This is a genomic window from Arthrobacter sp. AZCC_0090 (assembly GCF_014207375.1).
Taxonomy (GTDB): Bacteria; Actinomycetota; Actinomycetes; order Actinomycetales; family Micrococcaceae; genus Arthrobacter.
Genome location: NZ_JACHEE010000008.1, coordinates 1 through 54602, shown reverse-complemented (window position 1 = coordinate 54602; position 54602 = coordinate 1). Strand labels below are relative to the sequence as shown.

60 protein-coding genes (1 of these 60 running past the window's edge) are annotated in these 54602 nt (G+C 63.8%); 24 read left to right on the top strand and 36 right to left on the bottom strand.

Annotation, left to right across the window (positions count from 1 at the left end; genetic code table 11):
• The 4 genes in view from HNP00_RS13695 to HNP00_RS13680 are tightly spaced (at most 22 nt apart) and all read right to left on the bottom strand, a layout consistent with a single transcriptional unit that may run on beyond the window.
• Positions 1 to 185, bottom strand: partial view of a GntP family permease gene (locus HNP00_RS13695; RefSeq protein WP_184739999.1) — the 5' portion only. Its footprint begins 1207 nt before the window's first position; 185 of the gene's 1392 nt are visible here — the first part of the coding sequence; the start codon lies at positions 183 to 185; the stop codon falls past the left edge of the window.
• Between the two features lie 22 nt (positions 186 to 207).
• Positions 208 to 843: a bifunctional 4-hydroxy-2-oxoglutarate aldolase/2-dehydro-3-deoxy-phosphogluconate aldolase gene (locus tag HNP00_RS13690; RefSeq protein WP_184739997.1), complete on the bottom strand. Its 636-nt coding sequence runs from the start codon at positions 841 to 843 to the stop codon at positions 208 to 210.
• Complete coding sequence (locus HNP00_RS13685) at positions 840 to 2492, bottom strand: amidohydrolase family protein (RefSeq protein ID WP_184739995.1); 1653 nt, start codon at positions 2490 to 2492, stop codon at positions 840 to 842. The genes HNP00_RS13690 and HNP00_RS13685 overlap by 4 nt, the downstream gene beginning before the upstream one ends.
• A 10-nt stretch (positions 2493 to 2502) precedes the next feature.
• Entirely contained in the window at positions 2503 to 3813 is a 1311-nt protein-coding gene (locus HNP00_RS13680) for an alanine racemase (protein ID WP_311770579.1), read from the bottom strand.
• 238 nt (positions 3814 to 4051) lie between these two features.
• Between HNP00_RS13680 and HNP00_RS13675 the strand changes: the two genes are divergently transcribed.
• The 3 genes from HNP00_RS13675 to HNP00_RS13665 are packed head-to-tail and all read left to right on the top strand — an operon-like array spanning position 4052 to position 6242.
• Positions 4052 to 5083, top strand: coding sequence for a sugar kinase (locus tag HNP00_RS13675; protein ID WP_184739991.1), 1032 nt, complete (start codon positions 4052 to 4054; stop codon positions 5081 to 5083).
• Positions 5080 to 5841: an IclR family transcriptional regulator gene (locus HNP00_RS13670; protein WP_184739989.1), complete on the top strand. Its 762-nt coding sequence runs from the start codon at positions 5080 to 5082 to the stop codon at positions 5839 to 5841. Before HNP00_RS13675 ends, HNP00_RS13670 begins: the two co-directional genes overlap by 4 nt.
• Positions 5838 to 6242, top strand: coding sequence for a RidA family protein (locus HNP00_RS13665; RefSeq protein WP_184739987.1), 405 nt, complete (start codon positions 5838 to 5840; stop codon positions 6240 to 6242). Before HNP00_RS13670 ends, HNP00_RS13665 begins: the two co-directional genes overlap by 4 nt.
• A 221-nt stretch (positions 6243 to 6463) precedes the next feature.
• On the opposite strand, the gene HNP00_RS13660 is transcribed toward HNP00_RS13665, so the two are convergent.
• Positions 6464 to 6913 carry a rhodanese-like domain-containing protein gene (locus HNP00_RS13660; protein ID WP_260404973.1) on the bottom strand — a complete coding sequence of 150 codons (450 nt, stop codon included), beginning with the start codon at positions 6911 to 6913 and terminating at the stop codon, positions 6464 to 6466.
• 209 nt (positions 6914 to 7122) lie between these two features.
• On the opposite strand from HNP00_RS13660, the gene HNP00_RS13655 reads away from it, so the two are divergent.
• The 4 genes from HNP00_RS13655 to HNP00_RS13640 all read left to right on the top strand — a co-directional run bounded on the left by HNP00_RS13655 (position 7123) and on the right by HNP00_RS13640 (position 11085).
• Complete coding sequence (locus tag HNP00_RS13655) at positions 7123 to 7941, top strand: alpha/beta fold hydrolase (RefSeq protein ID WP_184739985.1); 819 nt, start codon at positions 7123 to 7125, stop codon at positions 7939 to 7941.
• A gap of 75 nt (positions 7942 to 8016) precedes the next feature.
• Positions 8017 to 8373: a metal-sensitive transcriptional regulator gene (locus HNP00_RS13650; RefSeq protein WP_184739983.1), complete on the top strand. Its 357-nt coding sequence runs from the start codon at positions 8017 to 8019 to the stop codon at positions 8371 to 8373.
• A gap of 49 nt (positions 8374 to 8422) precedes the next feature.
• Positions 8423 to 8662, top strand: a complete 240-nt coding sequence (locus HNP00_RS13645; protein WP_260404984.1) for a heavy-metal-associated domain-containing protein — start codon at positions 8423 to 8425, stop codon at positions 8660 to 8662.
• 8 nt (positions 8663 to 8670) lie between these two features.
• The gene (locus HNP00_RS13640) at positions 8671 to 11085 is read left to right on the top strand and encodes a cation-translocating P-type ATPase (RefSeq protein WP_184739979.1); all 2415 of its coding nucleotides are present in this window, start codon (positions 8671 to 8673) and stop codon (positions 11083 to 11085) included.
• 111 nt (positions 11086 to 11196) lie between these two features.
• On the opposite strand, the gene HNP00_RS13635 is transcribed toward HNP00_RS13640, so the two are convergent.
• Complete coding sequence (locus tag HNP00_RS13635; protein ID WP_184739977.1) at positions 11197 to 11469, bottom strand: DUF2277 domain-containing protein; 273 nt, start codon at positions 11467 to 11469, stop codon at positions 11197 to 11199.
• A gap of 233 nt (positions 11470 to 11702) precedes the next feature.
• Between HNP00_RS13635 and HNP00_RS13630 the strand changes: the two genes are divergently transcribed.
• Positions 11703 to 11966 (top strand): WXG100 family type VII secretion target, encoded by a 264-nt coding sequence (locus HNP00_RS13630; protein WP_184739975.1) that lies wholly within the window; start codon positions 11703 to 11705, stop codon positions 11964 to 11966.
• A gap of 120 nt (positions 11967 to 12086) precedes the next feature.
• Here HNP00_RS13630 and HNP00_RS13625 read toward each other — a convergent pair whose 3' ends face one another.
• Positions 12087 to 13079 carry an EamA family transporter gene (locus HNP00_RS13625; RefSeq protein ID WP_221451516.1) on the bottom strand — a complete coding sequence of 331 codons (993 nt, stop codon included), beginning with the start codon at positions 13077 to 13079 and terminating at the stop codon, positions 12087 to 12089.
• Between the two features lie 109 nt (positions 13080 to 13188).
• On the opposite strand from HNP00_RS13625, the gene HNP00_RS13620 reads away from it, so the two are divergent.
• Complete coding sequence (locus tag HNP00_RS13620; RefSeq protein WP_184739971.1) at positions 13189 to 13737, top strand: CGNR zinc finger domain-containing protein; 549 nt, start codon at positions 13189 to 13191, stop codon at positions 13735 to 13737.
• A 130-nt stretch (positions 13738 to 13867) separates the two neighbouring features.
• Here HNP00_RS13620 and HNP00_RS13615 read toward each other — a convergent pair whose 3' ends face one another.
• The 3 genes from HNP00_RS13615 to HNP00_RS13605 form a co-directional block, all read right to left on the bottom strand.
• A complete protein-coding gene (locus tag HNP00_RS13615) occupies positions 13868 to 14227 on the bottom strand; it encodes a hypothetical protein (RefSeq protein ID WP_184739969.1) in 360 nt (119 codons plus the stop codon).
• Positions 14228 to 14299: 72 nt separating this feature from the next.
• Positions 14300 to 14854, bottom strand: coding sequence for a DUF308 domain-containing protein (locus HNP00_RS13610; protein ID WP_184739967.1), 555 nt, complete (start codon positions 14852 to 14854; stop codon positions 14300 to 14302).
• A gap of 9 nt (positions 14855 to 14863) precedes the next feature.
• A complete protein-coding gene (locus HNP00_RS13605; protein ID WP_184739965.1) occupies positions 14864 to 16207 on the bottom strand; it encodes an MATE family efflux transporter in 1344 nt (447 codons plus the stop codon).
• Between the two features lie 249 nt (positions 16208 to 16456).
• On the opposite strand from HNP00_RS13605, the gene HNP00_RS13600 reads away from it, so the two are divergent.
• Both HNP00_RS13600 and HNP00_RS13595 read left to right on the top strand, forming a co-directional pair.
• The gene (locus HNP00_RS13600; protein WP_184739963.1) at positions 16457 to 16891 is read left to right on the top strand and encodes a DoxX family protein; all 435 of its coding nucleotides are present in this window, start codon (positions 16457 to 16459) and stop codon (positions 16889 to 16891) included.
• A gap of 161 nt (positions 16892 to 17052) precedes the next feature.
• The gene (locus tag HNP00_RS13595; RefSeq protein ID WP_184739961.1) at positions 17053 to 18048 is read left to right on the top strand and encodes an acyl-CoA thioesterase; all 996 of its coding nucleotides are present in this window, start codon (positions 17053 to 17055) and stop codon (positions 18046 to 18048) included.
• Here HNP00_RS13595 and HNP00_RS13590 read toward each other — a convergent pair.
• The 7 genes from HNP00_RS13590 to HNP00_RS13560 form a co-directional block, all read right to left on the bottom strand.
• On the bottom strand, positions 18033 to 18377 hold the full coding sequence (locus tag HNP00_RS13590) for a cupin domain-containing protein (protein ID WP_184739959.1): 345 nt from the start codon (positions 18375 to 18377) through the stop codon (positions 18033 to 18035). The two genes, HNP00_RS13595 and HNP00_RS13590, sit on opposite strands and share 16 nt — an antisense overlap.
• A gap of 34 nt (positions 18378 to 18411) precedes the next feature.
• Entirely contained in the window at positions 18412 to 19827 is a 1416-nt protein-coding gene (locus HNP00_RS13585) for an FAD-binding oxidoreductase (protein ID WP_184739957.1), read from the bottom strand.
• A gap of 75 nt (positions 19828 to 19902) precedes the next feature.
• Positions 19903 to 21507: an ABC transporter ATP-binding protein gene (locus HNP00_RS13580; protein WP_184739955.1), complete on the bottom strand. Its 1605-nt coding sequence runs from the start codon at positions 21505 to 21507 to the stop codon at positions 19903 to 19905.
• On the bottom strand, positions 21504 to 22361 hold the full coding sequence (locus HNP00_RS13575) for an ABC transporter permease (RefSeq protein ID WP_184739953.1): 858 nt from the start codon (positions 22359 to 22361) through the stop codon (positions 21504 to 21506). The genes HNP00_RS13580 and HNP00_RS13575 overlap by 4 nt, the downstream gene beginning before the upstream one ends.
• A complete protein-coding gene (locus HNP00_RS13570; protein ID WP_184739950.1) occupies positions 22358 to 23377 on the bottom strand; it encodes an ABC transporter permease in 1020 nt (339 codons plus the stop codon). The genes HNP00_RS13575 and HNP00_RS13570 overlap by 4 nt, the downstream gene beginning before the upstream one ends.
• A gap of 2 nt (positions 23378 to 23379) precedes the next feature.
• Complete coding sequence (locus tag HNP00_RS13565; RefSeq protein ID WP_184739948.1) at positions 23380 to 25029, bottom strand: ABC transporter substrate-binding protein; 1650 nt, start codon at positions 25027 to 25029, stop codon at positions 23380 to 23382.
• Positions 25030 to 25066: 37 nt separating this feature from the next.
• Positions 25067 to 26731 (bottom strand): amidohydrolase, encoded by a 1665-nt coding sequence (locus HNP00_RS13560; protein WP_184739946.1) that lies wholly within the window; start codon positions 26729 to 26731, stop codon positions 25067 to 25069.
• 168 nt (positions 26732 to 26899) lie between these two features.
• Here HNP00_RS13560 and HNP00_RS13555 point away from each other — a divergent pair, with 168 nt between their 5' ends.
• A complete protein-coding gene (locus HNP00_RS13555; protein WP_184739944.1) occupies positions 26900 to 27592 on the top strand; it encodes a TetR/AcrR family transcriptional regulator in 693 nt (230 codons plus the stop codon).
• Between the two features lie 91 nt (positions 27593 to 27683).
• A complete protein-coding gene (locus HNP00_RS13550; RefSeq protein WP_184739942.1) occupies positions 27684 to 29162 on the top strand; it encodes a gamma-aminobutyraldehyde dehydrogenase in 1479 nt (492 codons plus the stop codon).
• 52 nt (positions 29163 to 29214) lie between these two features.
• On the opposite strand, the gene dnaB is transcribed toward HNP00_RS13550, so the two are convergent.
• On the bottom strand, positions 29215 to 30594 hold the full coding sequence (gene dnaB / locus HNP00_RS13545) for a replicative DNA helicase (RefSeq protein WP_184739940.1): 1380 nt from the start codon (positions 30592 to 30594) through the stop codon (positions 29215 to 29217).
• A 338-nt stretch (positions 30595 to 30932) separates the two neighbouring features.
• On the opposite strand from dnaB, the gene HNP00_RS13540 reads away from it, so the two are divergent.
• The 3 genes from HNP00_RS13540 (at position 30933) to HNP00_RS13530 (ending at position 32276) form a co-directional block, all read left to right on the top strand.
• Positions 30933 to 31115: a hypothetical protein gene (locus tag HNP00_RS13540; protein WP_184739938.1), complete on the top strand. Its 183-nt coding sequence runs from the start codon at positions 30933 to 30935 to the stop codon at positions 31113 to 31115.
• A gap of 102 nt (positions 31116 to 31217) precedes the next feature.
• The gene (locus HNP00_RS13535; protein WP_184739936.1) at positions 31218 to 31697 is read left to right on the top strand and encodes a hypothetical protein; all 480 of its coding nucleotides are present in this window, start codon (positions 31218 to 31220) and stop codon (positions 31695 to 31697) included.
• A 3-nt stretch (positions 31698 to 31700) separates the two neighbouring features.
• A complete protein-coding gene (locus HNP00_RS13530; RefSeq protein WP_184739934.1) occupies positions 31701 to 32276 on the top strand; it encodes a hypothetical protein in 576 nt (191 codons plus the stop codon).
• A gap of 40 nt (positions 32277 to 32316) precedes the next feature.
• Here HNP00_RS13530 and HNP00_RS13525 read toward each other — a convergent pair whose 3' ends face one another.
• From HNP00_RS13525 to rpsF, 7 genes are all read right to left on the bottom strand, one after another.
• Complete coding sequence (locus HNP00_RS13525) at positions 32317 to 32676, bottom strand: zf-TFIIB domain-containing protein (protein WP_184739932.1); 360 nt, start codon at positions 32674 to 32676, stop codon at positions 32317 to 32319.
• A gap of 136 nt (positions 32677 to 32812) precedes the next feature.
• Complete coding sequence (locus tag HNP00_RS13520; RefSeq protein ID WP_184739930.1) at positions 32813 to 33439, bottom strand: FMN reductase; 627 nt, start codon at positions 33437 to 33439, stop codon at positions 32813 to 32815.
• 99 nt (positions 33440 to 33538) lie between these two features.
• Positions 33539 to 34390, bottom strand: coding sequence for a PhzF family phenazine biosynthesis protein (locus HNP00_RS13515; RefSeq protein WP_184739928.1), 852 nt, complete (start codon positions 34388 to 34390; stop codon positions 33539 to 33541).
• A 164-nt stretch (positions 34391 to 34554) separates the two neighbouring features.
• Complete coding sequence (gene rplI, locus HNP00_RS13510) at positions 34555 to 35007, bottom strand: 50S ribosomal protein L9 (RefSeq protein WP_184739926.1); 453 nt, start codon at positions 35005 to 35007, stop codon at positions 34555 to 34557.
• A 17-nt stretch (positions 35008 to 35024) separates the two neighbouring features.
• Entirely contained in the window at positions 35025 to 35264 is a 240-nt protein-coding gene (gene rpsR, locus HNP00_RS13505; RefSeq protein WP_003800144.1) for a 30S ribosomal protein S18, read from the bottom strand.
• Positions 35265 to 35389: 125 nt separating this feature from the next.
• The gene (locus HNP00_RS13500; RefSeq protein ID WP_184739924.1) at positions 35390 to 35962 is read right to left on the bottom strand and encodes a single-stranded DNA-binding protein; all 573 of its coding nucleotides are present in this window, start codon (positions 35960 to 35962) and stop codon (positions 35390 to 35392) included.
• A gap of 55 nt (positions 35963 to 36017) precedes the next feature.
• Positions 36018 to 36323: a 30S ribosomal protein S6 gene (gene rpsF, locus HNP00_RS13495; protein ID WP_028267876.1), complete on the bottom strand. Its 306-nt coding sequence runs from the start codon at positions 36321 to 36323 to the stop codon at positions 36018 to 36020.
• A gap of 272 nt (positions 36324 to 36595) precedes the next feature.
• Here rpsF and HNP00_RS13490 point away from each other — a divergent pair, with 272 nt between their 5' ends.
• Positions 36596 to 36934: a YnfA family protein gene (locus tag HNP00_RS13490; RefSeq protein ID WP_184739922.1), complete on the top strand. Its 339-nt coding sequence runs from the start codon at positions 36596 to 36598 to the stop codon at positions 36932 to 36934.
• A 97-nt stretch (positions 36935 to 37031) separates the two neighbouring features.
• Positions 37032 to 37646, top strand: a complete 615-nt coding sequence (locus HNP00_RS13485; RefSeq protein WP_260404972.1) for a DUF1345 domain-containing protein — start codon at positions 37032 to 37034, stop codon at positions 37644 to 37646.
• A gap of 46 nt (positions 37647 to 37692) precedes the next feature.
• On the opposite strand, the gene HNP00_RS13480 is transcribed toward HNP00_RS13485, so the two are convergent.
• The 8 genes from HNP00_RS13480 to HNP00_RS13445 form a co-directional block, all read right to left on the bottom strand.
• Positions 37693 to 38994, bottom strand: coding sequence for a M18 family aminopeptidase (locus HNP00_RS13480; RefSeq protein WP_184739921.1), 1302 nt, complete (start codon positions 38992 to 38994; stop codon positions 37693 to 37695).
• Positions 38995 to 39075: 81 nt separating this feature from the next.
• The gene (locus HNP00_RS13475; protein WP_184739919.1) at positions 39076 to 40161 is read right to left on the bottom strand and encodes a DUF1648 domain-containing protein; all 1086 of its coding nucleotides are present in this window, start codon (positions 40159 to 40161) and stop codon (positions 39076 to 39078) included.
• On the bottom strand, positions 40158 to 40553 hold the full coding sequence (locus HNP00_RS13470) for a GntR family transcriptional regulator (protein ID WP_221451494.1): 396 nt from the start codon (positions 40551 to 40553) through the stop codon (positions 40158 to 40160). The genes HNP00_RS13475 and HNP00_RS13470 overlap by 4 nt, the downstream gene beginning before the upstream one ends.
• A 79-nt stretch (positions 40554 to 40632) precedes the next feature.
• Positions 40633 to 41328, bottom strand: coding sequence for a response regulator transcription factor (locus HNP00_RS13465; RefSeq protein ID WP_184739917.1), 696 nt, complete (start codon positions 41326 to 41328; stop codon positions 40633 to 40635).
• Positions 41325 to 42611 (bottom strand): sensor histidine kinase, encoded by a 1287-nt coding sequence (locus tag HNP00_RS13460; protein WP_184739915.1) that lies wholly within the window; start codon positions 42609 to 42611, stop codon positions 41325 to 41327. Before HNP00_RS13460 ends, HNP00_RS13465 begins: the two co-directional genes overlap by 4 nt.
• Positions 42612 to 42677: 66 nt before the next feature.
• The gene (locus HNP00_RS13455; protein WP_184739913.1) at positions 42678 to 43568 is read right to left on the bottom strand and encodes an ABC transporter permease; all 891 of its coding nucleotides are present in this window, start codon (positions 43566 to 43568) and stop codon (positions 42678 to 42680) included.
• Positions 43565 to 44581 (bottom strand): ABC transporter ATP-binding protein, encoded by a 1017-nt coding sequence (locus HNP00_RS13450; protein ID WP_184739911.1) that lies wholly within the window; start codon positions 44579 to 44581, stop codon positions 43565 to 43567. Before HNP00_RS13450 ends, HNP00_RS13455 begins: the two co-directional genes overlap by 4 nt.
• A gap of 174 nt (positions 44582 to 44755) precedes the next feature.
• Positions 44756 to 46261 carry a bifunctional phosphatase PAP2/diacylglycerol kinase family protein gene (locus tag HNP00_RS13445; protein WP_184739909.1) on the bottom strand — a complete coding sequence of 502 codons (1506 nt, stop codon included), beginning with the start codon at positions 46259 to 46261 and terminating at the stop codon, positions 44756 to 44758.
• 37 nt (positions 46262 to 46298) lie between these two features.
• Here HNP00_RS13445 and HNP00_RS13440 point away from each other — a divergent pair, with 37 nt between their 5' ends.
• The 5 genes from HNP00_RS13440 to HNP00_RS13420 are packed head-to-tail and all read left to right on the top strand — an operon-like array spanning position 46299 to position 51052.
• Positions 46299 to 47006: a phosphatase PAP2 family protein gene (locus HNP00_RS13440; RefSeq protein ID WP_184739907.1), complete on the top strand. Its 708-nt coding sequence runs from the start codon at positions 46299 to 46301 to the stop codon at positions 47004 to 47006.
• A gap of 57 nt (positions 47007 to 47063) precedes the next feature.
• Positions 47064 to 48593, top strand: a complete 1530-nt coding sequence (locus tag HNP00_RS13435) for an efflux RND transporter periplasmic adaptor subunit (RefSeq protein ID WP_184739905.1) — start codon at positions 47064 to 47066, stop codon at positions 48591 to 48593.
• 6 nt (positions 48594 to 48599) lie between these two features.
• The gene (locus HNP00_RS13430) at positions 48600 to 49328 is read left to right on the top strand and encodes an ABC transporter ATP-binding protein (protein ID WP_184739903.1); all 729 of its coding nucleotides are present in this window, start codon (positions 48600 to 48602) and stop codon (positions 49326 to 49328) included.
• The gene (locus HNP00_RS13425; protein ID WP_184739901.1) at positions 49325 to 50572 is read left to right on the top strand and encodes an ABC transporter permease; all 1248 of its coding nucleotides are present in this window, start codon (positions 49325 to 49327) and stop codon (positions 50570 to 50572) included. The genes HNP00_RS13430 and HNP00_RS13425 overlap by 4 nt, the downstream gene beginning before the upstream one ends.
• A 60-nt stretch (positions 50573 to 50632) precedes the next feature.
• Positions 50633 to 51052 carry a hypothetical protein gene (locus HNP00_RS13420; RefSeq protein WP_184739899.1) on the top strand — a complete coding sequence of 140 codons (420 nt, stop codon included), beginning with the start codon at positions 50633 to 50635 and terminating at the stop codon, positions 51050 to 51052.
• A 70-nt stretch (positions 51053 to 51122) separates the two neighbouring features.
• Here the strand turns inward: HNP00_RS13420 and HNP00_RS13415 are convergent, their stop codons facing one another.
• The 3 genes from HNP00_RS13415 to HNP00_RS13405 are packed head-to-tail and all read right to left on the bottom strand — an operon-like array spanning position 51123 to position 53524.
• Positions 51123 to 52316: an MFS transporter gene (locus tag HNP00_RS13415; protein WP_184739897.1), complete on the bottom strand. Its 1194-nt coding sequence runs from the start codon at positions 52314 to 52316 to the stop codon at positions 51123 to 51125.
• Positions 52317 to 52371: 55 nt separating this feature from the next.
• Positions 52372 to 52941: a TetR family transcriptional regulator gene (locus tag HNP00_RS13410; RefSeq protein ID WP_184739895.1), complete on the bottom strand. Its 570-nt coding sequence runs from the start codon at positions 52939 to 52941 to the stop codon at positions 52372 to 52374.
• A 4-nt stretch (positions 52942 to 52945) separates the two neighbouring features.
• On the bottom strand, positions 52946 to 53524 hold the full coding sequence (locus tag HNP00_RS13405) for a sugar O-acetyltransferase (RefSeq protein ID WP_184739893.1): 579 nt from the start codon (positions 53522 to 53524) through the stop codon (positions 52946 to 52948).
• Positions 53525 to 53760: 236 nt separating this feature from the next.
• On the opposite strand from HNP00_RS13405, the gene HNP00_RS13400 reads away from it, so the two are divergent.
• On the top strand, positions 53761 to 54411 hold the full coding sequence (locus HNP00_RS13400; protein ID WP_184739891.1) for a dihydrofolate reductase family protein: 651 nt from the start codon (positions 53761 to 53763) through the stop codon (positions 54409 to 54411).
• Positions 54412 to 54602 lie beyond the last annotated feature (191 nt).

Sequence of the window (54602 nt, the reverse complement as noted above, 5' to 3'; positions counted from 1 at the left end):
GAGCCGACGAGAGCGTCGATGCTCACGCCGCCCGCCAGCGCCACGAGCACGCTGGTGCCCACCAAGGCGATGAACGGTTCCACCTTGACCTTGATAATGAGGAACAGCAGGAGGGCAATGCCCACACCTGCCAGGAGAAGCAGGCCGGCTGTATCGTGCCGCAGCCAGTTCAGGAATTCATTCATGGAATTTACTTTCTGGGGATTCCTACTTGAGGGTGGCGGTAAAGGCGGACGCCCTGGCGGAGATGTCTGCCCAGTTGCCCGAGGCCACGGCGGCCGGAGGGACAACGCTGGTTCCGCAGCAGACGGCGGCAGCACCGGCGTCGAGGTAGCCCTTGGCATTCGACGCGTCGATCCCGCCGGAGGGAAGGAGCCGGATGCCGGGGTACGGTCCCTGGAGATCCTTCAGGTAGGCCGGGCCGAGCTGCCGGGCGGGGAAGATCTTGACCGCGGCGGAACCGAGGTCGAGGGCCACCGCAACTTCCGTGGGTGTCATGGCGCCCAAGCTGAAGGGAATGCCCGCGGCGGCAGCCACCGCGGCCACCTCCGGGCGGAGGCCGGGGGTCACCAGGAATTGGGCTCCGGCGTCGATCGCTGCTTTGGCCTGCTCGGCCGTCATGACGGTGCCGATCCCGACGGCGGCGCCGTGCTGCGAGGCGGTCTCCGCCGCGCGCCGGACATGTTTCAGCACGTCAGGCGTCGTGAACGTCAGTTCGACACTGCGGATGCCGCCGTCGGCCAGTGCCAGGCAGAGCCCGGCGGCGTCGGGGATAAGCGGAGCCCGGACGACGGCGAGGGTGCGGTCGGCTTCAAGCTGCTGGACGAATTCTTCAGGAGTCATGCGATTTTGGTACTTCCTGCTCGGGTGCGTCCGTCGGGGCTGCGGCGCAGTGCGCGGCCGGCGCGGGCGCCGGTGGGCTGGCCGCCGTCGATCGCTGCGGTCCCATTGACGAACACGTAGTGGATGCCAGTAGCTGCCTGGCGGGGGTTTTCAAAGGTGGCCTCGTCACGGATGGTGTCCGGATCGAAGAGGACGACGTCGGCCGCGTAGCCTACGCGGACCAGGCCGCGGCGGTCGAGCTTGAGCCGCTCAGCCGGACGTCCGCTCAAGTGGTGGACCATGTCTTCCAGTGTCAGCAAGCCCAGGTCGCGGCTGTAGTGGCCGAGGTAGCGGGGAAAGGTTCCCCAAGCGCGCGGGTGCGGCTTCGCTCCGACCAAGAGGCCGTCGCTGCCGCCCGTGTGCGTGCGGTGCACCATGATGGCCTGCACGTTTTCCTCGTGGCCAACGTGCTGCAGGATTCCGGTACCCAGCCGGTCCTCCTGGAGGATCCCTGCGAAGACGTCGAACGGTTCAGCGTTGGTTTCCTCGGCGATCGCGGCGATCGTCTTGCCCACATGGCCGGCGAGCACCGGGTTCTGGACGCCGCTGATCTCCAGCGTGTGCCATTCCGCAACCACTCCGTGGCAGCCGTCGGAGCCATAGATCTCCACGCTTTCGCGGATCTTCGCCCTGGTTTCCGGGTCGGCCAGCCGGGCGAGCGTGGCCTCGGTGCCGCCAGAGGATGCCCAGCTGGGCAGGATGGCCGAAAGCGTGGTGGCACCGGGGAGGTACGGGTAAGTGTCCAGCGTGATGTCGGCGCCAGCGTCGAGGGCTGCATCGATCAGTTCCAGCAGCTCGCCTGCCCGGCCCTTGTTCTCGGCGAAGTTCATGGTGGCGTGGGACAAGTGCAGCGCACAGCCGGTATCCCGGCTCAGCCCGATCATCTCCGCGTAGGCGCCGAGCGCGCCCTTGCCGTAGGAGCGGTGGTGCGGGGCGTAGAAACCGCCCAGCTCTCCCACGGTTCGGCAAAGTCCTGCCAATTCCTCGGTGCGGGCGTACATGCCGGGCGTGTAGGTCAGCCCGGAGGACATGCCCACTGCGCCTTCCTCCATGGCGGCGCGCACCAGGTCCTGCATCCGCTCCTGCTGCTCGGGTGTCGGGTCGCCTTCGGCGAAGCCCATCACCAGGGCCCGCACGGTTCCTTGCGGCACGAGGTAGGCGGCGTTGGTGGCGATCCGGCCGCCGTCGTTGAGAGCGTCGAGGCGGTCCAGGTACTCGCCCACCGTTCGCCAATTCCAGTCGAAATCCTGCGGGTTGTCGTTCCAACCCGCGATCTTTTCGCGGACTCCTGCGAGCGTGGCATCGTCTACCGGCGCATAGGAGAGCCCGTCCTGGCCCAGGAGTTCGCTGGTGACGCCTTGGCTGAGCTTGGCGTACTGGTCCCTGTTGACCAGGAGTTGCAGGTCCGAATGGGCGTGCATGTCGATGAAGCCAGGGCTCAGGACAAGGCCCGTGGCATCGATGGTCCACCCGGCGCCTGTTCCGCTGGCGGTGAGGGATCCGGCGTCGGCGACGACGGCGATCATTTCGCCGTCCAGCAGGACGTCCGCGGGGCGACGGTCCGCTCCGGTTCCATCCACCAGGGTGGCGTTGCTGATGAGTGTCTTCATGGCACCTGTCCTAGAAGAAGGTATGGATGAGGTCGACGACGGTCTGGTCACCGTCCGTGTCCGCCAACACCGGGATGAGCGTCCACTTGTCGAAGGCGGTGCACGGATGCGAAAGTCCTAGGCGCACCACGTCGCCGGGCCGCACAGTGGTGGTGCCGGCGTCGAACGTCATGAAGCAGTGCTGATCGTTGACGGCGGTGATCTCGGCACCTGCGAGCGGCTGCATGGGACCGCCGAGGGCAGGTCCGATCAGCTGCGGCCGGGGCAGGCCTTCGTCAACCGGCAAGTCGCGCTTGCCGGCGTCCAGGATGGCCAGGCCCGGTTCGGGCTGGGACACCACGCGGGCCCAACCGTGCATTCCTGCCTTGAATGGCTGGCCGCCGTCGCGGGAAAACGGCGAGATGCCGCGGTAGAAGCCATCGTCGTGGATGATGTAGGCGCCGCTGCGTATCATGAGTTCCACGTGGGGACTTGCCTCGGAGCCAGCGGTGACGCACGGCGAGAGGACATCAACGACGTCGTCGAAGTAGGCGCTGCCGCCCGCGGTGAGGAAGACGGCGTCGGACCCGTAGAGATCTTCCTCGAGGAGCCGCTGATGCAGCTCACCCATCTGGCCCAAGTAGCCGCGGACCGCGGCGAGGCTGCCGGCGTCGGCCGTGTGGGCGAGCGATCCCTCGTAGCCGCTGACGCCCACCAGCCTGAGGTGCGGGGAGGCCGCTACAGCGTGGGCGACGTCGAGCGCCGCCTCTACGCCCCGCGCGCCAGTCCGGCCCCCGATTCCGCCAAGCTCAACTAGGACATCCAGGACGGCGTCGCTACCGGCAGCTTCCAAGGTGCGGTTGATGACATCCACGGTGACGGCGGAATCCACCCAGGAAAGGATCGGCATCTCCGCCGTGACGACCGAGGCAACCCATTCGATGGCATGCGGATCGGTCAGGCTATTGGCCAACTGGAGCCGCCGCACGCCGAATTCGCGGGCAACGCGGAGCTGTGCGAAGTTCGCCACAGTGATTCCCCAGGCGCCGCGGTTGAGCTGTTCGGCCCACAGTTGCGGCGCCATGGTGGTCTTCCCGTGCGGAGCAAGCAGCACGCCGCGCTCGGCACACCACGAGGCCAGCCGATCGGCGTTGCCACGCAGGGCCTCGGCATCGAGGGTCAGCAACGGCGTTTGAAGGTCCGCAAGGGTGGGCTTTTCGGCGAGGAAATCGGTGTGGGTGCTCCCCTTTGCGGTGGCGGGCACGGCCTTGTGCTGCCAGTCCAGGCAGCGATCTGCCAAGGCGGCCACGGCGGATGCCGAAATGGCTTCGGAAGTGTTCACGCGTTGATTCCCTTCGCGGTGCTGCGTTTTTGAAGCTGCGGGGCTATTGGGTGGAGCTCCTCTGCGTTGCGTATTTTGCAACGCAGGTTGCAAAGCTGTTGGTGATATGTCTAACATGGTGCAGGATTGGGAGTCAAGGCCGCGGCATGACCCGGCAACCCTGATCCGGCCACGAAAATCCCTTCTTCATGGGGGTATCGAGTGCCGCTCGGAGCGGCAGAGGGAGAGCGGGAGTTTCATGCTTTCAGCTGTATGTGTGGGCGAAACGATGGCCATGCTCACCCCGGTGAAGGCCGTCCCCCTGCACCAAGCCACCGAATTGCACTGCGGCATCGGCGGCGCCGAATCGAACGTTGCCATGGGCCTGGCTGCCATGGGCCTGGACTCGCACTGGGTGGGCCGGGTGGGCCGGGACGGATTCGGCACGCGGATCCTGGACGAGCTCAGTAGCCACGGCGTAGGCGTCGCCGGCGTCGAGGTTGACCCGGGACGGCCCACCGGCCTGTACGTCAAGGTCCCCGCCCAAGAATCAGATCCCGACGGCGGCAGTTCAGTTTTGTACTACCGGCAAGGTTCCGCCGCTTCGGCCATGGGGCCGGGCACCCTGGCGAATCCCGTCGTCGCGCGCTTGTTGGAAGAAGCCGGGCTCATCCACCTGAGCGGAATCACGGCGGCACTCTCGGCAGAATGCCTGGAACTGATGGAAGCCGTCCTCACCGCACCGAGGCAGGGCCGCATGATCAGTTTCGACGTCAATTGGCGCGCCGCGCTCTGGGCCGGGCAGGACCGCTCAGTACTGCGCCGCCTCGCCAATCTTGCCGACATCGTCCTGGTGGGGAAGGACGAGGCCGAGCACGCCTTCGGCACCACGGACGAAACTGAACTCCGGCGCCTCATGCCGGATCCCGCCGTCGTCGTTATCAAGAACGAAGCCATCAGCGCCATCGCCCTGGAACGGGACGGCTCCCGCACGGAAGTGCCCGCTTTGTCCGTGGACGTGCTGGAGCCGGTGGGCGCGGGCGATTCCTTTGCCGCCGGCTACCTGTGCGGCATGTTGTTCGGACTCGAGCAGAAGGCGAGCCTCCGCCGCGGTCACGTCGCTGCGGCCTGCACCCTCACCGTTCGCGGCGATCGCGGCCCCCTTCCCGACACCGCACTGCTTTCGGCCATCCTCGATTCCACCGACGCCGAATGGACTGCGATCCACGTTGCCGGGGGCCACTTCAGCAGCCAGAACCGCAGCGTTCACGATCGGAGCACAGCACCATGAGCCAGAGCCTGATGCGTGCCATCGACCTGCTTGCGGAACTCGCGGCCAAACCGGCCACCCTCGACGAGCTCGCCTCGAAAGCGTCAGTCCACAAGACCACGGTGATGCGCCTCCTGCATGCCATGGAGGAAAAACGCTTCGTCGTCCGCGATGAGGACCAGCGATTCATGCTTGGCTCCAAGCTGTTCGAGTTGTCCTCGCTCGCGTTGGAGCAGAGGGACATCCGCAAAGTGGCGCACCCGTACCTGGCCGAGCTGAACGGCAAGACCGGGCACACTGTGCACCTTGCCGCGTTCGAGGGAAACGATGTGGTGTACATCGACAAGTTCGAGTCGCACCATCCCGTGCGGATGTACTCCCGGATCGGCCTGACCGCGTCCCTGCATTCGGCCGCCGTCGCAAAAGTCCTGCTTGCCGACATGCCGAGCAGTCGGCAGGAACGGATCGCGGCGAGCCTGGACTACACAAGAATTACCGACACTACCCTGACCTCACCGGAAGCCCTGCTGGCCGAATTGGAGCAGGTCAGGATCCAGGGCTGGGCCCACGACAACGCCGAGCACGAAGCCTTCGTGCACTGCATCGCGACCCCCATCCGCGACGCGAGCGGCGCCGTCGTGGCCGCAGCCTCTTGTTCGGTACCGGTGGTGATGCTCAGCTATGAAGGATTGCTTGAGCTGCTGCCAGACCTCAAAGCCAGCACCGAGGCGATCTCCCGCGACCTCGGCTGGATCAGCCACGAAAGGAACTCAGCATGAGTGAAAAGACCGTAGTACTGACCGACAACGCCCCCGCACCCGCGCACACCTTCTCGCAGGGCGTCCGTAAGGGCGGCATGTTCCAGGTATCCGGGCAGGGCCCCATGGATCCCGCCACCAACCAGTACATCGGTGAGGGCGACGTCCGCGTCCAGACCCGCCGCACCCTGGAGAACGTCAAGGCAATCCTCGAAGCCGGCGGCTCCTCGGTGGAAGACGTCATCATGTTCCGCGTCTACCTCACCACGCGCGACGACTTCGCGGCCATGAACGATGTCTACGGCGAGTTCATCACCGAAAACGTCCCCAGCGGCCAACTGCCGAGCCGCACCACGGTGTTCGTGGACCTCCCCCACGAAGTCATGCTCGTCGAGATCGACGCGCTGGCGGTAACGGCCTAATCCCAGAGTTCAGGTTCGACGGCGGGTTCACTCACCGCTGCAGCCGGTCGGTCGTTCATGGCCGGACCGAAGCCAATCAGCTCCCGTCGGAGCAGGGCGAGTGCCCGCATCATGGTCACCGGACACGCAGACGGACTCGCGACACGCAATTGGACTGGCGACACCGGAATTCCCTGTGTGTCGCGCGTCTGATTGCGCGTCGCTAATCCGCTTCTGCGTCGCTACACCTCCGGCTGGTGCGCCGTCACCAGCCCGTCAGCATCCCGAACAACAACTCCATCAGCTGTCTCCACCGGAAGCCCATTCCGTGCCCAGTACTCAATGCCACCGATCATTTCGCGGACGGGGTACCCGAGCTCGGCGAAGGCCAGGGCCGCGAAGGTGCTGCCGTTGCAGCCCGGACCCCATGAATAGACCACCACTGAGCTCCCGGCCGGGATCAGGGCGGCAGCGCGGGTAGGGATCTCGGCGGTCGGCAAGTGCACGGCGCCTGGGATGTGGCCGTGATCCCACGAGGCCTGCCTACGCGTGTCCACGAGCACGAAACCGCCGGGAGCTGCATCGGCAACATCCATGACGTCGATCTCGAACTCCAGCTTCGCGCGAAAGTAGGCGCCCGCGGCACTTGTAGCGCCCACCGAAGCACCGGCGTCGTTCATTGGATTTTCCATCCTCACCCCTCAGCAAGCTTCGCCAATTTGGCGTTCGCACGTCGCGATACTAGCTTGGCCGATTGGCAAATCCGGGAGGCGCATCAGGGGAAGATGACGCCGCAGGCCACATTCTTGGCTACGATCGGCCGTACGTCGTAATTCCCGCGGATCTTCCTCCACGACGGCGACGCCTGTTCTGGGCCAGCCGCCAGTCCTAGGCTGGAAACATGCCCCGCGTGCAGGTGAACGGCGTCGATCTCTACTTCGAGGAACACGGCGACGGTGTGCCGATTTTGGGTTTGCATGGCACACCCGGCTCGGCCGTCGTATGGTCGGAGGCCGCCGTAGAACTCAGCCGGCACGGCCGGTGCATCATCTACGACCGCCGGGGATTCCACCGGAACGCTCCCACCGAACCGTTCGCCACCCTTGACTTGATCCAACACGTCGACGACGCCGCGGCCCTCCTCGCGGCGCTGCACGCAGGACCCTCCATAATCGTCGGCCGTGGCACGGGTGGCCAGATCGCACTGGAGTTCGCACGCCACTTCCCGGACAAGGTCAAGGCACTCGTACTGCTGGAACCGGCGTTGTTCACAATTGATCCCGACGCCGATTCGTGGGCCCGTGAGCTGCGGAAGAGGATCCTCGGGGCTACCAGCGCGAATCCCTCCATGGCGGCGGAAATCGTTCTGAGAGATGCCTTGGGGAACGACGGCTGGGAGTCCTTGCCCGGAGAACTCAAGGCCATGTTCGCGGGGACAAGCTCCGCGGTTATGGCCGAAATGCAGGGCCACGGCCTCGCTCTCAGTGGCGATCCCCTTGAGCTTAGCGAAGACGAGCTCGCTGGTATCCGACGGCGGACCCTCATCGTCTCCGCCGAGGACTCTCCGGCCACGCTCCGGCTGGTGACCGCCCGGCTGGCTGGAGCACTTCCCTTCACCGAATCCGTGCTGGTACCCGGCGGTCTTCTCATCAATCCAGCTCACCCTGCCGTCCTGGACTTCATTGACCGAATTGGCGCCATCCCCAACTCCTGGACCTAGGCCTCTCGAACGCCACCTACAAATACCCCTAGGGGGTACTTGTATTCATACCCCTATGGGGTATACCTTGGGTGCATGAGCAAGGCAGACCTGAGTATTAATCCCCTGAGCATCGAGCTGGAGCTGGATCACGCCGCCCCGCACGGCTACTCCGCCAATAAGGACGCCTATCTGCGCCGCCTGAAACGCATCGAGGGCCAGGTCCGCGGGATTGCGCGCATGGTTGAGGAGGACAAGTACTGCATCGACATCCTCACGCAGGTTGCCGCCGCCACGAAGGCCCTGCACGCCGTCAGCCTCGGACTCGTCGAGGAACACATCGGCCACTGTGTAGTGGGCGCCGCCTCCGAGCCCGATCCGGAAGCGCGCGCGGAACAGATCGACGCCAAAGTCAAGGAGGCCACCGATGCCATCGGGCGCCTGCTGCGGTAATCCCGCCAGCACTCACCACACCATCCAACTCACCACCAAGGAGTACGCCATGGGCCACACCGCCACCATCCAGACGAACGTCAGCGTTTCCGGCATGACCTGCGGGCACTGCGTTTCAGCCGTCAGCGAGGAAATCGAGTCGTTGGCCGGCGTAGAGAGTGTCGAGATCGATCTGAATTCCGGCGGAGTCTCCACCGTCACCATCACCTCCACCCAGGAGTTGTCACCGTCCGAAATCGGCGAGGCCGTCGCCGAAGCCGGCTATCTGGTAGTCGCCAACCAGGCCTAGGGGCCAATGTGAGCAATCAGGACATCCTCCACCAAGCGGGCACGCGCATTATCGAACTCGACATCGAGGGCATGACGTGCGCATCGTGCGTGGCGCGCGTGGAACGGAAACTGGGCAAGCTCGACGGCGTGGAAGCCTCCGTCAACCTCCCCCTCGAATCAGCCCAGGTAACAGTTCCGGCGAACGTCACTGACCAACAGATCGTGGACACAGTCAACGCCACGGGCTACAAAGCCTGGATCCGCGAATCCACTCTCACCCACTCCGAGCACGGCACCGGCGACCCGGCGCAAGAGCTCGCGCAGGGAGATATGCGGCAGCGTGCGTCTAAGGGAGGAACGACCGAGCACGCAGAGCATGTGTCCCGGAGTGAGCGGACAGGTGACCACGGCGCCGGTGGCGCCGCGGCAGGCGACCACATGCACCACGGACCAGCCGCCAGCCAGTTGCGCCCAAGACTGTTCGCTGCCGCCGTACTCACGGTCCCGGTATTCGCGATCTCGATGATCCCAGCCCTGCAGTTCCCCCAGTGGGGCTGGGTCGCCGCTGTACTGGCCTTTCCGGTGGTGACGTGGGCTGCCTGGCCCTTCCACCGCGCCGCGGCCATCAACGCCCGCCACTTCGCCTCCACCATGGACACGCTCGTCTCCATCGGAGTCCTTGCCGCGTACCTCTATTCGGCGTGGCAGCTTTTCGCCAACCCGATGATGACGGAACACCCCGGCATGGAATCCGTAGGGATGGGCGGCGGGCTGTACTTCGAAGTTGCCGCCGTGGTCACTACCTTCCTGCTCCTTGGCCGCTATCTTGAGGCCAACGCCAAAGCAAAGGCCGGCGATGCCCTCAAGGCCCTCCTGAATCTGGGTGCCAAGGACGCAACGGTGCTGCGAGACGGCGTCGAGCAAAAGATCCCGGCCGAGCACCTCGTCGTCGGGGACGTCTTCGTTGTCCGTCCGGGCGAGAAGATCGCCACCGACGGCGTGGTGACCGGCGGCGCATCCGCTGTCGACGCGTCGCTGGTCACCGGAGAGTCCGTGCCGGTGGAGGTCGCGCCGGGCAGCCAGGTTACAGGCGCCACCATCAACACTTCGGGGCGGCTGCTGGTCCGCGCCACACGAGTAGGTTCCGAGACAACCCTGGCGCAGATGGGGCGGTTGGTCAGCCAAGCGCAGACGGGCAAGGCCCCGATTGCACGGCTTGCCGATCGCATAAGCGCCGTCTTCGTTCCGGTGGTGCTGGTCATCGCCGTCGTAACCTTCGTGCTGTGGCTTTCCCTGAGCGGAGACCTCAATGCATCGTTCACGGCTGCGGTCGCGGTGCTCGTGATCGCCTGCCCCTGCGCGCTCGGGCTCGCGACCCCGGTGGGCCTCCTGACCGGAACCGGCCGCGGAGCACAACTCGGAATCCTCATCAAAGGCCCCCAGGTCCTTGAAGATACCCGCACTGTGGACACCATCCTGCTGGACAAAACGGGTACCGTCACTAGCGGCAAGCTGGCGGTCGGACACACAGTAGCGCTGAACGGCCACTCCCCTGCCGACGTCCTGTCTATGGCAGGTGCTGTCGAGGCAGCGTCGGAGCACCCTATTGCGCACGCCATCGCCGCGGCGGCCAAGTCCGCAGTGCCCGACGGCGGCATGCTCCCTACCGTGAAAGACTTCAGTTCCGCCCCGGGCGGTGGAGTTCGCGGGGCCATTCCGGCGAACGGAGCCGGAAGCAGTGCTGAGCGCATTGTTGTCGCTGGCAGGACCGGCTGGCTGAAACAAAACAGAATCTTCCCCGATGATGCGCAGCGCCAAGCGCTGGCCGCCGAGGAAGCCGATGGCGCCACCGCCATTTGGGTTGCTGTGGATGGGGAGCCTGCTGGAATCGTCACCCTCAGGGACACCATCAAACCCGGTTCGGCTGCAGCGATCGCGAGGCTCAAGGGGCTCGGAATCCGGCCCCTGCTGCTGACTGGAGACAACGCCGCCGTCGCCGCCCAAGTGGCTGCCGCCGTCGGGATCGCCCAGGAAGATGTATTCGCGGGCATCCTGCCCGAGGGCAAAGTGGACGCGGTCAGGAAACTACAGGCCCAGGGCTCCACAGTGGCCATGGCCGGGGACGGGGTCAACGACGCAGCGGCCCTCGCGCAAGCCGACCTCGGCATTGCCATGGGCTCGGGCACCGATGTTGCCATCGAGGCCTCGGATCTGACAGTGATGGGTAGCGACCTCGGCCAGCTCGTTCAAGCCATCGAGCTGTCCCGGAAGACCCTCACCACCATCAAGACGAACCTGTTCTGGGCGTTCTTCTACAACGCCATCGGCATCCCCGTGGCGGCCCTTGGTTTGCTGAACCCGATGATTGCCGGGGCAGCCATGGCTGCAAGCTCGGTCCTGGTGGTCGCGAACTCGCTACGGCTCCGGTCGTTCGCGAAGTAGCGGTCCTTCACAAAGGCGCGGTCGTTCACAAAGGCGCCGCACGCCCAACTGGCTCGCATTCGTTGTCGTTATCCGGCTTGGAAACGGCAGGAGCTGCGAGCCAGTTCGGGCCTAGGCCGTTCCGAAACGGACAGCAGCCCGCGCCCTGGCTTTGGCAGCCTCCTCGTCACGGCTCCGCGCCGGCGCGTGGGTCACGAGGGAATCCAGGAGATGCTGGGTAATGTGTGCGATCTCGTGAACGGCCTCGGCGAAGGCCTCCTCGTTCGCCTTGGACGGCTTGGTGCTGCCACTGATTTTGCGCACGTATTGCAGGGCTGCAGCTTCCACCTCCGCCGAGGTGGCTCGTGGCTCGAAGTTATGAAGGGTGTGGATGTTGCGGCACATATCAACATGCTAGGCCTCGGACCCCTCATTCGGGATCCCTCAAATGACATAGGGACCCCCGGAGAACCCTCACCACCATGGGGAGGCCTTCACGGGGAGGCCTTCATGGGGAGGCGTCCCCATCGACACCCTTTCAGGGGCCGGGATAGTTTGTAGTCAATGGATCTTCGGAATGAGCCGGAGGCCGCGGGGGATGCCGAACCGTTCGGATCCGTGATTGAAGGAGTTATGACATGGCTATTTGGGGCGCAGATATTGCTCAGCTCAAGAACCTTGGCAGCAAGCTGCAGGCTGGTTCCACGGAGATCGAGAACCAGCGCAATACGCTGAACAAGGTTCTTGCGGGCACCGACTGGAAGGGCCCGGACGCGGACAAGTTCCGCAGCGAGTGGCAGGGCCAGCACATGACGGCGCTGAACAAGGTGGCCCAGGCACTTCAGGAAGCAGGCAAGAAGGCTACCCAGAACGCTTCCGAGCAGGAGCAGGCTTCCCGCTAAGACGGTTGAACCCAGAGGGTCCGGACGCTATGGCGTCCGGACCCTCTGTCGTTAACTTCGTCTATGGCAAACCGTCAGCGCAGTCCACACTCAACCGCTGACCAGCCGGGCGGGATCAGTCTAGAAGACCCTCTCGGAAGGAACCGGCTCGACGTCGTTCGCGTGGTCAAGCTCCCGGGCCACCCCAAGTTTGCCGGGCTCAGCGGCATCACGCGTGTCCGCCCGCAGCTCGTCGATGCGTACCAAGACCACTCCGCACACGATGAGCGCACCACCCAAGAGCTGGATGGGCCCCGGCAATTCGGCCAGCAACAGCCACGCCCACACCACGGCGAACAGCACTTCAGTGAGCGAGACGAAGGACGCCACCTTAGACCCAAGACTGCGGGCGGCCATAATCCCCGTGACATAGGACAGCACGGTGGACAGGACGACCAGGCCGGCGATGGAAACCCACCATGGCGTGGTCCACGGCCCGAGTTGGGTGTCCGCGGTAGCGAAAGTCATGGATAGCAGTCCGGTCCCACCGGCAATCCAGATCAGGACCGAACCGGCCAGGAGACCGCCGGAGGCCAGGACGATGGGCGGAAGTGTGTCGTTCTGCTTGGCTGTGATGAAGAAGTAGATCACCAGGCAGACGGCCGCGGCCATGCCCCACAGGACGCCGATGAAGTCCACCTTCACGGAACCGGTGAGGTCGAGCACCAAGACAAGTCCACCGAGGGAAAGCAGTGTTCCGATGGCTGTAAGCGCCCGGGGACGCCGTCGGCTTGCCGCCCACAGCCACAACACGATCATGGTCGGTGCCAGGTATTCCAGCAGTAGCGCAACCCCCACCGACAGTCTGGACACCGCATTGAAGTAGAAAAACTGGCACGCTGCAACGCCGATCACACCGAACAAGAGAATAGTGATCCAGTTGTCCTTGAGTTGGTGCCAGCGGCCCCGGAGGGCGACGACGGCGGGGATCACCAAGATGAGCGCAGCGCCGCTCAGTCGAATGGCCACAGCAGCACCGGGGGTCCATCCGGTTTCGAGCAGGGACTTGGCAAATGAGCCGGACAAGCCGAAGACCGCTGAGGAAAAGAGCGCGAGCCCCAGGCCTGATGCCATGAAGCCTCCAGCACCAGCCCGGTTTGATGCAGCTGACACAGCAGCCTCCTGTCAGGAGTAAAATGGGTTACGCTGCTGACAATACTCCCGAGAGATGTAAGGAGTCAAAGTGCTTTTTGCACCTGACACTGAAGTGGCGCTGCGCAGTGTGGTCGATTTGATCAATACGGCGGCCAACGGCACCGAATCGCTTACGAGCGTCGCCGAGCTTCATGCCTTCCTGGACGCGGAAGAATTCACCGGAACCAGGGCCGGGACCGAGTCCGAGCTACTCAGCGTGAAGCGCCTTCGGAGCCAGCTGGCTTCCTTGTGGACCTCGGATGAGGATGCCGCCGCAAAGACCGTCAACCAGCTCCTCACCGACGCACGCGCGCTCCCCCAACTGGTCAAGCACGACCACTGGGATTGGCACCTGCACGCCACCACCCCGGAAGCGCCCCTCGCGGAACGCATAGGGACAGAAGCCGCCATGGCGCTCGTGGACGTGATCCGCAGCAAGGAAATGGACCGGCTACGGGTGTGCGCCGCGGACGATTGCGACGCGGTCGTGTTGGACTTGAGCCGCAACCGATCCAAGCTCTATTGCGACACCGGAAATTGCGCCAACCGAACGCACGTGGCCGCGTACCGGGCCCGGAAAGCGTCCGGTACGGAATGAACCAAGGGAGGCGTCACGTCAGGCAACTTTTCGGAGCGGACGACGGCGGCCTGCCGCGTGTTTCCGGGGTTGGCGTGGCAGCTTGGCAGCTAAAAGGTGCGTCGCGTGACGGGACGCAAACGGAGGAAACCTAGCGAGGACCGGCGTCGGGGTTTTCCGTCTCGGTACCGGCGGGGGGAGACGGAGGCAAACTGTGGCCGTGGCCCGGCTTCTTCGAACTCAGGTTGACGCCCGAGCCCTTGCCGAGGTGCTCGGCGTTTTCCTTGTGGCTCATGGAGAGCATGGCGGCGATGACGAGGCTCACGATGAACGCGATGCCGGCGCCGGTGAAGGCGAGGTCAAAGCGCGGAGTGCGTGCGCTGCCGCCGGAGGCGAAAATCAGCACGGCGAAGAAGATCAAGACGCCCCAGAATGCGGAGAACATCAGCGGTCCCTTAACCGAGGTCCGCATCTTGCGCGGCTCTCCTGGTTTCTGGTCAGCCAAGGTCATTCCTCCAATGTGGCGTGGGTGCTGGCGCCGTGCGCGCCGTGAGAGTTCTACGCAGAGTAGAACGTACGATTACTAGTTTACGGCCTCAGCGGAGGGGGTTCGCCCATCATGCCGCAGGCTCAGCCCGGAAAGCACCCACAAGACTCCCGAGATGATGGCGCCACCGCCTGCAACACCGAGGAGCGCGTGTGCGCCAAGGCTGATGAAGAACGGCAACGCCACTGCTGTTCCGATTCCCACCACCCCGGAGATCATCCAGTCGCGGGCAAGCACGTGCCGTCCGCGCTGACGGAATCCCTGGACCAGCTCAGACACCCCAAGCACCAGCAGTCCCACGAGCGCGGAAACCGCCACCCCGGTGTCCGACTGCGTGATCAGGGCACCAACGCCGCCCAAAGCAACAACGACGGCTACTGCGGCGGGAACACTTACGGCCAGGAATGCGGCGCCCGCCGTCGCCAGCAGGTAGAGCCCGGTCGCCCAGGCCAGAACATGTACGGACGGTGAGCCCCAGAAGACCGTCACGGCTCCGAACACCAGCGCAACACCGGCACGGAGAAGGACGGGCTTCCAGAGTCCTGCTGCTGTAGGCGTGGATGAAGTCGCTGAAGAGGCGGGGTGAGTCACCCGTCCAGTTTAGTGCGAACCGAGGACCATCCACGTGTCCGTGCGGGCCCGCAGCCCCAACGTGACTCCGCGGGCCAGCATGTAGCCCAGCGCGAACGCCGCCCACAGCCACACGAGCCCCGCCGCGCCGTCGGGCCTTGTCAGGTGGATTGCCGCCAAAAGGGGCAAATAGACCGCGAGGTTCACGACGCCGGCAATCGCCAGGTAGCGGGCATCGCCCGCGCCGATCAGCACGCCGTCCAGGACGAAGACGTACCCCGCGAGGGGCTGCCCGACGGCGAGCACCCACAGTGCCGCTGTGAGCGCGGACTGAACGCCGGCGTCGGGAGTAAAGAGGAAGCCCGCCCAAGGAGCGGCCACGGCGAGGAGCGCGCCGGTCACCACACCGAAGCCCACGCCCCAGCGGATCATGGTGCGGGTGAGCTCGCGCGCCCGGGCCGGATGGGAGGCTCCGAGCTCCTTACCGATGAGGGCCTGCGCGGCAATCGCCAAGGCATCCAGGGCGAAGGCAAGGAAGGAGAAAATGGTCATCGCGAGTTGGTGCGCGGCGAGGTTCACCGGCCCTTGGGAGGTGACCACCAGGATCGTGGCCAGGATTGCCAAGCGCAGGCTGAGGGTACGGAGCATGAGCCACGAACCCACGGTGGTCATCGTGCGGATGCCGCGCCAGTCCGGACGCAGCGAAACGCCGTGGCGCCGCGCATTTCGTCCCACCATCACCAAATAGACGGCAGCCATGGCCCATTGCGCAATGCTGGTGCCGATAGCCGACCCTGCCACGGACAAGTGCAGCCCGTAGACCAGGACCACGTTGAGGGCGATGTTGAGGGCGAAGCCTGCTGTCGCCACCACCAAGGGGGTGCGGGTGTCCTGCAGTCCTCGCAACACACCTGTGCCGGCGAAGATGAGGAGCATGGCCACGAGTCCCGGCATGGACCAGCGCAAGTAGTCAACCGCGTAAGCCCGGACCTCGCCACCGGCTCCAAGCAGACCGACCACCGGTTCAGCCGCGAGGAAGCCGGCTGCCGCCAGGACGGCGCCCAGCAACAGCGCCAGCCAGACGCCGTCGCGCCCTGCGGCGAGCGCCTTGGTGAGCTTTCCGTCCCCGATGGCCCGCGCCACGGCCGGAGTCGTCGAATATGCCAGAAAGACCGTAAGTCCGACGGCGGTGTGCAGCAACGTCGAAGCCAGCCCCACGCCGGCCAGCTGCGGGACGCCGAGATGCCCGACGATCGCGGAGTCGGCCAAGAGGAAGAGGGGTTCGGCAATGAGCGCGCCGAAGGCGGGGACTGCCAGGCGCAGGATCTCGCGGGCATGGGAGGGCGCGGTGGGACGGGTCACTGTTTGGGGCACTTTCCCAGCCTAGCGGGGCACCGACAGGCAGATTGTTGAGGTGGCGCTTGAGGATCCCTTACCGTTTCCGTTTCCCGCACCATCACTCCCGGCTAGCGGCAACGGGGCGTAGGAAACGGCTCGGCCGCATGACATTTGTTTGACACTGCAAGAAAAATTCGAAAGGCTTGAGTTGAAGCTTCAACAAATTGGCGACCGGCCAGAGGAGCTTCGAGACAGCCAACCGCTACCCGAAAACGGTGCAATTACATGAACCAGTCCAACCTGACCAACACAGCCCTTACCGTCCTGCGCGTCATCGTCGGCTTCATCTTCGCCGCGCATGGCTGGCAGAAATTCAACGAATTCACCATTGCCGGCACGCAGGCCGCCTTCGGCAAGATGGGCGTCCCGGCCGCCGATGTCGTGGCCCCGATCGTTGCAACCATCGAACTGGCCGGCGGCATCGCCCTTATCGCGGGCGTGCTGACACGCGTCTTCGCCGCCCTCCTTACGCTGGACATGCTCGGCGCCCTGTTCCTGGTCCACGCCCCGGCGGGCCTGTTTGTTGAGAAGGGCGGCTACGAATTGGTGCTGGCCCTTGCCGCCGCTGTGGCCGCCGTGGCCCTGACCGGCGCCGGGCGGATCTCCGTCGATGCCGTGGTCTTCGGCCGGAAAGGTTCCAAGCTGCGCATCCTCGCCTAGGATTGCGCAGGCGACACCCAAACAGGCTGCCGACTCCCGAATCCCCTGTGTCGGCAGCCTGTTTGCTCGTCACTGATCGACTTGCGCATCGCGGATCCGCGTGGGCGTCGCCAGTCCGTCATACAACGCATCAGCATCCTCGCCGTCGATACACTCACGTCATGAGCGAGCTCCCCACCAACTCCGTCACCCTGCGGTTCCTTGCTTCTCCCACCGACGTCGGACACAGCGGCTCCGTCGACGCCGGCACAGTCCTTGAGTGGGTGGACAAGGCCGCCTACGCAGCAGCCGTTGGATGGGCGAAGTCCTATTGTGTCACGGCCTATGTGGGCAACATCCATTTCGCCGATCCCGTGAACAGCGGAGACATGGTGGAGGTGGAAGCCACCATCGTCTACACAGGCCGCTCATCAATGCACATCCGGACTATTGTGTCTTCCGGCGATCCCAAGGGCGGGCCCGCGACGATGCGCAGCCAGTGCCTGGTGATCTTCGTTGCCGTCGGTCCCGACGGCAGGCCGGTTCCAGTCCCCCAGTTCGAGCCGTCGACGCCCGAGGAGATTGGGCAACGGGACAACGCCCTCACGAGGATCGCCGTGCGGGAACAGATTGTCGAAGCCATGAACGCGCAGGAATATACCGATGCCGGTACGTCCGAACGGGTTGTCCTCCGCTTCATGGCGGCCCCTACCGATGTGAACTGGGGAGGGAAGGTCCACGGCGGCATCGTCATGAAATGGATTGACGAGGCCGCCTACGTCTGCGCTTCCCGCTATTGCGGCAAAGACACGGTGGCCGTATTTTCCGGAGGCGTGCGCTTCTACCGCCCGCTCCTGATCGGCGACGTGGTGGAGGTCGAGGCCCGGCTCGTCTACACAGGCCACAAAGGCATGCACATCGCCGTGCACGTGCGCTCTGGAAACCCGAAGAGCCGCGAGATGAACCTGACCACGTACTGCCTCACGGTCATGGTGGCCCGGGATGAGACCGGTACGTCCGTGCCGATCCCGCAATGGGTGCCGGAAACGGACGAGGACCGGCGACTTCATGCCCACGCCCGCGAGCTCCTGGAGATCCGGGGAGGGGCGCCGGGAAACCGCATGCCGGACCATCTGCTTAATGGAGGCCCCGGCGCCGCTGTTCAGGCCGCAAAGTAGATCTTCCGGAGGGTTTCGGTGACGGTCCAAGACGTCCGCTGACCTTCGCGCAGCCGCACGACATCGCCAGTTGCGATGTCCAAAGTGCTTCCATGGTCGAGGAACAAGATGCGGGCCTTCCCGCTCAGGACCACAAAGACTTCCTCGGTCTCAATGTCAGTAGCCGTGCCTGGCGTCATCTCCCATATACCAATTCCGCATCCCGCCAGGTCCCCCAGCTCGTGAATCGCAGTGCCGGGATTTCCACAGACGATTTTCTCAGCGGGAAGGGGCTCATGTTGCAGGTCGACACGGAGTGCCGGGGTGTACACGGCTGATGAGTCCATCATTGGTGTTGAATCTCCCTGTTGGTGTCTAGGGCGCCTAGGAGTCAAAACCCAGCCCCACGGCGTCGAGCGTCTTGAGGATAAGGTTCCGTTTGCCTGCATTGTGATCGGCCCTGTCCATCGACCAGCGGGTGAGGTTGATCCCGATTGATGCTAAGGGTTCGGGCGGGAAGGGGAGCGGGCGTTTGCGCACCATCTGAAGGCGGGTCCGCTCCGTGTCCTGTCCGCCCAGCAGATCGAGCATGACGTCTGCGGCAAAGCGAGTGGAGCCTACACCCAGGCCTGTGAAGCCTGCGGCGTAGGCCACCCGTCCTTTTCGTGCCGTACCGAAAAAGGTACAGAACTGGGTACTGGAGTCAATCGCGCCTCCCCACTTGTGGGTGAACTTCAAACCTTCCAGCTGCGGAAAAGTAGTGAAGAAGTGGCTGGCCAGCTTCCTGAAAGTCTCGTCTCGGTCCTCATACGCTTCCTTCAGCTGACGCCCCGCATAGTAGATGGCGTCGTAGCCGCCAAAGAGAATGCGGTTGTCCTTGCTCAAGCGGTAGTAGTGGAATTGGTTGGCCATGTCGCCGACGCCCTGACGCTCCTTCCAGCCAATGGCGGCGAGTTGTTTGTCGGTGAGCGGCTCCGTCATGAGTGCGTAGTCGTAGACCGGAACGGTCATAAGGCTGTTCCGCTTGAGGAGCGACGGAAAAACGTTGGTGGCTAGGGCTACGTGCTTGGCGCGCACACCACCGGCTCCTGTGGACACACGGACGCCGTCGGGTAGCTCTTCCAGCCCACTCACCCGGGATTCTTCAAAGATCCGCACCCCCAGCCCTGTCAATACCTGGGCCAGACCGGCAGCTAGCTTGGCGGGATGGATCATGGCGGCCGCGTCCTTGTGCCAACGGCCCGCGAGGTAGGTGGGGGAATTCACGGATGCGCGCATCGCATGCGCGTCCAGGAAAATCCCGTCCCCGGCTTCCCCCTTGAGCCATTCAACCTGGTGTGGTTCCACAGCCACGCTGAGCTCGCCCGTCCGCTCGAAATCGCAATCAATTTGATAGCGCTCAACGGTCTCCTCGATCCCGTCCAGGTTTTCCCTTCCCAGACGCTCAAGCTGCTCCAATTCCTGGGGCCAGCGGTTCTTGCCGTTCTCATAGCCGTGCGTCAGGCTCGCAACGCAGAACCCGCCATTGCGGCCTGACGCGGCCCACCCGACGTGTCGTGCCTCGATCACGATCACGTCGAGTTCGGGATCGCGTTCCTTGGCCCGAAGGGCAGTCCAAAGTCCGGTGTACCCCGCGCCCACTACCACCAGATCGGCCCGAAGCTCAGCGTCAAGCTGGGGGTAGCGGACCGCATCTTTGCCCAGATCGTCGATCCAGAATGGGCGGTGCACGGTATCCGCCAATGACTGCTCGACGATTGCCGAGTCGGGGCGGATCCGTTCAAAAACGGTCGTATGCACTGGAATATCTCCTATTTATGAGGGCCTGAGGCACCTTGGGTTGGTGGCGCGGGTGCCGGGCGTTTGATGCCGGACCTAAGCGAGTTGCTCTTCCCAGAGCGCCCGCGGCCTCGAGTCAATGAGCGTCCGGGTGTAGTCGTTGGTGGGAGCCGACAAGATCTTCGAGGTGGACCCCTGTTCCACGATCCGGCCGTGCTGGAGCACAAGAAGTTCCGCGCACAGCCTCGAAACCACCGCAAGATCGTGAGTCACGAAGAGGAGGGTCAGGCCCAACTGCTCACGCAGCTCCTCCACAAGCTCCAGCACCTGCGCTTGGACCGAGACATCCAGGGCACTCGTGGCCTCGTCCAGGACCAGCAGCTTGGGCCGCGCAGCGAGGGCTTTGGCAATCGCCACACGCTGCCGCTGTCCGCCCGAAAGCGCCCGCGGTTTAGCGTCGAATCGCTCAGGGCCGATGCCCACGCGGTCCAGAAGCTCCCCGGCGCTCTTCACGGCCTCTGCCCGCCCTTTTCCTTGGTGTAGCCGGAAAACGTCCGCCACAGCCTTACCCACGACGATCCGAGGGTCCAGGGATAGGTAAGGATCCTGGAAGACGATCTGGACGTCCTTGGCCAGTTGCTTGCGCTCAGCCGCCCGGAGAGGACGTGGGGCACGGACGCGGCCGTTGATCGCGAGTTCGCCCTCGTCGGCCGTCTCGAGCGCAACAATCATCCGCGCCAATGTCGATTTGCCTGAACCTGACTCCCCCACGACCCCTAGCGAGCCGCCAGGGGCAAGGCTAAACGTGGCGTCGTTCAGGGCAGTCAGTTCTTCCCCGCTGGGCAACTCGTAGCGCTTACAGAGGCTCTTAACCGCGAGCAGCGGCACGGTGCCATCGGCGGCGGGCGCCGCCGGGACCTTGTCTATTTCGATGCGCGGCGTGGCGCCGACCAGCTGGCGCGTGTAGTCCGCGCGGGGACTCATGAAGACCTCGCGTGCCCCGCCATGCTCCACGACTTCGCCCTTGCGCAATACGTAGACCCGGTCGCAGAGCGAGGCAGCGAGGTTCAGGTCGTGCGTGATGAACAGCATGCCCATACCCCGCGCCTGTTGCTGCTCGCGTAACAATTCGACGATCCCGGCCTGGGTGGTGACATCCAAGGCCGTGGTTGGCTCGTCGCACAAAAGCAATTCGGGCGAATCGAGCAGCGCGCCCGCAATCATGACACGTTGCAGCATGCCGCCGGATAGCTGGTGCGGGTACTGCCGCATCAGATCCTTGGTCCGCCGCAGGCCCACCTGGTCCAGCTGCGTGACGGCCCGAGCGTATGCTTCTTCGCGACTCAAGCCACGCCATCTCACCAGCGTCTCGGTGAGGAAATCCCCCACCGTGCGTACCGGGTTGATGCCGGCGCGCGGGTCTTGGAAGATCATCGAGGCGTGGTTGCGGCGCAGTTCAAGTAACTTGGCTGCAGGGGCGCTCGTCGTGTCCAGGCCTCGTACCTTCACCGAACCGGAGAGCCGGGAGAATTCGGGGAAAAGGCCCAACGCCGCCCGGGTAGTGAGCGACTTCCCGGAGCCGGACTCTCCCACTAGGGCGACGGCCTCGCCGTCGTCCACGTGCAGCGAAACGTCGCTCAAGAGCGCCCCGCGCCCTGGGTAGTGCAGCGTGAACTGTTCAATTTCAAGGAGCTTGCTCATGAAAGCTTGCCTCCAATCCGGTCGGAGAGTTCCTCACCGATGACGTTGATGGACACCACAATAAGAACGACGACGAGCGCAGGAAGCAGGCCAGGGAGTACATGGCCGCCGAGCAGCGCGCCCCGTGCCTCCTCGATCATGGCGCCCCAGTCCGAGGTGGGCGGCTGGATGCCGAGGCCGATGAAGGACAGTGCCGCGAGGTCGGCGAGCACATAGCCGAAGTTGAGCGTGGACTGGGCGCCAATGGTGGGGACCAGGTTTGGCATGACGCGTCCCAGCACCACCCAAGGAGTACGGAAGCCCAGCACCCGGTAAGCCTGGACATACGGCCGGGCCCGTTCGGCGACCACTAGCTGCTGCGTCAAACGCGCCACGTACGGTACATAACTGATGGTCATGGCCAAAATCGGCGCCATCAGGCCTTTGCCGAAAATCGCAATGGCCAGCATAGAGAGCAGCAGCGCGGGGAAAGCGAAGAGCAGGTCGAAAATGCGGTTCAGGATCCGGCTCATCCAGCCATCGGTCCATCCGGTGGCCAAGCCCAGTAGCAGGCCCAGGGCCGTAGACGCCACCACCACAATCAACGGGCCCATAAGCGAAGTGCGCCCCCCGTACATGAGGCGGCTGAACAGGTCCCGGCCCAAGGCGTCGGTGCCAAGCCAGTGAGCGCCGCTTGGTGCGCCCAGCACGCTGGAGAGATCAACGAAGTCTGGATCGTATGGGGCCAGGACCGGGGCGAGGACGGAGAGCAGTACGACGACGAGCGTCACCGCCGCTGCCAACCAACCCGTCCCCGACAGGAGGCTTCCATAGCTCCGGGTCCTCAGAAGGGGGATCGTTCCTGTGAGAGTCATCGGGACTCCGTTCCTGCGGCGATGCGCGGATCAATGAGGGGTTGAATGAGGTCAACGATCGTATTGGCCAGGACAAATGCCGTGACAACGATCATGACGATGGCCTGAACCACCGCGAAGTCGAGCCGGTCGATTGACTGGACAAGGAGCTGGCCGATCCCGGCCAGTCCGAACGTTTGCTCCACGATGGCGCTCGAGACCAGAAGGCCGGCAATCAGCACGCCACTCACCGTCAGAATGGGGCCGAGGGCGTTGCGGAGCACGTGCCGGAACACCACGGAACTGCGTTTAAGGCCGCGGCTGGTAGCCACCTCGACGTGCTCACGGCTGAGCTGTTCGTTCATCGAGGAACGCGTCACCCGGGCCATGAACGCAATGAATGTCAATCCCAGGGCCAGGGCCGGGAGAGTCAAGTGCCAGAGCCGGCCCAGTCCTTCATCACCGCTGCCGAAAGACGGGAACCACCCCAACTGGACCGCGAAGAGGGCGGTGAGGGCAATCGCGGCAACGAACGGCGGTATGGCACCGGCGGCCGTGACCGTGATGAGGATGAAGCGGTCCCACCCGCCCTTGTTCAAGCTCGCAAGAATGCCGGCAACGAGGCCCAGGACTGTGATGAAGACGGCGGCCAGGACCGCGAGTTCCAAGGTCACGGGCAGGCGATTGAGGAGCACGTCGCTCACGCTCTGGCGGTAGGTCAAAGAGCGGCCCCAGTCGCCGTGCAGGATGCCCCCAACCCACGTGAGGTACTGCTCAATCGGCGGTCTGTCCAGGCCGAACTGCTTTGTGATTTCCACGAGGGCTTCGGGCTTCGGGCTCCGCCCGCGCAGGAGGAAACGGGCAGGATCGCCCGGGAGGACAAAACGCGAGAAGAACACGATCAAGGAGGCGAAGAACAGCGTGATCAGCAGGGTTCCCACCTTGCGGAGCGCTAAAACCATCAGGGACGCTGCCGGGCCCTTTTTTGTTCCGGGCGTTGGTGGGACGGACGGTGCCGCCAGTTCGGTCACGGCCATGGCTACCGGCCTCCAATCGTTGCTGCCCACGGGTAGTACATGTAGTTGATCGACGGAGCCGCGCCCGTGATGCGCTTGCCGAGCCACAGCAAGGTGACATTCTCATAGAGCGGAGACCAAACCACATCCTGGCTGGCGATCTTCGCAGCTTGGGCCGCGAGCCGGTCCCGCTCGTCGACGCTCTTGGTGCCGATCGCGTTGTTCACGAGCTGGTCGAAGTCCGCGTTGGACCAGCCACCGTAATTGCTGAATTCGCCGGTGCGCAGCACTGAGTACATTTCAGTCGGGTCCGCGCTGGAGAGGTACCAAGACGTCTCAAAGAGATCGATCCCCTTGCGGGCCGCCGGGTCGGAGAAGAGCGTCGTGTACTTGCTATTGGACATGGTCTGAATCTCCGGCACCAGGCCGATTTGTTCGGCAGCCGAAGCGACGGCGCGGGATGTAATGTCCGAGGCCGCGCTTATGGGCGCCGTGGCGTAGACGAACTTCTTGCCGGCAGCGCCCGCTTCCTTGATGAGGCGCCTGGCTTCGTCAAGGTTGTAGTCCTGCTTCTCGAGCGATTCAAAGGCCGAATTAACCGTGGAAGGCTGGGCATCCACCCACACGTTCCTGGTGGTGAGCGCATCGGTCTTCTTCCCGTAGCCCTGCGCCGCAGCCTGAACGAGCGCGTCACGGTTGATGGCCATCATGAGGGCTTTGCGAACCCGGACATCGCCGAAGACGCCGTTGAAATTCGATGTGATGAGGCTCGTCACGGAGGTGCTGTTGCCAAAGTAGACGTTACCGGCGTCGGTATTGGCTTTGAGGACGTCCAGCGCATTGGGGGGAACCCCCCAACTGCCATCGATCTCACCCGTCTGCAAAGCGTTCACGCGCGCGTTGGCGTCGGGGAGGATCTTAAAGGTCATCTCCTTCGCCTTGGGCTTGAGGTTCGGATCCCAGTAGTCGTCGAAGCGCTTGAGCGTGATGCTCTCCCCGGCGTCCCAATGGTCAAATTGGAAAGGGCCCGTGCAATTCACCCCCGTGGCGGCGTTTCCGTAGTCCTTTCCGTCCTTGGTGAGCGTCTTGGCCGATTCCACCACGCCGGGAGCCCCCACGAGGGCGGAGTTCAAGCTGTAATCCGGGACGCTGGTGGTGATGGTGACCTCATAGTCCCCGGTCTTCCGGATGTCTGCCACCCGTGCAAAGGCTGAAACCCAGAAGGATCCAACCTTGTCATCGACATGTCGCTTGAGTGAGGCCACGACGTCGTCGGCAGTCATGAGGCTGCCGTCGTGGAAGTGGACGCCTTGCCGGATCGTGTACACCCAGGTCAAGTCATCGGGGTGTTCAAATTTGGTTGCCAATCCCGGGGAAGAACTCAGGTCCGGGTTCCAACGGAAGAGCGATTCACACATGTTTGCCAGGACCTGGTTGTCCGGGTAGTCGAACGCGTAAGCGTAATCGAGCGAAAACGGCTCGGCGTAAAGCGCCCAGCTGAACTTGTCGATGTCCTTGCTCGGTTTGGGCGTTGAAGTGCTGAGGGTGAATTTGTCGGCGCCGGCGTCGTTGCCGCCCGCCGTCGCACCGCAGCCGCTCAGCATGAGGCCAATCGCCGAGCAACCGGCGACGATGGCGACCAGCCGTCGACGCCGTGTGCGTGTGGGGGTCATGCGCTTCCCTCCTCGGATCATGAAAGTCATCTCGGGCTTAGGAATCTGCCCGGGCAAAGACCCGCTCGCCGGCAATCCAGGTTTCGTCTACGCGAGCCGTGTGCAGTTCCTCCACAGGGATGTCGAAGAGGTTACGGTCAAGGATCGCCAGGTCAGCAAGGGCTCCAGGGCGGATGATGCCGGTGTCCGTGTCCAGGTGGTTGATCCATGCTGTGCCCTGGGTATAGGCATCCAGGATCTGCTTGAGCGAGAGTTTGTGTTGTTCCGGGCCGAGCGGTGGCAGCGCGCCGCCTGGCTCCACCCTGTTCACAGCAACGTGGATAGCCAGGACGGGGTTGGGCGAAGAGACCGCCCAATCGCTTCCCGCGGCCAGGTGTGCACCGGCCGCTGCGAGCTCACCGAAGGGGTAATGCCGCTCCTCGGCATCGGCATCCAGGAAGGGCAGGGTCAGCTCATCGAGTTGTTCTTCGTGGCACGCCCAAAGGGCTTGGAGGTTGGCTGTCGCCCCAAGGGCCGCGAAGCGCGGCACATCCGCCTCACGGACCACCTGAAGGTGGGCAAGATGATGGCGATTATCGCTGGGTCCATTGGTGGAGCGTGCCTGCTCAACGGCGTCGAGCGCGTCCGTGACGGCGCGATCCCCCAACGCATGGAAGTGGACCTGGATACCGTTGGCGTCGAGGTCCGTGACGAACTCCCGCAACACTGCAGGGTCGAAGAACTCGATGCCGTGGTTGTCCGTCTGGTGTCCGTGGCTGTCCCGGTACGGAGCGTGCATGGCAGCCGTGTAGTTCTCCGCCACACCGTCCACCATGACTTTTACCGTCGCCGCGGACAAACGCAGTGGATCGAAGGCGTCGGCAACACGATCGCGACGCGCCAGGATTTCTTCGAGCTGTCCCCGGCCGGCTGAACGATCCCACCACTGGGCTGCACGGACACGAACCTTGAGGTCCCCGGCGTCGAACGCCTGGGCATAGGTCTCCAAGGTATCGGCGGACCCGTTGGAGGATACGCCCACCCAGGCGTCCTGCCATGCCGTAATGCCGTAGGAGAGCATGAGTTCCTGTGCCCAGAGCAATCCTTCGTACGCCAGTTCCGGGGAGGTCCCCGGGCGCACGTGGTCAAACAGCTCCATGGCGCCCTCGTGGACGGTTCCGGCAGGGTAGCCGTCGGCCTCGCGTTCGATACGGCCGCTCCCGGGGTCCGGGGTCTCCGCTCCGATCCCCGCCAATTCGAAGGCCTTTGTATTGGCCCAGGCTCCGTGATGGTCTCGGTTATGGACAAACACGGGGCGGTCGGAAACTACCGCGTCCAGCATTTGCCGGGTGGGCGTCCCGCCCGGGAAGCAGTCCATCGACCAGCCCGCGCCAAGGATCCACGGCTCGTCGGGATGGGACTCGGCGTAGCGGCGCACCACAGCCGCGGCATCCTCGGCAGTGGTGGTCTCGGTGAGGTCGCATTGCAGGTGTTCGACCCCGGCCATGATGGGGTGGATGTGGGCATCCTGAAAACCAGGAATGAGCAGACGCCCGTTCAAGTCCACGCGCTTCGTGGCGCCGGTGGCCAGCGCGGATACCTCCGCACCGTCACCTAGAGCCAGTACGCGGCCGTCCGCAACTGCCACGTTGGTTCGGACAGGACGCTCGTCCTCACCGGTGTATATCCACCCGTTCTCAAAAATCGTCTCGGCGCTGGTCATCGGTTCCCTTCCCTGAATGATTGATTGTGCCCCGCGTCACACTATGTGGAGGGGGATGGAAATGTCAATGCCATTGACAATGGCGATGACAATCTCTTTGACTTTGAGGGCTGAGACTCGTGTACCGTGGGGATCGCAAGACAGGGAACTACAGAGAGGCGGTGATACGTGGCGCAGTCCCGGCCCGATCGAGGCGAGGAACAACTCACTGACAAACGCGCGCGGCTCGATGCAGACACGATCATCGACGCCGTGTTGGAACTTGCTCGGGACGAACCCCAGTCCCGTTTCACGTTCAAAAGCCTCGGTGACGCACTCGGCGTGGACCCCACCGCAATGTACCGCCACTTCCGCAACCGGGACGCGATCCTGCGCGCGGCGCTCGACAGGCTCTTCTCCATGGCGCTTGCAGAAGCAACTGCCGGGGACGCGCCCTTGGACTGGCGGCCACGCCTTGAGCGATACTTCAACTCCCTGGTCGAAATCTTCATCAAATACCCGTCGATTGGCTGCGACGCCTTTGCCACGGACACCTTCGGCCAGGGCGAACTCCACACCATCGAATTCGTCCTTGGCTGCCTGAGAGATGCAGGTCTGTCCGGGGACCGGCTCGTGGACTATTACGGAGCGCTGGAGAGCTACACCCTGGGACACGGTTCCGGAATTGCCCAGGAAGTGCTCGCCAAACCTAACTCAGACGGCCACGAGCCCTGGCTCCAAGCGATTGCGGTCGCATCGGTAAGCGGCTTCCCGCTGATCGAAGAACACCGCCACCGGCTACTCAGCCTTGATGGCCTCAACGTATTCTCTGCGGGCCTCAGTGCCATTCTCGATTCCGCTGAGCGCGAGGGCGCCCGGTAGCCGGAAACCCGCTAGGAGGGGGTCCGGCAGGGAACGGCGTCACGAGCTTCGCCGCGCCATCAACCACCCACCTATCCCTCGGGGGAGCATCATGTACCAATTCATCAACGGCCGCGCCCAGAAGGGCACTTCCGGCCGGACGCACGACGTCCTCAACCCCGCCACCGGCGAGGTAGTGGCCACCGTGGACCTTGCCAGTGCAGACGACGTCGACCACGCCGTCGCGGCAGCCCGGACGGCCTTCGCCACATGGGCCCGCACGGCACCAGGCGAACGCTCCGCGATACTGCACCGTTTCGCGGCGATCCTGACGGAACGGTCCGAAGAATTCGCCCAAGTGGAGAGCGGCCAGACCGGCAAACCCCTCCGCCTGACCCGGAATTTCGATGTCCCCGGGACCATCGACAATGTCGAGTTCTTCGCAGGCGCCGCACGGCACCTTGAAGGCAAGGCAACGGCCGAATATTCGCCCGAGCACACCTCCAGCATTCGCCGCGAGCCCATCGGAGTGGTGGGCTCAATCGCGCCCTGGAACTATCCCCTCCAGATGGCTGCATGGAAAATTCTTCCCGCCATCGCGGCAGGCAACACGATCATCCTCAAACCGGCAGAGATCACGCCACTCACTTCGGTGATGTTCGCTCAGGCGCTCAGCGACGCAGGGCTGCCCGACGGCGTCGTCAACGTCCTCGTCGGCACCGGACCCGAAGTGGGCGCGGCGCTGATGCGTCACGAAGGCGTTGACATGGTCTCGTTTACGGGCTCCACCGCGATCGGCCGCACCGTACTGGAAGCCGCGGCCGTCAACGCCAAACGCGTTCATCTCGAGCTCGGCGGCAAAGCGCCCTTCGTGGTCTTCGAGGACGCGGACGTGGAGGCCGCAGTGCACGGCGCGGTCGCCGGGAGCCTGATCAACTCTGGCCAGGACTGCACGGCAGCGACCCGGGCAATTGTGCACCGTTCGGTCTACCCGGAATTCGTGGACAAGCTCGCGAAGCGATTCCAGGACATCCGCCTAGGGTCGCAGGACGACGACGGCGCGGACCTTGGTTCCTTGGTCTCCTTCAAGCACCGCGATCACGTGGCCGGAATGGTTGAGCGCGCCCGCGGATACGCGAAGGTGCTCGTCGGCGGCGAAATTCCCACCGAAGGTGTCCTGGCGCGAGGCGCCTTTTACCCGCCCACCCTCATCACCGACGCCGCTGCGGACAGCGAGATCGTCAAGGACGAAGTGTTCGGCCCCGTTCTGGTGGTGTTGCCCTTCGACGACGACGACGAGGCCATCCGTCTCGCGAACGACACCGTCTACGGGCTGGCCGCCTCCGCCTGGACCAGCAATGTGCGCAAGGCCCTGCGGGCAACCCGCGAAATCAATGCGGGCTGCGTGTGGGTCAACGACCACATCCCCATCATCTCCGAAATGCCCCATGGCGGCTTCAAGCAGTCCGGGTTCGGCAAGGACATGTCTGCCTACTCCTTCGAGGAGTACACCCAGGTCAAACACGTCATGTTCGAACTAAGCGGGAACGTCGAAAAGGACTGGCACCGGTCCATTTTCCAGCTTCGCTGAAGAATGGAGCCGGTGCGCCCTCGGCCACCGACTGTGGGACGTCGGCCGGATCTTAGAACCCGCCGCCGGTCTCGCCGGCCATGTTCGCGAAGCGCGAGTAATGGCCCTGGAAGGCAACCACGATGTCCTTGGTGGGGCCGTTACGGTGCTTGGCGATGAGGATGTCAGCCTCGCCGGCGCGGGGGGATTCCTTGTCGTAGACGTCTTCGCGGTGAAGCAGAATGACCATATCGGCGTCCTGCTCGATGGAGCCCGATTCGCGGAGGTCCGAGACCATGGGCCGCTTGTCTTGGCGCTGTTCGGATCCACGGTTCAGCTGGGAGAGCGCGATGACCGGAACCTGGAGTTCCTTGGCCAGCAGCTTGAGGGCACGCGAGAATTCGGAGACTTCCTGCTGGCGGGACTCCACCTTCTTGCCGGAGCTCATGAGCTGGAGGTAGTCGAGGATCACCAGTTTGAGGTCGTGCTGCTGCTTCAAACGGCGGCACTTGGCCCTGATTTCCATGAGGGACATATTGGGGCTGTCGTCAATGAAAAGCGGTGCGTCGTTCATACGGCCCATGGTGGTGGCGATCTTGGACCATTGTTCGTCCTTGATCGTGCCCTTGCGGAGGTCCTGAAGGCCAATGGTGGCCTCTGCGGACAGCAGGCGCATCGCGATTTCGTTCCGGCCCATTTCAAGGGAGAACATCACGGTGGCGAGGTTGTTCTTGATGGCAGCGGAACGGGCGAAGTCCAGCGCGAACGTGGACTTACCGACGGCGGGGCGCGCGGCGATGACGATCATCTGGCCCGGGTGCAGGCCATGGGTGAGCTCATCAAGTTCGTAGAACCCGGTGGGGACACCCGTCATGCCCTCTCCGCGGTGGCCTGATGCCTCGATCTCGTCCACGGTGGATTCCATGACGTCCTTGAGCGCCACGTAGTCCTCCGCGGTGCGGCGTTCGGCCACGGCATAGATCTCGGCCTGGGCCTGGTTGACGAGGTCTTCCACCTCACCGTCCTGGCCATAGCCCATCTGGACAATCTTGGTGCCGGCATTGACGAGACGGCGCAACACGGCGCGTTCCGCCACGATTTCGGCGTAGTAACCGGCGTTGGCCGCCGTGGGCACGGTCTGGATGAGCTCGTGCAGGTAGGCGGGGCCGCCAATCCTGTTGATCTCGCCGCGCTTGGTGAGCTCATCGGACACCGTGACAGCGTCAGCGGGTTCGCCACGGCCGTAGAGGTCGATGATGGACTCATAGATGGTTTCGTGCGCAGGACGGTAGAAGTCATGCCCGCGGACAATCTCCACGACGTCCGCGATGGCGTCCTTGGAGAGCATCATGCCGCCGAGAACCGACTGTTCGGCGGGGATGTCCTGCGGAGGTTTGCGGCTGGCGTCCGATGTCCGGCCGCCCTCGATCGAATCCAAGTGCGTAACTGACAAGCCGTCCTCCATTGTGTACCGCGGCAAATAACTGTTCCCGGCGGTTCGGTGGGTCAATGCCCCGGTGTGGGTTGGCCCGGCCGCCCGGTGTGCCGGCTGGTCCGACTCTTTCGCGGAGCACCGACAATTTGGGGTTCCCCGATTTCCACAGCTTTTCCACAGACCTGCCGCGGGCGCGCTGGTTACCGACGGCGCCATGGCACCGCACACGAGAAACAAAGGTTTTCCAAGTACCTAAAGCAGGTACTCAGCCACGTTAGCCCTGCTTTTCCGAGGCACCAAGCCGGGCTTGTGGATAAAGTGTTGAAAACATACCCCTACTTGTGCACAGTCTGTGCATGACCCTGTGGAAAGAGAAATTCTTTTTGCGGAAATTAGCCCTTGAGCTGGGAAAACATTCCCCGAGCCATGTGGATCAAAAGTATTTTGACCCGCCGCTCATCCACAGGCCGATTCGCTCAATCCACGCCACCGACTCCACTCAAACGGCCCAAAGCCGGATAAATATGCCAAAAATGTGATGGGCCCCACAATCCCTTCCCAAATTTGACAGCCGGCTCTCAGAAGCTATGCCAAAACAGGAATGTGCTGTGGATAACTGCGTTCTGACATAAGCTCTAGGTATGGGTTTCACTGTTGGGGATGTACTGCTGGTCGCAATGCCCGTTGTCATCCTTGTGGCGGTGATCTGGGCCCTCACGGCGGCGTTCAAGCCGCGCGACACAGGGTTGTCCGACGCCGAACGCTATCAACGGGAGTTGGCCGCCCGTTCGGCAGCCCACCAGGCCGCCCAGGTACAGGCGGCAACGGCGGCAAGGGCACGCATCAATGCTTCCACAAGGCCAAGCCAGAATGCACAGCAACAGTCCCAGCAGGACACCCAATCGCGGGCGGCACTGAAGGCGCAAGTCGGAGCCAGCCCCGGGGTCGGCCAAGCGGGCTACAACGGCCCCATCCTGCCCAACGGGCAGTTGAATCCACAGTTTGCGTTGCAATTGCAGGGCATGGTCCGCAGCGGACAGAAGATCCAGGCCATCAAGCTTCTCCGCCACGAAACTCATTCGGACTTGTTGACCGCCAAGAACTACATAGATCGGCTTTAGTGCATGGAATCCCTACTCGTTCCGGTCTTGATCCTGGCGGCCGTCGCCGTCGGCGTACTGCTGATCAGCCGGGTGCTTTCCCGCCGCGCAGCAGATCGTCGCGGCAATGTGGCCGCGCGCAAGGCGGCCGCGGACCCCGTGGAGCTGGCGCGCGAGGCTGCGGCGAAGCTGAGCGAAGACCAACACCGACTGCTGTATTCCCTGATCGCCCAGGGCCAGGCCATGGCCGCCATCAAGCTATACCTCAGCGCCACGGGAGAGGGCCTGCGCGCCTCACGTGACGCCGTCGGCGCGCTGGCGGCGCATCCGCAGCCCTTCCGCAAGCCGGAGCCGGCCCCACAGGACCTCCTGCCCGACGAGGACGAGCCGGAGCGCTTTCCGTACCGTTACCGGGCGATCGCCAGCAAGGGCGACGTCACGCGCGAAGTAAGCAGCAACATGCTCAACGACGAAATCTACGGACGGATCCGTACCCTGGCCAAAAGCGGCGACGTCGAAGCCGCGGCGTTGGCCCTGACTAAACATTCCGACATCAGCATGAAGCAGGCGCTCGAGTTCATCGAGCTGCTGGACGACTAGCGCCAACAGCCGGATGGCCCGAGGTCCTAGAACTCCGGTCCTAGAAGTCGAACAAGTCCCCCAGCCAGCCTTCCTTCTTCTTGGGCGGCCGGCGGTCATAGTCGCGGTTGAAGCCTTGATTGCCGTAGTTCCGCTCGTCACGGCGCGGCCCGTCATTCCGGCCGTAGCGGGGGTCCGGGGAGTCGTACGCCGGCGTGCCGTACAGAGGCGGCGGCGTAGGCCCCGGAACTGGAGCCGGCGGCACAACGGACGCAGCGCCGAATCCGCCGGAAGCGCGGTCAATAATCTTGTCGAGCTCGCCGCGGTCCAACCACACTCCCCTGCATTGCGGGCAGTAATCGATCTCCACGCCGCTGCGCTCACTCATTACCAGGTCATTTGAATCCACAGGACACTTCATGTTCGGGTCAACGAGCCGGCTGCCGGAAAAGTTCGGGTGGCGAAAGTTCGGGTGGCGAAAGTCTCGGCGGAAAAGTCCGGCCGGCTCGCCCCGTGGCGAACTGACCACCTGGCGAACCGGCCCCGTGAATCCTCGCCTAGCGTCCCGCTGTGATCCCGGCGAGGAGCTGTTCAAAAGGCAGGGACTCCATCGCCTCCACCTTCCGGTGAGGCTGCTTGCCACTCAGGAGCTGGGTCAGCTCGCCTGCCGCCCGGTCCACGCGGACCGACAGCGGCGAGGCACCGTCGTCGGTGTTTCCCCAATCCTGGGGGCCGGCGAAAACGGACGTCTGGGTCATCCTGGTGCGCAGATAGGTGAACAGCGGACGCATGGCGTAGTCGAGAACCATCTGGTGCCGATCGGTACCGCCCGTGGCACCGAGGAGAACAGCCTTGCTGTCGAGGGACTTCGGGTCCAGGACGTCAATGAAGGACTTGAACAGCCCACTGTAGGAGGCGCTGAAGACGGGCGTGACGGCGATGATGCCATCGGAATCCTCGACACCGGCTATCACCTCTGCGAGGCGCGGCGCTGCATAGCCGGTCACGAAGTTGTTGGCGATATCCACGGCCAGGTCCCTGAGTTCGATAACGTCCACCCGTGCCTCGTACCCGGCGTCGCCCAGCTGGCGTTTCGCCGACGCGGCGAGCTGGTCTGCAAGGAGCCTGCTCGACGACGGTACGCCGAGCCCGGCGGAAAGGACGGTTATGCGGCGGGTTTCCATGGCGATCTCCTGTTGCTCGGCGGTTCGATGGGTTCAAACCAGAGTACATGCGTTTGCATCTATACTCCCAAACTGCGGTCTCGCGCCTTTTATTCCCCGCTACAGCCGCACGGTTCCCTGGATGCAGGTCACGGTGTTGCCGCCGACCCAGACATCGCCGTCCTGCTGCTTGACGTGAATGCGCCCTGCCCGGCCCAGGACGGTGCCCTGCGCCGCGACATACTGCTCAGGCGCCCGCCCGCTCCCCATCAGCCACTGGGCGGCCCCGGCATTGAAACTGCCTGTCACGGGATCCTCCACCATGGCGTCCCCCGGAATGAACGTCCGGACTTCGAAGTCGACGCCGGCGCCCGGTTCATGGGGACCGATCACACCAACCTTCAGATCCCCCAATGCCGCAAGGTCCGGCTCAAGCCCAAGGACCTGCTCGCCCGATTCGAGTAGCACACCGATCCATTGCGGACCATTGACCAGCCACGAGGCATCCAAGAGCGCGGTTCGGGGCAGCCGAAGTCCAGCGGCTAACTGTTCCAAGGTTGCCGCGTCCACGGGCCCGAAACGGGTCAGCGGTGGCGCCGCAAAGGCGAGGCGGCCGCCGTCGTGCTTTACCTTGACCAAACCAGCGCCACACTCCTGCACCAGGACCCCGGCTTGTTTCGGCACTCCGCCGGCCTCAAGCCACGCGTGCGCCGAACCGAGCGTCGGATGCCCGGCGAAGGGGAATTCCTCGCTGCCGGTGAAAATCCGGACGCGGTAGTCGGCAGCGGGATCGCGCGGCGGGAGCAGGAAGGTGGTCTCCGACAGATTGGTCCAGTTGGCGAAGTGCTGCATCTGATCCGTAGTGAGCCCTTCGGCGTCGACGACGACGGCGAGCGGATTGCCACGGTAGGGCATGTCGGTGAAGACGTCCACCTGGGAGAAGGGCCTGGTGCGCAAGGGTTCGAGGTTCACCGCTGCAGGTTATCAAGTCCACCTAGCGCGAACAGGCAGCTAATGCCCTCAATGTGGCCCGCAGAGGGCATCTGCTGCCAGTTCGCGTCCCGAAACCCCGCGCAACGCGAAAGACCCCCGCCTCCGGAAACCGGAAACGGGGGTCCTTCGAGCGACGTCAGAGCTTACTTTCCTGCAACGACCTCGAGGTCGATCACAGCAGAAACGTCCTCGTGCAGGCGGACGTTGGCCTGGTACGAACCAACAGACTTGATGTGGTTCGGCAGTTCAACGTTGCGCTTGTCGATGGCGCCAAGGCCAGCGGCCTCAACTGCAGCAGCGACGTCAGCCGGCTTGACGGTGCCGAAGAGACGACCGGACTCGCCGGCCTTCACTACGAGCTTGACCTTCTTGGAAGAAAGCGCAGAAGCCTGGGCCTGTGCAGCTTCAACCGAAGCGTGGGCACGAGCAGCGCGGGCAGCCTTGATGGACTCAACCTGCTTCTCGCCACCCTTGGTCCAGGTCAGAGCGAAGCCGCGGGGCAGCAGGAAGTTACGTGCGTAACCGTCCTTGACCTCGACAACATCGCCAGCAGCACCGAGACCGGTTACTTCGTGGGTCAGAATGAGCTTTGCCATGTTAGTTAATCCCTTCCTTAGCCGCGGCCAGCGCCGGAGTAAGGCAGCAGAGCAACTTCGCGGGCGTTCTTGATTGCCTGTGCGATTTTGCGCTGTTCCTGCACCGTGACGCCAGTGACGCGACGGGCGCGGATCTTTCCGCGGTCGGAGATGAACTTGCGCAGCAATGCTACGTCCTTGTAGTCGATGACAGTGATGTCAGCGGCCTTCAAGGGGTTGGACTTTGGTTTGGGCTTACGGAGTTCAGCCTTAGCCATCGTGGAGCTCCTTTTCTATGGAGCCCGTGGAATGGATCCACGGGATGGTGGTGCTCGACGGCGGTTTCCATCCGGGTGCCTCGCGGCACTTCCGGCGGGGTCCGGCGTCGAACTTTTATGAATGTTTAGAAGGGAGGTTCGGAATCCGGGCCGTTGCCCCATCCGCCCGCGTTGCTGACGCCCGGGGTAGCCCAGGGGTCTTCCTGCGGTGCGGATTGGCCGCCGCCCCATGTTCCGCCGGAGTTGCCGCCTTGGTTTGCACCAGCGCCGCCTCCAAAGCCACCGCTGTTGTTGCCGCCACCGAAGCCACCCTGGCCACCCTGAGCGCCGGAGCGTTGGGTGCGGTTGACCTTGGCGTTGGCGTAACGCAGGCTCGGGCCGATTTCATCGACTTCGAGCTCGATAACGGTGCGCTTCTCGCCTTCCTTGGTTTCGTAGGAACGGCTCTTCAGGCGGCCGGAAACGATCACGCGCATGCCCTTGGTCAGGGATTCGGCGACGTTTTCAGCTGCTTCGCGCCATACCGATGCGCGGAGGAACAGGGTTTCCCCGTCCTTCCACTCATTGGACTGGCGGTCGAAGGTCCGGGGAGTAGAAGCGATGGTGAAGTTCGCTACCGCCGAGCCTGACGGTGTGAACCGCAGTTCGGGGTCATTGGTGAGATTACCGATGACCGTAATAGTGGTTTCGCCTGCCATCTACTGCCTCCTTGTTCGTTCCTGCGGGGTAAAGATTGAAAGCCGGGAGCTGAAATTACTCAGCAACGACCTTCTGCTCTTCGGGGCGGGTGATCTTGGTACGCATGATGGTCTCGTTGAGACTCAGCTGGCGGTCAAGTTCCTTGGCGGTTTCCGGCTTGGCGGTGAAGTTCACCACGGCGTAGATACCTTCGGACTTCTTCTTGATGTCGTAAGCGAGGCGACGGCGGCCCCAGATGTCAACCTTTTCGATGGTTCCACCATCGGTGGTGATGACATTGAGGAACTTCTGAAGCGACGGCTCTACGGTACGCTCTTCGACCTCGGGGTCGATGATTACCATCAATTCGTAAGGACGCATATGTGAACCCACCTCCTTTGGGCTAAGCGGTTACGGCATTTCCGTAACAGGAGGTTCATTTGCGATGAACAGTGCGCACGACCAGTTCCAGAAGCGGAAGCAGGGCGCAGCACAGACTTCAATATCTTAGTCCATTTCCCGTGTCTAAGCCTATTCGGCGTGTCGGCGGGGTGGAACGGGCGGCCTCGCGTATGTGGATAACCCGCGTATGTGGATAACCCGGGCGGGTCAGCCCTCGGCCAGGACCGGCAAGACTCGGGCAGACTGAATCCATGACCATCCTCAAATCCACCGCCCTCTTTGTCCTCGCGGCCTTGGCCGAGATCGGCGGGGCCTGGCTCGTGTGGCAATCGATCAGGGAGTCGAAGCCCTGGTGGTGGGCAGGCCTTGGGATCGTGGCCTTGGGCATCTACGGTTTCGTCGCGGCGTTCCAACCGGATGCGCATTTCGGACGCGTCCTTGCCGCTTATGGCGGTGTATTCATCGCCGGATCCTTGGCCTGGGGGATGCTCCTCGACGGCTTCCGGCCGGACCGCTGGGATATTATCGGAGCCGTGATTTGCCTTCTGGGCGTGGCGATTATTATGTTCGCGCCGCGTCCGGGAAATTGAAAGGCACGCCCGCCGGCACGCGTGACATGATCTGACTATGAATGCTGCCGCAGCAAAGAACCGAGCTCCTAAGTCGACCCGGGCCAGGCGTTCCCAATTGCGATTTTTGCTGATGGTCGTCACCGGCATCGCGGCCGCGGTGGCCACCGGAATATGGGGGCAGTGGATCTACGCGCCAGCCGTAGGTTGGGCAGTGGCTGCCGGGGTCTACAACGTCTTTGTCTGGACAGTCATCACCCCCATGAAAGCCGATCAAACGGCCAACCATGCCAAAGAAGAGGATCCGCGTCGAGCCACTACGGACCTGCTCATCTTGTGTGCCGCCGTCGGATCCCTCGCCGCCTTCGTGCTGGTGATGTTCGGAGCTAAGGATGCGCACGGCGTCGACAAATTCTTGCTCGCACTACTGGCCCTCGCCGGCGCAGTGTTCTCCTGGCTCCTGGTACACACCCTCTTCACTTTGCGCTATGCCGAGGTGTACTACACCGCCGAGCCGCCCCGTGGAATCGAATTCAACCAGAAAGAACCGCCCCAGTACGCGGATTTCGCCTACATGGCGTTCAGCCTCGGAATGACCTACCAGGTCTCGGACACGAATATCACCACCCGGGAGATGCGATCTGCCGCCTTGCGGCACAGCCTGCTCGCCTACGTTTTCGGCGTCGGGATTCTGGCCACCACCATCAACCTCGTGGTGAGCCTCGCATCCTGACCCGGGCCGCCTAACCCAGACCGCCTGAACCCAGGCCGCGGTAAAGCTAGATCGCGGTCCGGAAGAACAACTCCGCCACGGTAGCCAGGTGACGTGGATCCTCAACGCCGCACAGTTCGCGTGCCGAGTGCATGGACAAGAGGGGCACGCCGACGTCGACCGTCCGGATCCCCAGGCGGGTGGCAGTCAAAGGGCCGATAGTGGAGCCGCACGGGACATCGTTGTTGGAGACGAACTCCTGGTACGGGACGCCCGCTTCGCCGCAGAGCCGAGCCCAGAACGCAGCACCGGTGGCGTCGGTGGCGTAGCGCTGGTTGGCGTTGATTTTGAGGAGTGGGCCGCCGTTGAGGATGGGCCGGTTGGCGGGATCGTGCCGCTCCGGATAGTTGGGGTGGACCGCGTGGCCGGCATCCGCGGAAACACAGAACGACGCCGAAAGCGCCCGGCGCCGTTCACTCACCGTGGCGCCGAGGCCATCGGAGATCCGCGTCAGGATGTCCTCAAGGATCGGTCCGCAGGCTCCGGAGCGGGAGGCAGAGCCGATTTCTTCGTGGTCAAAGGCGGCCAGGACCGCGATGGGGCCACCGGCGGGTGCGGCCGTGGCTGCGTGCGCGATGAGCGCTGCAAGTCCGGCGTGGGTGGATGAGAGGTTGTCCAGCCGTCCCGAAGCGAAGAATTCGCTGTGTGCTCCGAACACCTCCGGCGCCTGCGTGTCCGCGACGACTATGTCGTAGCCGCCGATCTCGGCAGGATCCACGGAAGCTCCGGCCACGGAGTCCGCCAGGATCGCCAAGACGTCCGCGGAAGCCGGATCCCCAAGCCCGAACACCGGGTTCATGTGGTTCTGCTTGTCCAGAGTGAGGCCGTCATTGACGGCCCGATCCAAATGGATGGCCAACTGTGGGAAGCGCAGGAGCGGTCCAGTGGCCGTGAGGTGTTGGGTGCCGTCCAGCATGACAAGCCGCCCGGCGAGCCGGAGTTCGCGGTCCAGCCAGGAGTTCAGCAAGGGACCACCGTAGACTTCGACGCCGGCCTGGAGCCAGCCGAACTTGCCTGTGGTGGGCTTCGGCTTGAGCTTGAACGACGGAGAGTCCGTGTGGGCGCCGAGGATGTTGAATCCCGTGGTGGGAGCTGCGCCTTCCGGGGTCACCCACGCGATGAGGGCACCATCGCGGATCACATAGAAGCGGCCCGCGCCGCCTTCCCACGGCTGAACTTCATCAAGTGCCGTGAAACCAGCCTCGTCGAGCCTGCGCGCGGCCTCGTAGACGGCATGGAAGCTCGACGGCGATGCGCTCACATATGCGCCGAGGTCATGGATGTGTTCAGCAGCGGAGCTCGAAGGCATGGCTTCGAGTCTAGTCCCGGCGGCGGACAGTATTCGGACCTTCGCGGGGGACGGGAGTCCACGTGCAACGCTCTCGTCAGGTCAGCCGCCAAAACGGAGGATGACCACCAGGCCGATCAGCGCGACCACGCCGGCCAGAAGCATTGCGGCCTTGGGATTGCCGAAGTTGAGCGCCCATCCCAGGCCGAATCGGCGCGGAACCATCAGCGCTTGGTCTTCGCGGTTGATGTAGAAAAGTCCGCCCCGCCAGTATTTGTCATCCTCCCGATGGGTCAGGCCTGTGTCCTCCTCGCCCTCGTCCCGCTCGCGGTTGTTCCTGGCCAGGACAATGACGGCCACCGCGACGGCGGCAAGGATCGGTAGCACGACCACCAGCTGCGCCCATGACGTGACCGTCCCAGTCCACATCAGCAGCGATGACCCGAGCATCCCCAGGTCGATCATCGCGACCAGTCCGAGCAGCGCCTTGGCGCCTAGTAACATGTACCGGCGGTGCCAGCGCGCGGAGCCCACCGGGTGCGCAGGGTCGATGTCTGGCCGGCTGCGGAAGAAGATGGCAGCCGCGATACCCACGAGCAGCGCGGTCACACCGATCTGCACGAACACCAGTGAGAAGGCGGTACCGAGCGATTTGGCAACCAATCGATGAGGCACCCCCTTCGCGCCGTAGTGCACCGCCAGCACCTCGGGCATCGACGGGTAGCTGATCACGCCGATCACCACCGTGGCGACCGTGATGATTACTGCCGGCGCCAGCCAGAGCCAAGGGAACCGCGGCGGGTCGGTCCGCAATTCGGTGTCCACCGCGATGCCTTGGTGCACGCTCTTGTACCAGCCCCCGGCGGCCTTGGCGGCGCGGATTTCGTGGTTGGCAAGGAAGAAGCATCCGTACCAGAAGCCGACGAGCACCAGCACCGACAACGGCAGCAGTACCGTTTCGCCGGTTATGCCGTAGATGAGAACGCAGACCCCGACGACAACGATTCCACTGACGAGTATCCGCAATCGGTAGATGCGGGTCTGCGTGACCACCGCCGGGTCCTCGGCATGCTCGGCCGGCACGCGAACCCCGAAAGGCACGGTCGGGCTGTTGATGGAGGGCAGCACCAAGGCGATTGCGAGCACGAGTGCTGACAACGCGGAGCTCAGGACGATGGCGACGGTCATGGCGTGTCCTCTGGCGGCGTGGTTCCGAATGAATCGAGCACGGACCGGCAAGTCTTGAGAACTTCGTCGGCCGGTAGTCCCCGCGCGACGGCCTCGGCCAGCAGGGTCCGTGCCCTCGCGGTCCATTCCGCAGGCAACGGCGGGTCCGCGACCGTCGAGGTCACCACCGCGCCGGTCTTGCGGTTGAGCTGAATTAAGCCTTGCTGGCGTAAGAGGTCATAGGCCTTGTTCACGGTGTGGAAGTTGATCCCGAAGTCCGCAGCGAGCGTCCTGGTGGCCGGCAACGAGCTGCCCTTGGTCAGCACGCCATCGGCGATCGCCTCTACGATCTGGTCCCGTAGCTGCTGATAGATCGGGATCTCGCTGGCTAGGTCGACGTTGAGGATCACCACTCCCACCACCTACCTTTGTTCTATAAGTTATAGAACAAATATCGGCCGGAAACAACGTTCGGTCCACAAGCCGGAGTGCCTAATAATCCGGGTTGCTCGGGATCACGAGTCCTGTTTCGTAGGCGTAGACCACCACTTGGACCCGGTCCCGCAGGTGCAGCTTGTTGAGGATGCGCCGGACGTGGGTCTTGACTGTGGCCTCGGACAGGAAGAATTTGTGGGCGATTTCCGCGTTGGATAGCCCTCCGGCGATGGCCTCCAGCATTTCCGTTTCGCGGGGCGTGAGTTCTTCGAGCAGCGGATCCCGGGGGTGGGCTGCGGCCTGGCCCGGCACTCGGCCTCCACGGACGTAGGTTTCCAGGAGCCGCTGGGTGACCCTCGGCGCCACCACGGCGTCTCCGCTGGCTACGAGCCGGACTCCGTGGACCAACTCGGCGGGCGCCACATCCTTGAGCAGGAAGGCGGAAGCACCTGCCTGCAGTCCGGAGAACGCATACTCATCCAGGTCGAAAGTGGTCAGGATGATGATCCTGGCGTTCGATGACGAGGCCGTGATTCGCCGTGTGGCTTCGATTCCATCCATGGCAGGCATCCGGACGTCCATCAGGACAACGTCCGGTTCCAGTTCCTCGACCTTTCTTACAGCTTCGGCGCCGTCAGAGGCTTCACCGACCACTTCGAGGTCCTCTTCTCCTTCCAAGATGAGCCGAAATCCCATGCGCAGCAGGGGCTGATCGTCCACCAGCAGGACCTTGATGTGAGCGTTGTCAGTCATGTTTTCCCCTTGTCGCCATTCCAGTTCAGTTCCGCACGGACCCGCCACCCACCGTTTATGCCAGGACCGGCATCCACGGTGCCAGCATAAATTCCCGCACGTTCACGCATCCCCGCGATGCCTTGGCCCGTTCCCAAAGCCGTCTCTTCGGTTCCCGGGTCCCGGGAGCCCCGGCCGTCGTCGAGCACTTCGATGGTGACCGAGTCACCGTTCCGCACAATCTGCACATCCACTTGGCTCAAGGAACGCCCATACCTGAGCACGTTGGTGAGGGATTCCTGCACGATCCGATAGACGGTGAGCTGGAATGCCGGGTCTTCGGGAAGGGCAGGGCCCGTGTGCGAATAGTGCAACGGCAGCCCTGCCGTCCGGAATCCATCGAGAAGCTTGCTCAGGTTGTGGCCGCTGACCAGGGGCGCCAAAGGCGCCGGGCCGTCGGAATCCTCCCGCAGCACACCGAGGACACGCCGCATGTCTGCCAACGCCGTCCTGCCGGTGCGCGAGAGCTCACCGAGCACCTCACCTGCGCGCTCCGGATCCTTCTTGACCACGACGGCGGCGCCGTCCGAGAGGCTGATCATGACAGTCAGGGAGTGGGCCACGACGTCGTGCATCTCGCGGGCGATCCGGTTGCGTTCGGTGACCGAGCCCAAGCGGGCCGTGCGCGCCGCCCAGGCCCTGATTTCGTTCTCGTGCTCACGCCGCTGCCGCACCGAAATACCGATTCCGGTCGCAATCAGGTTGGACAACAAAATGCTGACCGCCGCGGTGATGTTGCTGATGAGATGGAAGTTCTCCGGAATCGCCTCTGCGTTGGATGGCGTGACCGGGCTGATCCACATGAATAGGTACACCAAGGTCAGCGGCAGGCTCGCCGCGCCAAACACCGCCAACGTAAAGGTCCGGGTCCTCGCTACGGCCACCGCGTAGAGCGCGAACCACAGCCCTGCGGAGACGTTCGAGCCCCAGGGGTTCAGCAGCGTCACGGCCACTTCGAGGACCGCCACAGCGGCGGTGACGATGAGCGGGTAGCGGCGCCGCAGGAACAAGATGGCCGCGATGGCAAGCAGCAGAGCGGCGGCGAACCACTTCCCTTCCACGATGGAGCCAATGAAAGTGGGCAGTGCCAACAGCGAATAGCAAAGCACCACCACCGTGTCCATGACCCGGGGGTGTTCGAAAAGGTAGCGACGGATCCTGCCACGGCGGCGCAGGGTGATTTCAGCAAAGGACGCATCGGCCACGTGGGCCGACGCGTCCTGTGCTGGCAACTCTTCACTCATGGCTTGAGCCTAGTGTGGCCTTGCCTGGAGTGGCTGTTGCTGGGTTGCGGATGAGACGGTTGCGAATCAGACGTCGCGCTTCTTGAGCGCTATAAGGGCAGGAACCATGAACAGGATGACGTATCCGAGGAAGACGAGTCCGCCCGCCCACGGGTCCAGGATGCCGTCCGCGTGACCGATCGACAAGAACCGGCCCCCCGCTTCACTGGGCAGGTACTGCGGAACGTACTTCCAAAAATCGCCGGGCGCGAAGGTGAGGAACTGGCCAGCGAACGGAAGGACAAACATGATGCCCACCAGGACGGTGATACCACCGGCCGGGTTCTTGAGCAGTGTTCCGAGCGAGAGCCCGATCAAGGCAACACCGGAGACGTACAGTCCTCCAGTGACGACGCTGTAGAGGACCCCGTCCGTGCTCCAGCCAAGGTCGACGCCGAAGTTGGTGAACATGGGAGACGCCAACAAGAAGGTCACGATGCCGGCCACGATCGACAGGACATAGGAGACAACAATCAAGACGACGGCTTTGGCACCGAAAGTGGAGAGCCGGCCCGGTGCTGCGTTCATGGTTGAGCGGATCATGCCTGTGGCGTACTCGGACGCAATGAACAGTACGGCCAGGGATCCCATGATCAGGATGCCGATGTTCAGGCCGGCGTTCGGAAGGTTGTAGAGGTCGAAACCCTGGCCCGGAGGAAACGACTCAATGGCTTGCTTCGCCGTCATCGTGTGACCCTGGCGGCCAACCGTGACCATCTGGTTGACGACGTTCCAGCGGACCAGGGCGGATAGGACGCCGACGCCGACAATCGCAACGAAAGTCAGGACCAGCAAAAGCTTGGTGCTCATGAGGGTCCGGAACTTGATGGATTCGGAGTTCAGCACCCGGAGGAAATTGACGCCGCTAGTGCCGGCTGACGGGACAGCATGCTTTTTGCTGACGGTTGTGGTGCTCATGACTGGATCCCTTCCATGGTGGCAGCGGATGGGGCACCAACGCCGGCCGGGCTGGCGTCCAGCGGCCCGCCTGGTCCTGTCGGCCCGCCTGGTCCTGTCGGTCCGCCGGTGATGTGCGAGTGGTATTCCACCTCGTCCTTGGTCAGCTGGAAGTAGGCCTCTTCCAGCGAGGACGTAAGCGGGGTGAGCTCGTAAACCAGCACCCGGTTGTCCAGGGCGAGCTGCGCGATACGGAGTGGTTCCACTCCATACACTTCCAAGGTCTCGCGCTCGTTCTGCTCAACCCGGACGCCGTCGCGGGCCAGTAACTCGGACAGGCGCGTTGTCTCGGAGGTACGGACCAAGGTGCGCTTGCGGGATTGGCTCTCGATCAGCGCATCCACCGAGGTATCCGCGATGATCTTGCCGCGCCCGATCACGATCAGGTGATCGGCGGTCTGGGCCATCTCGGACATAAGGTGGCTGGAAATAAAGATCGTTTTGCCCTGGCTTGCCAGGTAGCGCGCGAGGTTCCTGACCCACTGGACGCCCTCGGGGTCCAGTCCGTTCACAGGCTCGTCGAGGATGAGCGTCTGGGGATCGCCGAGGAGCGCATTGGCGATGCCAAGCCGCTGGCCCATGCCGAGGGAGAATCCGCCGGCCTTCTTCTTGGCCACTGCGGTGAGGCCGGTCATTTCGATGACTTCCTCAACGCGTGAGTTCGGAATCCCGTGCGTTGCAGCCATGGCCCGCAGGTGGTTGTAGGCGCTGCGGCTCGTGTGGACCGCCTTGGCGTCAAGCAAGGCTCCCACTTGGTGTAAGGGCGCCTTGTGCTGGGAGTAGTGCCGACCGTTGACGATGACATCGCCCGACGTCGGACGGTCGAGCCCCATGATCATGCGCATGGTGGTGGACTTGCCGGCGCCGTTCGGGCCTAGGAAGCCCGTGACTTTCCCGGGCTGTACGGTAAAGCTGATTCCGTCGACGGCTGTTTTTGCGCCGTAGACCTTCCTCAAGCCTGTTGCCTCAATCATGGAAGCGTTCCCTCCGCTGCTGCAGCTATGTGTTGACTGTAAGTACAACGCTAGCCACCTGCACAACGGAATTCGCCGGTCTCAGGGATGATTCAGGGTCCGGCCAGGGTAGTCCCTATGGATGATATCGCCGGATCCGGGAAAGCGTCCGGCGCCTGGGGGCTCTAGGAAAGCCTAGGGAAGCGGGGAATAAACCCGTAGCGCGCGACGCCGGACCGTGAACTTTGCGGTCCGCACACCAGGCAACGGCTCGCCGTCGACCGCTAGCACCAGCGGTTCTCCAACCGCTTCGATGCTGATCTCTGCGGCCTCACTGAGATGCGTCACTCTGGAGGCGGCCACGGTTCCCGTGATGACTGCCCACAGCAGGCGCAGCCGCGCAAAGGGCTCGTCGGCCGTGACCATGCGGATGTCCAGCACGCCATCGTCCAGCACGGGCCGCGACAACGGCGCCAAATCCCGTGGGTAATAGCGTCCGCGGCCTAGGTAAAGGATCCACAACTTGTGGTGCACCCCGTTGATCATGAGAGTGGTGGGGGTTGCCGCTCCGAACGTGCGCAGTCCGGCAACAAGCCCCGCAAGCGGCTTCCCCAGGGCAGGCTGCAGCCGCTCGCGGCGCCGCACCAAATTGGGATACACGCCAATGCTGGCCGTATTGAGCATGGTGAGCTCGGTGATCTCATCCTTGCCGTCGATGCCGCGGCCCGCAGTCACGTGTCCCAGATCCGTCCACGCTGCGGCTCCCGTCTTGGCGGCCTCGAGGGCACCTTCCAGTGAGCGGGCGTCGACGTCGCGTGCAAAATGGTTGAGAGTGCCGCCAGGCAGCACCAACAGGGGCAAGGAATGCTCGACGGCGACGTCCGCGGCAGCTCCGACCGTTCCGTCGCCACCCCACACGCCCAAGGCCTTCGTCCCGGGCCTGTCTGCGGCAGCCAGGACTTCGGCCGCTATGTCCTCGCCTTCAGCGATCAGGTGAATGTACGCCTTCGGGAATATATTCTGAAGCTGAGTCTCGGTGTCTGGCGAATAGGAACCGCCGAGGGCGTTGACCGCGATGCTGAGCCCTTCGCCGTTGTCGATTGCTGGTGCCTCGGCCGGAGAACGCTCCGTGTCCGGGACGGGCGGACGGCTAGGCCACCATTTTCGCGTCAGGAGGGCCGCTCCAGCGCCAATCGTCGAGCCGAGCAGCACGTCGGAGGGCCAATGGGCACCTGTATGCACCCGGGAATACGCCACACCCGCCGCAACCGGCGCCAGCGCTGCCCCCAGGCGCGGATGCACCAGCGCAACGCCAAGAGTGAAAGCGACCGCCGACGCCGAATGGCCTGAAGGCATGGAGGAGCTGGTGGGCTGCGGGTTCACAAAGCGGAAAGCTGGAAGGTGCTCGGGCAGTGGCCGCGTCCGCGGCAGAAGCGTCTTGAAACCGAGATTGGTGACAGCCGACGCGACACCAAGAGCCAGGAGGCCGTGGACCGCCGCATTGCGAGGCCTGCCGGGAACAGCCCCGAGAACGCCGGCCACGGCGAACCACAGCTTGCCCTTGGTAGCGGCATCCGAGAGGTTTTTCAGAATGGCGTCATGCCGGCCTTGCGGCAAGCGCGAGACGGCGCGGACCATCGCCCGGTCCAGACGCGCTATGCGCCTTGTGTCCCAACGGCCCCGTCGCAGCATGCTTCGCATCCCACCAGACTAACGGCGGGCTGGATAGGATGTGGGAATGGTGAGGGTCCTTCTACCCCGCAGGCTCGATCAGGCACGCACAACGGTCATCGCCACCGTGCTGCTCGCCGTCGCCGTGGTACTTGGCGCCATGCTGCTAGGGGAGGACCGCAACCCGCCCTTCCAAGGCCTGGACGACTCGTGGTTTGGGTTCATGGCGACCCTCCACGCACCGTTCTGGAACGCTGTGAACCTCGTTCTCAACTGGGCCGGGTACACGGGCATGCTGATCTTCCACACCCTGTTGGCCTTGGCATTGTTGATCCGCAGAAGACCCCGCCTAGCGGCTTTCTCGGCGGTGGCAGGACTCACGGTGATGCTTCTGACCCAGCTGCTCAAATGGCTCCTTCACAGGCCGCGGCCAATCGATGCGATTGTCGCGACGGACACCTACTCATACCCTTCGGGGCATGTATCTGCCACCACCGCGTTCGTGCTGGTGATGGCCCTCTTGGTCGGTCGTGGCTGGGCCTGGCTCCTCGCGATCGGCGGGATCCTCGCCATGATGATCAGCCGGGGCTATTTGGCCGCCCATTGGCTCACCGATGTGGTGGGTGGCGCTTGCCTGGCGTCCGCCGTCGTACTGCTATTGTGGTTGGCGTCCCAGAACATATGCGTTCAAGAGAATGCAGATGCGCGACGTGCGCTAGCCTGGAAATCGAGGGTCGCGCGCCGCAAGCGGCACGCTAAGCAACACGTCACATAAGGTAACCCCTCAGGTAGCACTCGGCATGCTCCAAGCGAGCGGCCATAGTGTTCGGGCATGCTCTCAAAACCTCAACTCATCAACGGCGGCATCGGGGTGGCCGTAGTCGGCATTGCCGCCGGTGCCTTCTTCGTGCTGAACGGCGTGCCGCAAACAGCCTCCGACACCACAGCCCGTACCGTCGCGGTTAGCGCGGCGGACCTCACGGCCGTGTCCACGGCAAGCGGTAACGTCTCACCCGCGAGCACCACCGTCATTAACGCGCAGAACTGCACCGGGCCAATCGCCACAGTTTCCGCGGTGACGGGCCAGCAGGTCACGGCAGGCCAGGTGCTGGTCACCATTGATCCGACCAACGCCCAAAACGCCATGGCCGTTGCCCAAGCCCAATTGGATTCGGCCGCAGCGCAGGCAAACCAACAGCAGGCCTCGGCCAGTAACCAGGTCGCTTCGGCGAACCAAAACCTGGCCAACGCGCAACAGACCGCCAATCTGGACGCGAGCCAGCAGGCCAGCGCCGTGGCCGCGGCTCAGACGGCCGTGAACAATGACACGGCGACTGTCGCTTCAGCACAGGCCGCTGCCAGCGCCCAGCCCTCCAGCCAGCCCGCCCAGACCGCGCTCAACGCTGCCCAGGCCCAGCTGGCGAAGGACAACCAGGCGCTGACCCAGGCAGCCAACCAGCAAGCCAGCTCGGCCCTCAAGGACAAAGAGCAGCTTGCCTCGGCCCAGACGGCCCTCAATTCAGCTCAAAGCGCCGGCGCCACGTCCAACACCACGTCTGCGCAGATCGCCGTCGACACTGCAACGAAGAACCTGGCATCTTGCTCCCTCGCCGCCCCGGTTTCAGGCACGGTCACCGCCGTCAACGCGGTGGTCGGCGGCAACGCCGGCAGCAGTTCCGGCTCATCCGGTTCCGGATCCTCCGGAGCATCTGGCAGTTCGGGCTCCTCTGGCAGCGCTTCCACGAGCTCCGCGAGCACATCGTCCTCAGGACTCATCACGATCAGCGACACGGCGCATCTGCAGGTCATCGCCAACTTCGCCGAATCGGACGTTGCCGCCATGAAGACCGGCGACTCCGCAACCTTCACCTTCCCGGCACTCAAGACCGACCCCTCCGCGGCTCCCGTGACCGGGACCATCACCGCGATCGCGCAGAACGCCACCACCACCAACAACGTGGTCAGCTACCCCGTCACAATCTCCATCAAGAATCCTCCGGCTGCCCTCCGGCTCGGCCAGAGCGCAAACATTTCCGTGACGACGGCGACTGCCAAGAACGCGTTGACCGTGCCTTCGCTGGCAATCACCACCACGGGAACCCGGCAAACAGTCAACGTCGTCAAAAACGGAACCTCGGCACCGGTGACCATCACCACCGGGATCACCGACAACGGACGCACCCAGGTCCTCACCGGGCTGAGCGCAGGCGACCAGATTGAACTCCCGGCCATCTCCTCCACTTTGGACACCGGCACCACTACCGGACGGACCGGGGCGGGCGGCTTGGGCGGTACGGGTGGGTTTGTTGGGGGCACCGGAGGCGCCGGCGGCACCGGTGCAACGCGCGGAAATGGCGGGTAAGGAGACGTGAACGACGCTGTCATCCGATTGGACTCCGTGAGCAAGATCTACGGCAAGGGGGAGGCCGAGGTCCGGGCATTGGACTCGGTCAGCATTTCCATTGATCGCGGCGACTTCGTGGCCATCATTGGCGCCTCGGGCTCTGGAAAGTCCACCATGATGAACATCATCGGCTGCCTCGACGGCGCCACCTCGGGTACCTATCACCTGGACGGCATCGACACTGGGACCCTGGACGAATACCAGCTGGCGCAGATCCGCAACCGGAAAATCGGCTTCGTCTTCCAGAACTTCAACCTGATACCGCGCACCCGGGCCGTGGACAACGTCTCCATGCCCCTCGCGTACGCAAAAGTGCACCGCAAAGAACGGCGTGAGCGCGCCTTGGAGGTGCTCGATTCCGTGGGCTTGGCGGAACGTGCAGACCACAAACCTTCCCAGCTCTCGGGGGGCCAGCAACAGCGCGTTGCCATCGCCCGCGCCCTGGTGACCAACCCGGTGCTGCTGCTGGCCGACGAACCAACCGGTGCCTTGGACACCAAGTCCTCGCACGAAATCCTGGATCTCTTCGAGTCCCTACACGCCAACGGGAGGACCATCGTGATGATCACTCACGAGGCCGACGTAGCGGCTCGGGCCAACCGCGTAGTGCGGTTCCAGGACGGCCACATCATTGAGGACCACCGGGTCCGCGGTGTCCATGGACACCCCCTGGCGACGGCGGTCACACTATGATGATCGCCGAATCCGTGCGCTTTGCCCTGACCGGGGTGATGGCGAACAAGATGCGCTCCATACTCACCACCCTGGGCATCCTGATCGGCATCGCATCCGTCATCATCCTGCTCGCAGTAGGCGCCGGAACGTCCAATGCCATCAAGGCCCAGATCGGCAAGCTGGGAACCAACGTGCTCACCGTGAGTCGCCAGACGACGGCGGGCGGGCGCGCCGCAGGCGGCGGACAGGCCGTCACCGGTCCGCGCTCCCGCGGTACCAACCTGACGCTCCAAGACATGGCCGCACTGACTGATCCCGTCATGGCCCCCGACGTCGCCGCGACAGCACCCGTAGTCACCGCCCAGAACGTCACGGGAACCTATAAGGACGCAACCCACGCGGTGGCAACGTTCGTGGGGACCACGCCGTCGTACTTTGCCATTTCGAACGACACCCTGGCGGCGGGCTCCTACTTCAGCGATGGCGACGCGAGCAGCGGCACCGCCGTGGCGGTGATCGGCAACACCGTGGCCCAAGATCTGGTGGGCAACTCAGCGGCTTCAGCAGTTGGGCAGACGATCGCCCTCAACGGCCAGAACTTCGTGGTCTCAGGAGTGTTGGCTCAAAAGGGCTCGTCGGGCCTCAACGATCCGGACGACATTGTGGTGATCCCCTACAGCGCCGCCCAGGACAAATTCACCGGATACTCGCCCTCGCTCGCTTCCATCAGCGTCCAGGCGAAGTCAGCGGACGTGATGAACCAGGCCCAGAACGAGGTTCAGATGATCCTCGATGCCAGGCACAACGTCACCTCCGCCAACCGTGACTACCAAGTGCGGAACCAAGCGCAGATCCTGACGACGGCCACGACGACCACGGCCACGCTGACCATCCTCTTGGGCGCCGTGGCCGGTATTTCGCTCCTCGTTGGCGGGATCGGCGTCATGAACATCATGCTCGTCACCGTCACCGAACGCACACGCGAAATCGGCATCCGCAAGGCGATCGGAGCCTCGCGGGGGAGCATCGTGAGCCAGTTCCTGATCGAATCGCTCATCATTTCGCTGATCGGCGGAGTGCTGGGCATTGCCGCGGGCTACATCGGGAGCGCCTTCCCCCTGTTGGGAACCCAGCCGGAAGTCCAGTGGTGGACCGTGTGGCTGTCGTTCCTGGTTTCCGCGGCGATCGGCCTGATCTTCGGCATCTATCCGGCCAACAAGGCCGCGAAACTTCGGCCGATCGACGCCCTGCGATACGAATAGCCCCGACCATTTCCACCCCCAGCAACTAGACGAAGAAACAGCCAAACAGGAGATCCACAAATGTCCTATTCAGCGCCGGAGCCCGGCCCCTTGAACCAGCCAGAGCCCCAACAGCCCTACTCCCAGGAGCCCTACGCCGGACAGCCAACCGCGGTCCTGCAAGCCACCGGACAGGAACCCACAGGACAGCCCTACGGCGAAGCACCAGAACCGTTCGTCCCCAAGAAGCGCTTCCAGATGGGACGCCTGACGCAGATCCTCCTCGCCGTGCTGCTGGTCGCCGTGGGCTTCTTCGGTGGCGTTGGCGTCACCAAGCTCATGGACGCCGGGCAGACCCGCCCCGGCCGAGGCCAGTTCCAAAACTTCAACGGTGGCCAAGGCGGTCAAGGGGGCCAAGGCCGGAACCGGCAAAGCGGCGCTCCCACCAACGGGGCATCGCCGAGCGCTATTCCTTCGGCACCCGCTACCTCGGCACCGTAACCACCCACTGATCCCCAACTGACTCGCAGTTGTTGTCGTTTTGACGCCTCATAACGACAACAACTGCGAGTCAGTTGCTTCTCGCCAAAGGTTTCGCGGCACCGGCCAGCCACAGGGCAATCAAGATCGGCGCCCCGATAGCAAGCAAGGCCATGTGGATGCCGGTATGGTCGCCCAGGTATCCCAAGAGCGGCGGGCCGGCAAGAAACGCTACGTAGCCAATGGTCGAGACCACCGAGACGCGTGCGGCTGCGTGCTTGGGGTCATCGGCAGCGGCGGACATGCCCATAGGGAAGGCCAGCGCAGCGCCGATACCCCACAGAGCCGCCCCCACTCCGGCCAGGATGAGGTTGTCAGCGAAAACGAACAGCGCCAGGCCCGCCGCAGCGGCGGCCATGCTGGCCCGCAGCACCGCGACGCGTCCGAACTTGTCGATCGCGCGTCCGCCAAGGAAACGCATCAGGGTCATCGCGGCGACAAAGAGGGCAAACAGGAGGGCTCCCGTCGATTCCGTGGCATCCAGGCCATCCACCGTGGCCTTGGCGATCCAGTCGTTGCCCGCGCCTTCCGTGAGGGTCGCCCCGAGTACCACCACACCGATCAACAGGGTACGGGAGTCCCGCCACGGTGAGCGGCCCTTGATTGGCGGCGCGCCGCCGTCGGACGCCACAAGCGCGGCCTCGTGGGGCATGAAGTAACGGGGCGCCGTCAAGGTCAGAAGGACCACGACGCCGGCAATGACCAGCAAGTGCTCCGGAAGTCCGACCCCCATTTGGGCAAGCCAAGCACCGATCAACGCACCCACGAAGGCGCCCCCACTAAAGGCGGCGTGGAACTGCGGCATGACGGTGCGCCCGAGCCGGTGTTCGACGTCGGCCCCTTCGATGTTCTGCGACACATCCCATAGGCCCACCCCCACACCGAAGAAGAACAGGGCCACCGCAGTCGCGGGGACGGAACCGGCCATCAGGGAGAAGGCAATAGCGGCTCCGGCCGAGGCGGCCAGCAGCCCGGCGGCGCGCACGGTGTTGGCCGTACCGATCCGGCCGACCACCCATCCCGCGGACGGCAGCGCCACAAGGGACCCGACGGCGGTGCACAGCAGCAGGGTGCCCATCTGTCCGGACGTGAGGTGCAGGGTCTGGGTGACGGCGGGAATGCGGGCCGCCCAGCTGGCAAAGACCAGCCCGTTCATGCCGAAGACCAGGAAAGTGGCGATTGCCGCGGCCTTGACGTTGGGGGTGGTTCTGGTGCTGGTGGTCATACGGTCACAACTTCCACGGAGAGATTTTCACGTCGGTTTCGGTGCCTGGAACGCGCTATTGGGCGGTCCGGGCGGGGTGGTGATGCGGGGTGGTGATCCGGGCAACCGCCTCTACGGTGGTGGCCCGGTCATGCGGTTCCGTGTCGAGCGCGGCGTGGATGAAAAGTCCTTCAATCAGCGCGTCCAACATCCTGCAGGTATCCGGGTCGAAATGCAGCCCGAGGGCACGCCTGCTCCGCGCCATCCAGTCCCGGGTAATTTGGCGGAACACCGGCTTCCTGGCGGCGAGTGTGTAGAGCTCGTGCGTCAGAACCAGGTCCCGCTGTGAGTCCAGCAAGTCGAGGTGGATCAAGTCCACCACGGCCAGCCGCGCGCCGTCGACGTCTATCGCTTGTTCCAACTGCTGATCAAAGCGGTCCGCGATCGAATTCCCGAAGCGCCTAAAAGCCTCCGTGAGGAGTTCATCCATGCTGGCGAAGTGATAGGTCATGGACCCCAGGGGAACTCCGGCATACTCGGCGATCTTGCGATGCGAGGCTCCGGCAACACCCTGGACGGCGATGACATCCAGGGCGGCGTCGATGATCCGGTCCCGGCGGTCGGGATCGAAGCGGCGTGAGGCCACGGTTTCAGATCTCCCGTATGACGCGGGCCGGGTTGCCGACTGCGAGCGAGTTGGCGGGAATGTCCTTCGTCACCACTGCACCCGCTCCGATCACGGAGTTGTCGCCGATGCTCACGCCGGGAAGGACGATCGCTCCGCCCCCGAGCCACACATTGTCTCCAATGGTGATCGGCTGCGCAGCCTCTAGTCGGTCGCGGCGCGGCTGCGGCTCCACGGGGTGGGTCGGCGTCAAGAGCTGCACGTTGGGCCCGATCTGGCAGTCTTCGCCGATGGTGATCGGTGCAACGTCCAGGGCGGTCAGGTTGTAGTTGATGAAGGTGCGGGCTCCAACCGTGATGTAGGTGCCGTAGTCGACGAAGATCGGTGGTTTGACGTGGGCGTCTTCGCCCAGGCCGCCCAGGAGCTCCGCGAGGAGGGGACGTGCCGCATCCTGGTCTTCTACGTAGGCCGCCGCGTACTTGGTCTGCAGCAAGACTGCCCGCTGTGATTCACGCGCGCTCTCGGGATCGTCGGAGATATAGAGGTCTCCAGCAAGCATCCGTTCCCGGTTGGTGCGCGGGTCATCAGCGAAATAATCGGCCATGCGTACGATCGTACACATCGTGGAGTCAAAGGGGAAGCCACCTGCCGACGCTCGCTCACTTATATGGCCAACAATCCCAACGCTCGCTCACCTATGAGGCCTCTGGCTCTTGCCGATCCGTCGATTGCGGCGTTGATCGCGCATGCGGTTCTCGGCCACGTCGCATCCTCTCGTTGACCCTTTCTTGCGCTCTACTATCCTGATTGCAGACGGCAACCACATTCGAAGGAGAAACGATGACTGTCCGCGCCGACCTGAACATCTCGCTCGACGGGTACGCCACCACCACCGATCAAACCCCCGAGCATCCGTTCGGCCACGACTGGGGCCGGCTCGTCGGCGCCTACACTGCGACCCGCACATTCCGCGAGCGAGTGCTTCACGACGAGAGCGGCGAGGGCACGACCGGCGTCGACGACCGTTACGCACAGGCCTACTTCGCCGAGGTCGGCGCCGAAATCATGGGCGCCGGGATGTTTGGACTCCACAACTTCCCAGACGACCCCAACTGGCGCGGCTGGTGGGGTGACGAGCCACCATTCCGGGTGCCCGTATTCGTACTCACGCACTCAGAGCGACCGCCAATCGAGATGGCAGGCGGCACAACATTCGAATTCCTCTCCGCCACACCTCTCGAGGCGCTCGCACGGGCACGGGATGCGGCCGGGAGCAAGGATGTGCGGATCGGCGGTGGCGCAACGGTAGTTCGCGACTTCCTCAAAGCGGGACTCATTGACCAACTCCACGTCGCAATCACCCCAATCCTGCTGGGCAGGGGCAACCGCCTCTGGGACGACCTCCGGGAACTCGAGTCCGACTACACCGTCAGTTCCGAGGTCGCGGAGAGCGGCATCATTCACGTCACTTTCCAAAGATCACGAGCTTAGAGCGATCTGTGTCGTACCTCGTGGGATGACTCCCGGGGACCGGTTCAACTGCAGGAGCGTTCCGGAAAAACGGCCCAAAGGTGAGCGAGGATCGGCGGCGGATTCAAGTGGTCGTTGCAACACGTCCTTATGCTGCTGATTCTTCCAGAATTCCTTGGAGGGCTTGGGCGGGGGTTTTCCAGCCGAGGGTT

What these genes read in the sequence shown, in the direction of transcription:
- HNP00_RS13675 (WP_184739991.1), top strand. Translation starts at nt 4,052, where the DNA reads ATGCTTTCAGCTGTATGTGTGGGCGAAACGATGGCCATGCTCACCCCG.
- HNP00_RS13615 (WP_184739969.1), bottom strand. Translation starts at nt 14,227, where the DNA reads ATGACCTTGGCTGACCAGAAACCAGGAGAGCCGCGCAAGATGCGGACC.
- HNP00_RS13670 (WP_184739989.1), top strand. Translation starts at nt 5,080, where the DNA reads ATGAGCCAGAGCCTGATGCGTGCCATCGACCTGCTTGCGGAACTCGCG.
- HNP00_RS13550 (WP_184739942.1), top strand. Translation starts at nt 27,684, where the DNA reads ATGTACCAATTCATCAACGGCCGCGCCCAGAAGGGCACTTCCGGCCGG.
- HNP00_RS13530 (WP_184739934.1), top strand. Translation starts at nt 31,701, where the DNA reads ATGGAATCCCTACTCGTTCCGGTCTTGATCCTGGCGGCCGTCGCCGTC.
- HNP00_RS13405 (WP_184739893.1), bottom strand. Translation starts at nt 53,524, where the DNA reads ATGGCCGATTATTTCGCTGATGACCCGCGCACCAACCGGGAACGGATG.
- HNP00_RS13590 (WP_184739959.1), bottom strand. Translation starts at nt 18,377, where the DNA reads ATGATGGACTCATCAGCCGTGTACACCCCGGCACTCCGTGTCGACCTG.
- HNP00_RS13490 (WP_184739922.1), top strand. Translation starts at nt 36,596, where the DNA reads ATGACCATCCTCAAATCCACCGCCCTCTTTGTCCTCGCGGCCTTGGCC.
- HNP00_RS13665 (WP_184739987.1), top strand. Translation starts at nt 5,838, where the DNA reads ATGAGTGAAAAGACCGTAGTACTGACCGACAACGCCCCCGCACCCGCG.
- HNP00_RS13600 (WP_184739963.1), top strand. Translation starts at nt 16,457, where the DNA reads ATGAACCAGTCCAACCTGACCAACACAGCCCTTACCGTCCTGCGCGTC.
- HNP00_RS13400 (WP_184739891.1), top strand. Translation starts at nt 53,761, where the DNA reads ATGACTGTCCGCGCCGACCTGAACATCTCGCTCGACGGGTACGCCACC.
- HNP00_RS13445 (WP_184739909.1), bottom strand. Translation starts at nt 46,261, where the DNA reads ATGCGAAGCATGCTGCGACGGGGCCGTTGGGACACAAGGCGCATAGCG.
- HNP00_RS13425 (WP_184739901.1), top strand. Translation starts at nt 49,325, where the DNA reads ATGATGATCGCCGAATCCGTGCGCTTTGCCCTGACCGGGGTGATGGCG.
- HNP00_RS13525 (WP_184739932.1), bottom strand. Translation starts at nt 32,676, where the DNA reads ATGAAGTGTCCTGTGGATTCAAATGACCTGGTAATGAGTGAGCGCAGC.
- HNP00_RS13630 (WP_184739975.1), top strand. Translation starts at nt 11,703, where the DNA reads ATGGCTATTTGGGGCGCAGATATTGCTCAGCTCAAGAACCTTGGCAGC.
- HNP00_RS13575 (WP_184739953.1), bottom strand. Translation starts at nt 22,361, where the DNA reads ATGACTCTCACAGGAACGATCCCCCTTCTGAGGACCCGGAGCTATGGA.
- HNP00_RS13570 (WP_184739950.1), bottom strand. Translation starts at nt 23,377, where the DNA reads ATGGCCGTGACCGAACTGGCGGCACCGTCCGTCCCACCAACGCCCGGA.
- HNP00_RS13440 (WP_184739907.1), top strand. Translation starts at nt 46,299, where the DNA reads ATGGTGAGGGTCCTTCTACCCCGCAGGCTCGATCAGGCACGCACAACG.
- HNP00_RS13435 (WP_184739905.1), top strand. Translation starts at nt 47,064, where the DNA reads ATGCTCTCAAAACCTCAACTCATCAACGGCGGCATCGGGGTGGCCGTA.
- HNP00_RS13565 (WP_184739948.1), bottom strand. Translation starts at nt 25,029, where the DNA reads ATGACCCCCACACGCACACGGCGTCGACGGCTGGTCGCCATCGTCGCC.
- HNP00_RS13560 (WP_184739946.1), bottom strand. Translation starts at nt 26,731, where the DNA reads ATGACCAGCGCCGAGACGATTTTTGAGAACGGGTGGATATACACCGGT.
- HNP00_RS13535 (WP_184739936.1), top strand. Translation starts at nt 31,218, where the DNA reads ATGGGTTTCACTGTTGGGGATGTACTGCTGGTCGCAATGCCCGTTGTC.
- HNP00_RS13645 (WP_260404984.1), top strand. Translation starts at nt 8,423, where the DNA reads ATGGGCCACACCGCCACCATCCAGACGAACGTCAGCGTTTCCGGCATG.
- HNP00_RS13690 (WP_184739997.1), bottom strand. Translation starts at nt 843, where the DNA reads ATGACTCCTGAAGAATTCGTCCAGCAGCTTGAAGCCGACCGCACCCTC.
- HNP00_RS13465 (WP_184739917.1), bottom strand. Translation starts at nt 41,328, where the DNA reads ATGACTGACAACGCTCACATCAAGGTCCTGCTGGTGGACGATCAGCCC.
- HNP00_RS13625 (WP_221451516.1), bottom strand. Translation starts at nt 13,079, where the DNA reads ATGGCATCAGGCCTGGGGCTCGCGCTCTTTTCCTCAGCGGTCTTCGGC.
- HNP00_RS13475 (WP_184739919.1), bottom strand. Translation starts at nt 40,161, where the DNA reads ATGACCGTCGCCATCGTCCTGAGCTCCGCGTTGTCAGCACTCGTGCTC.
- HNP00_RS13520 (WP_184739930.1), bottom strand. Translation starts at nt 33,439, where the DNA reads ATGGAAACCCGCCGCATAACCGTCCTTTCCGCCGGGCTCGGCGTACCG.
- HNP00_RS13450 (WP_184739911.1), bottom strand. Translation starts at nt 44,581, where the DNA reads ATGATTGAGGCAACAGGCTTGAGGAAGGTCTACGGCGCAAAAACAGCC.
- HNP00_RS13500 (WP_184739924.1), bottom strand. Translation starts at nt 35,962, where the DNA reads ATGGCAGGCGAAACCACTATTACGGTCATCGGTAATCTCACCAATGAC.
- rpsF (WP_028267876.1), bottom strand. Translation starts at nt 36,323, where the DNA reads ATGCGTCCTTACGAATTGATGGTAATCATCGACCCCGAGGTCGAAGAG.
- HNP00_RS13540 (WP_184739938.1), top strand. Translation starts at nt 30,933, where the DNA reads ATGACCCTGTGGAAAGAGAAATTCTTTTTGCGGAAATTAGCCCTTGAG.
- HNP00_RS13460 (WP_184739915.1), bottom strand. Translation starts at nt 42,611, where the DNA reads ATGAGTGAAGAGTTGCCAGCACAGGACGCGTCGGCCCACGTGGCCGAT.
- HNP00_RS13650 (WP_184739983.1), top strand. Translation starts at nt 8,017, where the DNA reads ATGAGCAAGGCAGACCTGAGTATTAATCCCCTGAGCATCGAGCTGGAG.
- HNP00_RS13415 (WP_184739897.1), bottom strand. Translation starts at nt 52,316, where the DNA reads ATGACCACCAGCACCAGAACCACCCCCAACGTCAAGGCCGCGGCAATC.
- HNP00_RS13635 (WP_184739977.1), bottom strand. Translation starts at nt 11,469, where the DNA reads ATGTGCCGCAACATCCACACCCTTCATAACTTCGAGCCACGAGCCACC.
- rpsR (WP_003800144.1), bottom strand. Translation starts at nt 35,264, where the DNA reads ATGGCTAAGGCTGAACTCCGTAAGCCCAAACCAAAGTCCAACCCCTTG.
- HNP00_RS13660 (WP_260404973.1), bottom strand. Translation starts at nt 6,913, where the DNA reads ATGGAAAATCCAATGAACGACGCCGGTGCTTCGGTGGGCGCTACAAGT.
- HNP00_RS13685 (WP_184739995.1), bottom strand. Translation starts at nt 2,492, where the DNA reads ATGAAGACACTCATCAGCAACGCCACCCTGGTGGATGGAACCGGAGCG.
- HNP00_RS13420 (WP_184739899.1), top strand. Translation starts at nt 50,633, where the DNA reads ATGTCCTATTCAGCGCCGGAGCCCGGCCCCTTGAACCAGCCAGAGCCC.
- HNP00_RS13480 (WP_184739921.1), bottom strand. Translation starts at nt 38,994, where the DNA reads ATGCCTTCGAGCTCCGCTGCTGAACACATCCATGACCTCGGCGCATAT.
- HNP00_RS13595 (WP_184739961.1), top strand. Translation starts at nt 17,053, where the DNA reads ATGAGCGAGCTCCCCACCAACTCCGTCACCCTGCGGTTCCTTGCTTCT.
- HNP00_RS13580 (WP_184739955.1), bottom strand. Translation starts at nt 21,507, where the DNA reads ATGAGCAAGCTCCTTGAAATTGAACAGTTCACGCTGCACTACCCAGGG.
- rplI (WP_184739926.1), bottom strand. Translation starts at nt 35,007, where the DNA reads ATGGCAAAGCTCATTCTGACCCACGAAGTAACCGGTCTCGGTGCTGCT.
- HNP00_RS13455 (WP_184739913.1), bottom strand. Translation starts at nt 43,568, where the DNA reads ATGAGCACCACAACCGTCAGCAAAAAGCATGCTGTCCCGTCAGCCGGC.
- HNP00_RS13655 (WP_184739985.1), top strand. Translation starts at nt 7,123, where the DNA reads ATGCCCCGCGTGCAGGTGAACGGCGTCGATCTCTACTTCGAGGAACAC.